The organism is Magnetovibrio blakemorei, from assembly GCF_001746755.1.
Classification (GTDB): Bacteria; Pseudomonadota; Alphaproteobacteria; order Rhodospirillales; family Magnetovibrionaceae; genus Magnetovibrio; species Magnetovibrio blakemorei.
Window position 1 is genome coordinate 1 of record NZ_MCGG01000048.1, and the last position, 56,203, is coordinate 56,203.

The 56,203-nt window shown below is 54.9% G+C and carries 51 protein-coding genes and 1 pseudogene; 23 read left to right on the forward strand and 29 right to left on the reverse strand.

Annotated elements, in window-relative coordinates:
- The first annotated feature begins 185 nt into the window (after window positions 1-185).
- Window positions 186-536: a rhodanese-like domain-containing protein gene (locus tag BEN30_RS12560; protein ID WP_069958719.1), complete on the forward strand. Its 351-nt coding sequence runs from the start codon at window positions 186-188 to the stop codon at window positions 534-536.
- 218 nt (window positions 537-754) lie between these two features.
- Here the strand turns inward: BEN30_RS12560 and BEN30_RS12565 are convergent, their stop codons facing one another.
- From BEN30_RS12565 to BEN30_RS12590, 6 genes are all read right to left on the reverse strand, one after another.
- Window positions 755-982 (reverse strand): DUF1127 domain-containing protein, encoded by a 228-nt coding sequence (locus tag BEN30_RS12565; RefSeq protein WP_069958680.1) that lies wholly within the window; start codon window positions 980-982, stop codon window positions 755-757.
- A gap of 127 nt (window positions 983-1,109) precedes the next feature.
- Window positions 1,110-1,865, reverse strand: a complete 756-nt coding sequence (locus BEN30_RS12570) for a TlyA family RNA methyltransferase (protein WP_069958681.1) — start codon at window positions 1,863-1,865, stop codon at window positions 1,110-1,112.
- 5 nt (window positions 1,866-1,870) lie between these two features.
- The gene (gene dxs / locus BEN30_RS12575; protein WP_069958682.1) at window positions 1,871-3,808 is read right to left on the reverse strand and encodes a 1-deoxy-D-xylulose-5-phosphate synthase; all 1,938 of its coding nucleotides are present in this window, start codon (window positions 3,806-3,808) and stop codon (window positions 1,871-1,873) included.
- Window positions 3,809-3,836: 28 nt separating this feature from the next.
- Window positions 3,837-4,778 carry a polyprenyl synthetase family protein gene (locus tag BEN30_RS12580; protein WP_084005510.1) on the reverse strand — a complete coding sequence of 314 codons (942 nt, stop codon included), beginning with the start codon at window positions 4,776-4,778 and terminating at the stop codon, window positions 3,837-3,839.
- Window positions 4,744-5,010, reverse strand: coding sequence for an exodeoxyribonuclease VII small subunit (locus BEN30_RS12585; RefSeq protein WP_069958683.1), 267 nt, complete (start codon window positions 5,008-5,010; stop codon window positions 4,744-4,746). The genes BEN30_RS12580 and BEN30_RS12585 overlap by 35 nt, the downstream gene beginning before the upstream one ends.
- Window positions 5,011-5,078: 68 nt before the next feature.
- Window positions 5,079-6,005, reverse strand: coding sequence for a histone deacetylase family protein (locus BEN30_RS12590; protein ID WP_069958684.1), 927 nt, complete (start codon window positions 6,003-6,005; stop codon window positions 5,079-5,081).
- 456 nt (window positions 6,006-6,461) lie between these two features.
- Between BEN30_RS12590 and BEN30_RS12595 the strand changes: the two genes are divergently transcribed.
- Window positions 6,462-6,818 carry an ArsR/SmtB family transcription factor gene (locus BEN30_RS12595; RefSeq protein WP_139135028.1) on the forward strand — a complete coding sequence of 119 codons (357 nt, stop codon included), beginning with the start codon at window positions 6,462-6,464 and terminating at the stop codon, window positions 6,816-6,818.
- Here the strand turns inward: BEN30_RS12595 and BEN30_RS12600 are convergent.
- From BEN30_RS12600 to BEN30_RS12610, 3 genes are all read right to left on the reverse strand, one after another.
- Window positions 6,815-8,551 (reverse strand): tetratricopeptide repeat protein, encoded by a 1,737-nt coding sequence (locus tag BEN30_RS12600; protein WP_170827055.1) that lies wholly within the window; start codon window positions 8,549-8,551, stop codon window positions 6,815-6,817. The genes BEN30_RS12595 and BEN30_RS12600 overlap by 4 nt on opposite strands.
- Before the next feature lie 173 nt (window positions 8,552-8,724).
- On the reverse strand, window positions 8,725-9,522 hold the full coding sequence (locus tag BEN30_RS12605; protein ID WP_069958685.1) for a hypothetical protein: 798 nt from the start codon (window positions 9,520-9,522) through the stop codon (window positions 8,725-8,727).
- The gene (locus tag BEN30_RS12610) at window positions 9,519-10,058 is read right to left on the reverse strand and encodes a helix-turn-helix domain-containing protein (protein WP_069958686.1); all 540 of its coding nucleotides are present in this window, start codon (window positions 10,056-10,058) and stop codon (window positions 9,519-9,521) included. The genes BEN30_RS12605 and BEN30_RS12610 overlap by 4 nt, the downstream gene beginning before the upstream one ends.
- A gap of 392 nt (window positions 10,059-10,450) precedes the next feature.
- Here BEN30_RS12610 and BEN30_RS12615 point away from each other — a divergent pair, with 392 nt between their 5' ends.
- Together BEN30_RS12615 and BEN30_RS12620 are read left to right on the forward strand one after the other, a co-directional pair.
- Window positions 10,451-10,786 carry a hypothetical protein gene (locus tag BEN30_RS12615; RefSeq protein ID WP_069958687.1) on the forward strand — a complete coding sequence of 112 codons (336 nt, stop codon included), beginning with the start codon at window positions 10,451-10,453 and terminating at the stop codon, window positions 10,784-10,786.
- An 11-nt stretch (window positions 10,787-10,797) separates the two neighbouring features.
- Complete coding sequence (locus BEN30_RS12620) at window positions 10,798-11,703, forward strand: ROK family protein (RefSeq protein ID WP_069958688.1); 906 nt, start codon at window positions 10,798-10,800, stop codon at window positions 11,701-11,703.
- Window positions 11,704-11,820: 117 nt separating this feature from the next.
- On the opposite strand, the gene BEN30_RS12625 is transcribed toward BEN30_RS12620, so the two are convergent.
- Window positions 11,821-12,459 (reverse strand): sensor histidine kinase, encoded by a 639-nt coding sequence (locus BEN30_RS12625; protein WP_069958689.1) that lies wholly within the window; start codon window positions 12,457-12,459, stop codon window positions 11,821-11,823.
- A 71-nt stretch (window positions 12,460-12,530) separates the two neighbouring features.
- Between BEN30_RS12625 and BEN30_RS18005 the strand changes: the two genes are divergently transcribed.
- Both BEN30_RS18005 and BEN30_RS18010 read left to right on the forward strand, forming a co-directional pair.
- Window positions 12,531-12,707, forward strand: a complete 177-nt coding sequence (locus BEN30_RS18005) for a transposase (protein WP_084005514.1) — start codon at window positions 12,531-12,533, stop codon at window positions 12,705-12,707.
- Window positions 12,680-12,877: pseudogene (locus tag BEN30_RS18010) on the forward strand (IS3 family transposase); the annotation flags it as partial. The gene BEN30_RS18005 and the pseudogene BEN30_RS18010, both read left to right, overlap by 28 nt.
- 4 nt (window positions 12,878-12,881) lie before the next feature.
- On the opposite strand, the gene BEN30_RS12630 reads toward BEN30_RS18010, so the two are convergent.
- Together BEN30_RS12630 and BEN30_RS12635 are read right to left on the reverse strand one after the other, a co-directional pair.
- Entirely contained in the window at window positions 12,882-13,877 is a 996-nt protein-coding gene (locus tag BEN30_RS12630; RefSeq protein ID WP_139135022.1) for a transporter substrate-binding domain-containing protein, read from the reverse strand.
- 176 nt (window positions 13,878-14,053) lie between these two features.
- Window positions 14,054-16,762, reverse strand: a complete 2,709-nt coding sequence (locus tag BEN30_RS12635; RefSeq protein WP_069958691.1) for a bifunctional acetate--CoA ligase family protein/GNAT family N-acetyltransferase — start codon at window positions 16,760-16,762, stop codon at window positions 14,054-14,056.
- 209 nt (window positions 16,763-16,971) lie between these two features.
- Here BEN30_RS12635 and BEN30_RS12640 point away from each other — a divergent pair, with 209 nt between their 5' ends.
- The 4 genes from BEN30_RS12640 to BEN30_RS12655 all read left to right on the forward strand — a co-directional run bounded on the left by BEN30_RS12640 (window position 16,972) and on the right by BEN30_RS12655 (window position 20,501).
- Window positions 16,972-17,901, forward strand: coding sequence for a histone deacetylase family protein (locus tag BEN30_RS12640; RefSeq protein ID WP_069958692.1), 930 nt, complete (start codon window positions 16,972-16,974; stop codon window positions 17,899-17,901).
- Between the two features lie 243 nt (window positions 17,902-18,144).
- A complete protein-coding gene (locus BEN30_RS12645) occupies window positions 18,145-18,894 on the forward strand; it encodes a GGDEF domain-containing protein (protein ID WP_245649052.1) in 750 nt (249 codons plus the stop codon).
- Window positions 18,895-19,041: 147 nt separating this feature from the next.
- Window positions 19,042-19,641, forward strand: a complete 600-nt coding sequence (locus tag BEN30_RS12650; protein WP_069958693.1) for a hypothetical protein — start codon at window positions 19,042-19,044, stop codon at window positions 19,639-19,641.
- A 128-nt stretch (window positions 19,642-19,769) separates the two neighbouring features.
- Entirely contained in the window at window positions 19,770-20,501 is a 732-nt protein-coding gene (locus BEN30_RS12655) for an ankyrin repeat domain-containing protein (protein ID WP_139135023.1), read from the forward strand.
- 3 nt (window positions 20,502-20,504) lie between these two features.
- On the opposite strand, the gene BEN30_RS12660 is transcribed toward BEN30_RS12655, so the two are convergent.
- From BEN30_RS12660 to BEN30_RS12670, 3 genes are all read right to left on the reverse strand, one after another.
- Window positions 20,505-21,173 (reverse strand): YkgJ family cysteine cluster protein, encoded by a 669-nt coding sequence (locus BEN30_RS12660; protein ID WP_069958695.1) that lies wholly within the window; start codon window positions 21,171-21,173, stop codon window positions 20,505-20,507.
- Between the two features lie 3 nt (window positions 21,174-21,176).
- Window positions 21,177-23,003 (reverse strand): aspartate--tRNA ligase, encoded by a 1,827-nt coding sequence (gene aspS / locus BEN30_RS12665; protein ID WP_069958696.1) that lies wholly within the window; start codon window positions 23,001-23,003, stop codon window positions 21,177-21,179.
- A gap of 126 nt (window positions 23,004-23,129) precedes the next feature.
- Complete coding sequence (locus tag BEN30_RS12670; RefSeq protein ID WP_069958697.1) at window positions 23,130-24,962, reverse strand: ATP-binding protein; 1,833 nt, start codon at window positions 24,960-24,962, stop codon at window positions 23,130-23,132.
- Between the two features lie 145 nt (window positions 24,963-25,107).
- Between BEN30_RS12670 and rnd the strand changes: the two genes are divergently transcribed.
- The 7 genes from rnd to BEN30_RS12705 all read left to right on the forward strand — a co-directional run bounded on the left by rnd (window position 25,108) and on the right by BEN30_RS12705 (window position 33,835).
- Window positions 25,108-26,271: a ribonuclease D gene (rnd, locus tag BEN30_RS12675; RefSeq protein WP_069958698.1), complete on the forward strand. Its 1,164-nt coding sequence runs from the start codon at window positions 25,108-25,110 to the stop codon at window positions 26,269-26,271.
- A 62-nt stretch (window positions 26,272-26,333) separates the two neighbouring features.
- On the forward strand, window positions 26,334-28,502 hold the full coding sequence (locus tag BEN30_RS12680; RefSeq protein WP_069958699.1) for a transporter substrate-binding domain-containing diguanylate cyclase: 2,169 nt from the start codon (window positions 26,334-26,336) through the stop codon (window positions 28,500-28,502).
- Window positions 28,503-28,674: 172 nt separating this feature from the next.
- Window positions 28,675-28,944 carry a DUF2934 domain-containing protein gene (locus tag BEN30_RS12685; RefSeq protein WP_069958700.1) on the forward strand — a complete coding sequence of 90 codons (270 nt, stop codon included), beginning with the start codon at window positions 28,675-28,677 and terminating at the stop codon, window positions 28,942-28,944.
- 437 nt (window positions 28,945-29,381) lie between these two features.
- Complete coding sequence (locus BEN30_RS12690; RefSeq protein ID WP_139135024.1) at window positions 29,382-31,199, forward strand: ABC transporter transmembrane domain-containing protein; 1,818 nt, start codon at window positions 29,382-29,384, stop codon at window positions 31,197-31,199.
- Window positions 31,180-31,812, forward strand: a complete 633-nt coding sequence (locus tag BEN30_RS12695) for a class I SAM-dependent DNA methyltransferase (protein ID WP_069958702.1) — start codon at window positions 31,180-31,182, stop codon at window positions 31,810-31,812. Before BEN30_RS12690 ends, BEN30_RS12695 begins: the two co-directional genes overlap by 20 nt.
- A 2-nt stretch (window positions 31,813-31,814) precedes the next feature.
- On the forward strand, window positions 31,815-33,224 hold the full coding sequence (locus tag BEN30_RS12700; RefSeq protein WP_069958724.1) for a protein adenylyltransferase SelO family protein: 1,410 nt from the start codon (window positions 31,815-31,817) through the stop codon (window positions 33,222-33,224).
- A gap of 152 nt (window positions 33,225-33,376) precedes the next feature.
- A complete protein-coding gene (locus BEN30_RS12705; RefSeq protein WP_084005516.1) occupies window positions 33,377-33,835 on the forward strand; it encodes a sulfur globule family protein in 459 nt (152 codons plus the stop codon).
- A gap of 119 nt (window positions 33,836-33,954) precedes the next feature.
- On the opposite strand, the gene BEN30_RS12710 is transcribed toward BEN30_RS12705, so the two are convergent.
- The 9 genes from BEN30_RS12710 to BEN30_RS12750 form a co-directional block, all read right to left on the reverse strand.
- Window positions 33,955-34,383 (reverse strand): Hsp20/alpha crystallin family protein, encoded by a 429-nt coding sequence (locus tag BEN30_RS12710; protein WP_069958703.1) that lies wholly within the window; start codon window positions 34,381-34,383, stop codon window positions 33,955-33,957.
- 105 nt (window positions 34,384-34,488) lie between these two features.
- Complete coding sequence (locus BEN30_RS12715; RefSeq protein WP_170827056.1) at window positions 34,489-35,985, reverse strand: Ppx/GppA phosphatase family protein; 1,497 nt, start codon at window positions 35,983-35,985, stop codon at window positions 34,489-34,491.
- Window positions 35,978-38,182 carry an RNA degradosome polyphosphate kinase gene (locus BEN30_RS12720; protein WP_084005524.1) on the reverse strand — a complete coding sequence of 735 codons (2,205 nt, stop codon included), beginning with the start codon at window positions 38,180-38,182 and terminating at the stop codon, window positions 35,978-35,980. Before BEN30_RS12720 ends, BEN30_RS12715 begins: the two co-directional genes overlap by 8 nt.
- Window positions 38,183-38,642: 460 nt before the next feature.
- Window positions 38,643-40,790 carry a catalase/peroxidase HPI gene (katG, locus tag BEN30_RS12725; RefSeq protein WP_069958706.1) on the reverse strand — a complete coding sequence of 716 codons (2,148 nt, stop codon included), beginning with the start codon at window positions 40,788-40,790 and terminating at the stop codon, window positions 38,643-38,645.
- A gap of 179 nt (window positions 40,791-40,969) precedes the next feature.
- Window positions 40,970-41,341 carry a hypothetical protein gene (locus BEN30_RS12730; RefSeq protein WP_069958707.1) on the reverse strand — a complete coding sequence of 124 codons (372 nt, stop codon included), beginning with the start codon at window positions 41,339-41,341 and terminating at the stop codon, window positions 40,970-40,972.
- An 11-nt stretch (window positions 41,342-41,352) separates the two neighbouring features.
- Window positions 41,353-42,024 carry an HdaA/DnaA family protein gene (locus BEN30_RS12735; RefSeq protein WP_069958708.1) on the reverse strand — a complete coding sequence of 224 codons (672 nt, stop codon included), beginning with the start codon at window positions 42,022-42,024 and terminating at the stop codon, window positions 41,353-41,355.
- A gap of 7 nt (window positions 42,025-42,031) precedes the next feature.
- Complete coding sequence (locus BEN30_RS12740; protein ID WP_245649053.1) at window positions 42,032-43,108, reverse strand: AI-2E family transporter; 1,077 nt, start codon at window positions 43,106-43,108, stop codon at window positions 42,032-42,034.
- A complete protein-coding gene (locus tag BEN30_RS12745) occupies window positions 43,105-43,650 on the reverse strand; it encodes a CDP-alcohol phosphatidyltransferase family protein (protein ID WP_069958709.1) in 546 nt (181 codons plus the stop codon). The genes BEN30_RS12740 and BEN30_RS12745 overlap by 4 nt, the downstream gene beginning before the upstream one ends.
- A gap of 25 nt (window positions 43,651-43,675) precedes the next feature.
- On the reverse strand, window positions 43,676-44,815 hold the full coding sequence (locus BEN30_RS12750) for a DUF2066 domain-containing protein (RefSeq protein ID WP_069958710.1): 1,140 nt from the start codon (window positions 44,813-44,815) through the stop codon (window positions 43,676-43,678).
- 166 nt (window positions 44,816-44,981) lie between these two features.
- Here BEN30_RS12750 and purM point away from each other — a divergent pair, with 166 nt between their 5' ends.
- The 3 genes from purM (at window position 44,982) to BEN30_RS12765 (ending at window position 48,331) form a co-directional block, all read left to right on the forward strand.
- Window positions 44,982-46,109, forward strand: a complete 1,128-nt coding sequence (gene purM / locus BEN30_RS12755; protein ID WP_069958711.1) for a phosphoribosylformylglycinamidine cyclo-ligase — start codon at window positions 44,982-44,984, stop codon at window positions 46,107-46,109.
- 3 nt (window positions 46,110-46,112) lie between these two features.
- Entirely contained in the window at window positions 46,113-46,754 is a 642-nt protein-coding gene (purN, locus tag BEN30_RS12760) for a phosphoribosylglycinamide formyltransferase (RefSeq protein WP_069958712.1), read from the forward strand.
- 335 nt (window positions 46,755-47,089) lie between these two features.
- Window positions 47,090-48,331, forward strand: coding sequence for a sensor histidine kinase (locus BEN30_RS12765; RefSeq protein ID WP_170827057.1), 1,242 nt, complete (start codon window positions 47,090-47,092; stop codon window positions 48,329-48,331).
- 15 nt (window positions 48,332-48,346) lie between these two features.
- Here the strand turns inward: BEN30_RS12765 and BEN30_RS12770 are convergent, their stop codons facing one another.
- The 3 genes from BEN30_RS12770 to ndk all read right to left on the reverse strand — a co-directional run bounded on the left by BEN30_RS12770 (window position 48,347) and on the right by ndk (window position 49,900).
- The gene (locus BEN30_RS12770) at window positions 48,347-48,694 is read right to left on the reverse strand and encodes an antibiotic biosynthesis monooxygenase family protein (protein ID WP_069958714.1); all 348 of its coding nucleotides are present in this window, start codon (window positions 48,692-48,694) and stop codon (window positions 48,347-48,349) included.
- Window positions 48,695-48,733: 39 nt separating this feature from the next.
- Window positions 48,734-49,354, reverse strand: a complete 621-nt coding sequence (locus BEN30_RS12775) for a FecR family protein (RefSeq protein WP_139135025.1) — start codon at window positions 49,352-49,354, stop codon at window positions 48,734-48,736.
- A 123-nt stretch (window positions 49,355-49,477) separates the two neighbouring features.
- Window positions 49,478-49,900, reverse strand: coding sequence for a nucleoside-diphosphate kinase (ndk, locus tag BEN30_RS12780; protein ID WP_069958716.1), 423 nt, complete (start codon window positions 49,898-49,900; stop codon window positions 49,478-49,480).
- 195 nt (window positions 49,901-50,095) lie between these two features.
- Between ndk and BEN30_RS12785 the strand changes: the two genes are divergently transcribed.
- Together BEN30_RS12785 and BEN30_RS12790 are read left to right on the forward strand one after the other, a co-directional pair.
- On the forward strand, window positions 50,096-51,997 hold the full coding sequence (locus BEN30_RS12785) for an ABC-F family ATP-binding cassette domain-containing protein (RefSeq protein WP_069958717.1): 1,902 nt from the start codon (window positions 50,096-50,098) through the stop codon (window positions 51,995-51,997).
- Window positions 51,998-52,327: 330 nt separating this feature from the next.
- The gene (locus BEN30_RS12790) at window positions 52,328-52,810 is read left to right on the forward strand and encodes a hypothetical protein (protein WP_139135026.1); all 483 of its coding nucleotides are present in this window, start codon (window positions 52,328-52,330) and stop codon (window positions 52,808-52,810) included.
- Window positions 52,811-52,886: 76 nt separating this feature from the next.
- Here the strand turns inward: BEN30_RS12790 and BEN30_RS12795 are convergent, their stop codons facing one another.
- Both BEN30_RS12795 and BEN30_RS12800 read right to left on the reverse strand, forming a co-directional pair.
- Window positions 52,887-53,339, reverse strand: coding sequence for a DNA polymerase III subunit chi (locus BEN30_RS12795; RefSeq protein WP_069958727.1), 453 nt, complete (start codon window positions 53,337-53,339; stop codon window positions 52,887-52,889).
- An 8-nt stretch (window positions 53,340-53,347) separates the two neighbouring features.
- Complete coding sequence (locus BEN30_RS12800) at window positions 53,348-54,847, reverse strand: leucyl aminopeptidase (protein ID WP_069958728.1); 1,500 nt, start codon at window positions 54,845-54,847, stop codon at window positions 53,348-53,350.
- 458 nt (window positions 54,848-55,305) lie between these two features.
- On the opposite strand from BEN30_RS12800, the gene BEN30_RS12805 reads away from it, so the two are divergent.
- The coding region (locus BEN30_RS12805) for a peptidoglycan-binding domain-containing protein (protein WP_170827058.1) at window positions 55,306-56,203 on the forward strand (898 nt) is incomplete at its 3' end.

The window sequence follows — 56,203 nt, forward strand, 5'->3', positions numbered from 1 at the left end:
GTCTAACGGCCCTTCAAAAATGCTTCAAAATACACCTAACAATATGAAATACTTGAAAATATACCTGTATTTAACAATAAAATAGTGTTTATGTATTATTATTGACATCTGAAATGTGAGTATATATATTACCACATATGAACAGCGGCGAATTGAACAAGCAGCCGAAGAGTGGAACTCAGATCATGGCATCCCAAGTTTTGCGCATAGAAGACGCATCCCAGTTGATCGAACTCGATCCCCGTGAGGTCCAGAGCCAGATGAAGGCCGGAAAAGCGGTGTTGGTGGATGTGCGTGAAGTCAGTGAATATGAAAACGAACGTATTCCCGGTGCGTTTTTGATGCCGCTCAGCTTTTTTGATGCGGAACGCTTTCCCTTCCTTCCCGACACCCGCGTGATCTTGATGTGCGCCGTGGGCAAACGTTCCACTGCTGCCGCCAAGCAATTGATGAACGCAGGCGTTCGCACCACCCACCACATGACCGGCGGTCTCACCGCCTGGAAAGAATTGGGCCTGGAAACAGACACGGACTGAACAGGCACCGACTAAGACAGGCACCGACCAGCTTTTGCTTCTGAAACGAAGCACCCGTTTTGGACCACCCGGACATTCAGCGCACCCCCCCTCGCGCACGCCTTCGAACCGTCCGGGTGGTTCAAATTCAACACCCACCAAATGCAAAAGAGCCCCACATGGGGGCTCTTTTTTTCAGCAAAATGGCCTTTCGGCAGCTTGGAAGTTACGTCCGCGTCTTAACGACCGCGGACAGTGCGCACGATGTTCGCGCGCGCAACGCCGATATCATCCAGTTCACGGTCGCTCATTTGCTTCAATTCAGAAATGGCCGCCCGGACTTTGAGCTCGTCGTTCAGGCGCGCTACCAAAGGAGCCGCCCAAGCAAACGTCACCAACTGAACAAAACGATGAGAGACACCGTGACCGATAGATGTCGGCAGGTGGGAGACAAAAAGGGTATTCATCGAGGGTTTCCTAGCATGTCCGCTCTTTAGTGAGCGGTTCAAGGCAGGCTTCTACGCCCACCCTGCGCAAAAGAGCAGCGTTGTTCTTGCACGCGAGCCCTGCGCTTTTTGCATGGTGGCGGCGCGCTTAGCCCTTAACCCCACAAATCAAAAACTCGACATTACCTTCCGGGCCCTTGATGGGGCTTTCGGTGAGGCCCAGAACGGTCCAACCGTCCAAGCCGTTCAGCCACGCTTCGATGCGGTCACAGACTTCTTGATGGAGGCCCGGGTCGCGCACCACGCCGCCCTTGCCGACCCGACCTTTGCCGACTTCGAACTGCGGCTTGATCAAGGCGATCACGTGCGCGCCGGGGCAGGCCAGACTGAGGGCGGCGGGCAACACGGTTTCCAGGCTGATGAACGACGCGTCGCACACGACCATATCGATGGGCTCTGAAATATCAGCGGCAGAGAGATGGCGGGCGTTGGTTTTTTCCATCACCACCACGCGCGCATCGTTTCGGAGCTTCCACGCCAATTGGCCTTGGCCGACATCTACGGCGTACACTTTGGCGGCCCCATGGCTCAGCAACACGTCGGTGAAGCCGCCCGTGCTGGCGCCCACATCGATGCAAGTCTGACCCGTCACATCGATGGCGAAGTGTTTCAGGCCTTTTTCCAGCTTCAAGCCACCGCGCGAAACCCACGGGTGGTCTTGACCTTTGAGCTCGATGGGAATGTCGGTTTTGACCTGCTGTCCGGCTTTGTCGAGACGCTTGGTGTCCGAATAGACGTTCCCCGCCATGATCAACGCCTGAGCACGAGAGCGGCTTTCGACCAGACCGCGTTCGACCAGCAATTGATCCAGTCTCAGCTTCGCGGGCTTGGCGGCGTCAGGCATCGTGCCTAAGCCCGTTCGGACAGACTGGTCGTCTCAAGACCCAGCGCGATCAGCGCCTTGGCGGCAATGTCGTTGGCGGTGAGGCCGGCTAAAATCAACTGGGCTTCTTGGCTGTCATGTTCGATGAACACATCGGGCAGATGCATGGTGCGCACTTTGAGGTCTCTGTCCAAAAGCCCTTCGCGGCTTAAGAAGTGCAAAACCGCCGCGCCAAATCCGCCTTGACTGCCCTCTTCCACGGTAATCAAAACGTCGTGATTGACGGCCAAGGTGGCAATCATTTCTTCGTCCAAAGGCTTCAAGAAACGGGCATCGGCGACCGTGGTTGACAGGCCGCGCGCCGCCAACAGTTCAGCGGCTTGCTGGCATGCGGCCAAGCGGGTGCCGATGGACACCAAGGCCACGGTGGTGCCGCTTTGCAAAATGCGCCCGCGCCCGATTTTCAGAACTTCCCCAACGGCGGGCAGTTCGACGCCCACGCCTTCACCGCGGGGATAACGGAACGCGATGGGGCCGGTGTTGAACGCTGCGGCGGTCGCCGTCATATGTTTCAACTCAGCTTCGTCCGCAGGCGCCATAACGACAATGCCCGGAATGCAATTGAGATAGGACATATCAAAAGCGCCGTGATGGGTTGCGCCGTCGGCCCCCACCAAACCGCCCCGGTCCAGGGCAAAACGCACCGGCAAACCTTGCAACGCCACGTCGTGGATCAATTGATCATAGGCGCGCTGCATGAAGGTCGAATAAATGGCGCAAAACGGTTTGTAGCCTTCACACGCCAGTCCTGCGGCAAAGGTCACGGCATGCTGTTCGGCAATGCCCACATCAAAAAAGCGTTCCGGATAGGCCGCAGCAAACGCATCCAATCCGGTGCCGGACGGCATGGCAGCGGTGATGGCACAGATTTTATCGTCTTCAGCAGCTTGATGGACCAGTTCTTGGGAAAACACTTTGGTGTAGCTGGGCGCGTTGGACGCCGCTTTGATCTGTTTGCCCGTCACCACGTCAAATCGGCTGACACCATGGTATTTATCGGACGCGTTTTCCGCATGAGTATAGCCGTGACCCTTTTGCGTCACCACATGCAACAACACCGGGCCTTGGCCTTCGTCGTCGCGAATGTTTTTCAACACCGGCAACAGATGGTCGATGTTGTGGCCATCGATGGGGCCGACGTAATAGATGCCCATTTCTTCAAACATGGTGCCGCCGGTCACCAGGGTGCGGGCGTATTCTTCGGCCCGGCGCGCGGTGTCTTCCAGCATCTTGGGCAGCTTCTGCGTCAATTGCTTGGCAAAATCGCGCGCGGATCGATAGGTTTTCGACGACACCAGACGCGACAAATACGCGCTCAACGCGCCGACCGGCTGGTCGATGGACATGTCGTTGTCGTTCAAGATGATGATCATGCGCGCATGTTGCGATCCGGCATGGTTCATGGCTTCAAACACCATGCCCGCACTCATGGCGCCATCGCCGATCACCGCCACCACATTGCTTTTGGCACCTTGCAAATCGCGTCCCACCGCCATGCCCAGCCCCGCAGAGATGGACGTCGAGCTGTGCCCCGCACCAAACGGGTCATATTCGCTTTCGGATCGATTGGTGAAGCCCGAGAGCCCGCCGCCTTGGCGCAGCGTGCTCATGCGATCACGCCGACCGGTCAAGATTTTATGCGGATAACACTGGTGGCCGACGTCAAAGATAATCCGGTCTTCAGGCGTATTAAAGACGTGATGCAAAGCCACCGTCAGCTCAACCACACCCAAGCTGGAGCCCAGGTGACCGCCGGTAAAAGAAACATTGCGGATGGTGTCGGCGCGCAACTCATCGCTCAGCGTTTTCAGCTGAGCGGTCGAGAACTTCCGAATATCTTCCGGTTTACTGACCTGATCCAGAAGCGGCGTTTCGCCCCCGTGGGAGAATTTCGTCGTCGACACGGCGTACTTTCCTTTAAACGTTTCTTCTTTAGGATACGCGATTTACCACAAAGTGCGCCATATCCCTTAACGGATCGGCGGCTTCGCCAAAAACATCAAGCTGTTCAATGGCTTGATCACGCAGCAAGCCCGCTTGTGCTTGGGCGTTTTCGATCCCCATCAACGATACGAAGGTGGCTTTGCCCTGTTCTTCGTCTTTTCCCGTGCGTTTTCCGACAGCGGACGCATCCGCCGTCGCGTCCAACAGATCGTCCACAATTTGAAACGCCAAGCCCAAATCGTGGGCGTAACTGTGCAGCTTGTGCAAAGCACTTTCCGACGCTTTGCCCAAGATCGCCCCGGACACACACGCAAAGTTGATCAGCCCGCCGGTTTTCATGCGTTGCAGGCGGGCAATTTCATTCACATCCAAGTTATGATGATGAGCCACCAAATCCAGCATCTGACCGCCAACCATACCCAACGGCCCGGAAGCCTTGGCCAACTCTTTGACCAGTTCAATGCGCACGTTGGCGTCTTGATGGGTGCCGTCTTCCGACAGCACTTCAAAGGCGCGGGTCAGCAACGCGTCACCGGCCAAAATCGCCGTGGCTTCGTCGTACTGGATATGACACGTGGGCAACCCACGGCGCAAATCGTCATCGTCCATGGCGGGCAAATCGTCGTGCACCAGCGAATAACAATGCACCATTTCAACCGCAGCCGCCACGCGCAACGCACATTTAGCGTCGACGTTGAACAGCGCCGCCGTGTGCAGCGTCAGATACGGACGCACCCGCTTGCCCCCCGACAGCGCCGCATAGCGCACCGCGTCCATCAAACGGCCTTCGGGGCCTTCGTCGATGGGCAGCAGCGTGTCCAAGGCGCGCGTCACAAACTCGGCATCCTGATTTAGACGAGTGTTAAAGGTGTCGATGTTGAAGTGGTAAGGCAAATCACTCGAACTCCACGGTTTCAATGCTATTGGCATCACCCGGAAGGCCCGGGACGATTTTTTCGATCCGCGCTTCGGCCTCTTTCAGCTTGGTTTCGCAATGACGCTTCAAAAGCGTGCCCCTCTCGAAGGCTTTGATGGCGCCTTCCAGCTCGCCACGACCGTCTTCCAAGTCGCGCACGATGTCTTCTAACTCAGCCAAAGCCGCTTCAAAGCTGAGTTTTTGGATGTCTTTGGGGATGGTTAACGTGTCTGCCTGATCTGCCATAAAGTCCGCCGCCTGAATTCACTGTCGTTTGCCGGACTCTAGGGTGCCCCTTGGCTAATCGCAACCCCTTAAGCGCTCATCAAAGCCTTGACATGCGCCGCGACGGAACGCGAAAGCGCACCCAAGTCATAGCCACCTTCCAACACCGACACCAATCGGCCTTGGGCATAGGTCTCGGCTATGGCCAATAACTGTTCGGTAATCCAGACAAAATCGTTCTCATGAAAATCCAAATTCGCCAGCGGATCGGCGCTGTGACCATCAAAGCCAGCTGACACGATCACCAGATCCGGGGCAAAATCTTTTAAGGCCGGACGAATAAAGCCAAAGGCATCGCGCAAATCGTCTCCGGTGCTGCCCGGCGGCAGGGGGGCATTGACAATATTGCCGAATTCGCCGCGTTCGCGCTCTGAGCCCGAGCCCGGAAAACACGGCGATTGATGGGTTGAGGCATACAACAAATTTTCGTGATGCCAAAACGCCTGTTGCGTGCCGTTGCCGTGATGAACGTCAAAATCCATCACCGCAACGCGTTCTATCCCGTCGATTTCAAGAGCGTGGAACGCTGCGATGGCAACATTGTTGAACAGGCAAAAGCCCATGGCGTGATCAAATTCGGCATGGTGACCGGGCGGACGCGGCGCGCAAAAGGCATTTTTCGCCTCCCCTTTGATGACGGCATCCACCGCCTTGCACGCCCCACCCACCGCAAACAAAGCCGCTTCCCCAGAGTGCGGCGACAGCACGGTGTCGGAATCCAAATGGGCATAACCGCGATCTGGCACGGCGGCAAAAACGGACTGGATATAATCGTCGCTGTGCACCCGCTTGATGTCCCAAACCGAGCCGCGCGGGGCTTCTCGACGCTCCAAAGCGTCAAACTCTGGGCCTGAAAGCCCGTTTTCTATGGCGCGCAGACGATCGGAGCGTTCGGGATGGCCCGGACCTGTGTCATGAGCCAAAAAGCTTGGATGGCTAAAAAACAACGTACTCAAATCAAATCCATCCTCACGTATCTTAAAGGCGTATCAAGGTGCAGGTTCTGAGCCCTATCTTAAACTGGGCTCTGTTGTCCTAGGCGGGCTGCCCTTGTCGGCGATTCTCACCACGATTATCATTGCGCCATTGTTGGCGCTGTTGGGCGGAGACTTGGACCGGGGCATTGGACGCCTGTTTAAGCCTTGGAAATTATGTAACAAAGTCACAACTTAGACAAATTCCAACTTAGAAGACTTTAATTAACAACGATTTATACTGGCACCATGTAAATTAGGTCGCTATTATATACGCATATTGAGATGAAATTCGAAAATCTCATTTGGGACCGATGTCATGCACACCTTGAGAACAAGGAGCTGACGAGGGGGACATTTTAAGGGGTGGTATAACAAGCGTCGGCTTAGGCCTGTGCGACCGTTTAACGGTTTTAATCTGGGGAATATTTTAGCGTGATTTCGGAACGACTTAAAACGATTCAGGCCAATGCCCTTCGGGCCAGCACCCTCCTGAAAGCCATGAGCAATCAGCATCGACTGATGATTTTGTGTCAGCTGGTCCCCGGTGAAAAGTGCGTCAGCGACCTGGAACAAATCATTGGCCTCAGCCAGTCTGCTTTGTCCCAGCATCTTGCGCGCCTGCGCCGCGATACGTTGGTGCAAACGCGACGTGATGCGCAGACGATTTTCTATTCCCTCAATGGTGAAGAGGCCAGTGCGGTCATAGAAACCCTGTACAGCCTCTATTGCGGTCAGGACGCCACTTTGACCATGCTCGAAGGCGATGAAGTCAAAAGAGTCAAAGCTATCTAAAGCCCACACTCTTTGACCATCTGGCGCAGATCTTGAGTAATTTCATCGATGACGCCCGCCCACGCGCCCTTTTCTTTTTGGCGATATAACCGCACGCTTGGATACCAAGGGCTATCGCTCCGGTCCAACAGCCAACGCCAATCCGTGACGGATGCCAGCAAGATCCATGTGGGCAGCCCCAGCGCGCCACCCAAATGCGCGACAGAGGTGTCAACAGACACCAGCACGTCCATACACGAAAGCGCCGCTGCCGTTTGTCCATAATCGGTCAAATCAGCTCTTAAATCGACCACCCTGTCTGCACCGATTTTTGCGACACCATGCTCATCACCGCCCACCTGGAAACTGTAAAGCGCCACGCCCTCAATATTGGACAATGGCTGCAACAGTGCAGGGTCCATGGAGCGAGAGCGGTCATTTTTGTGCTTGGGATTGCCCGCCCACACAAGCCCAACCCGCAAACCTTTCCCACCTTCAAGACGTTTCGCCCAAGACGCCCGCACATCAAATGGCGGCGTGAGGTAAGATGACTTGCCCGGCAAGGCGTTCAAATCGACGCCCAACAAACCGGGCAAATCCATCACCGAGGCATGACAATCGAATGTTGGGATCGCGTCCCCTGAAACAATGCATTTGAGATCGGGAAGGTAATGGTCAAACAAAGGGGTAAGCGATGGCGGAACCTCCAACGTGACGTCGCCGCCCAGACGGGAGAGGTTCTCAACAAACCGAACGCATTGGATAAAGTCGCCAATCCCTTGCTCGGGATAAATGAAAATCGACTTACCACTCAGATCTCTGCCATCCCACAAAGGCTGCGGATAGTTGCGCGGCAAGAGTGACGGTTCTTTCCCCCGTCGCCGCCACGCATAGTGTGCCCAACCGTTCTTAAAATCGCCCATCAAAAGATTTAGAAACCCAAGATTAATGTGCGTATCGACATCATTTGGGTCGAGAGACAAAGCCCGATTGTAACATTCATCGGCACCTTGGTAATCCAACTCATCCAAGCGCGCATTGCCCAAATTGTTGTGTGCAGGCGCGTATTGAGGCTGCAGACCAAGCGCTTGCAAATGGAGCCGTATGGCATCTTCAACATGTCCCATATCCCTCATGACGGACCCTAAATTGGTAATCGCGTCAACATACTGAGGATCAAGAGCAATGGCTTGGGCGAAGCTTGCCCCGGCACCTTCCAAGTTGCGCTGAGCCAAAAATGCTGCACCCAAATTGTTATGGGCCAGGGCAAGATTGGGGGCTACATCTATGATATGCCGGTACTGGGCGATGGCTTCATCAAGACGTCCCAAGGTTTTCAAAACATTTGCCATATTCAGGCGCGCATTAAGGTAGCCGGGACGAATGGTGAGTGCCTTTTGGAAAAACTCAAGGGCACCTTCAGCGTTGTCTTGCGCCAACAACACATTGGCTAAATTATAATGCGCCTCGGCGTAATTGGCTTTGGTTTTGATCGCTTGACGAAAACTCTCGGCAGCCTCTTCCAATCGGTGCAAGGCCAGTTGAACCGTGCCCAGATTGTTATGCGCCTCGCTATAAGAAGGGTTTCCGGCCAGTGCCTTAGAGATCAACTCTATAGCTTCTTCAGGCTTGTTGTTTTGGTCCGCTATCACCCCCAACAAATGATTGGCATCGACGTTCGACGGATCAAATTTGAGAATTTCGCGATAAATCAATTCAGCGTCATGCAGCTGCCCACTTTGATGTAAAGCCACTGCGGACTGGAGCCTCTCGGCAAGGTTTATACCTGTCGGTGAAACCAAAAGGGGGGCGGATTTTCCAGCCTTTTGGGCAAGTTTCTTTTGCTGACGTCGTTCGGACCGATTCATCAAAGCCCCTGCATTACATAATGTTGCCTATGTACGGGTTCCGTGAGCAAGTCCCGCGTTCAATGCACGCCGTCAGATACAGGCATACTCATGCGTTGGGCCGTGCGCTTAACCACCATGCGTTTTTGCTTGTCATGGGCCACGATCCAGCGCAGTTCTTCCTTCAAAACATCGATGTGGCGGCTTTCTGCGGCACCTGCAACGGCGCGGATAATGCCTTCGCGTGTCGGCAGCGGGAAGCTGTTGAAATGTTCCAGCATCAAAAATTTGATGCCCGGACGCACGGTTTCCGAAAGCAACAAAGTAGTCACCAGACGTTGGCGCACATCGCTTTGCAAATTCCCCGCCTCGGTCAACTCAATGAACTGGCGAACGAAGTCACTGGGGGCCATGTCGCCATCCAATAAGGCGCGCAAGATCGCCTTCAAGGCATGTGCATACTGACGCCGGGTTTCGACGATGAATTGCGATGTGCGGGTGCGCACAAAAGCAATCGCTTTGGGTGAAAAATCATTTTCCGTGATCAGATCGATGGACCGTTTAACCAAGGGGTGACGTGTAGACTCCCCAACCAAGGCAAACACCCCTTTGATCAGTTTTTGATTTTCCGCTTTGGGCGACAGCCGGGTTGCGGCGGCCAGCGCCATGGGCGATTCCGGATCGCGCGTCGCCATCAACGCCAACGGCAAAGGGTCTTCAAATTCCGTCAAATCAAGATCGATATTGATCAAGTGTTCGGGCAACAAAATACGTGCCGGATTTCCGGGGACACAAATGGGTTCACCGGTGCGGTAGCTTTCCTTGACGTGCTTTGCAACGTCGATGCCAGCCTTGCTGATTCCGTATTGGCCGCTCATCGTTTTTTCCTCATGTTTTGTAATGCGCGCAAAATATCCGCCGATGCAGGCGGACTAAACCGTTTATCTTGCAGTTTTTGGGCATGGCCGGATTCCCACCAGGCACGAAACCGTTGTGCGGCGGCGCGAACATCGGACACCGGCAAGTCGCGATTGAGCACATCTTGATAAGCCAAACCCGCGCGCGCCGCTTCAATCGGTCCACGCCCGTGCATCGTATCGATAGGGCCTTCAACGTTCATTGTGCATCCCATGTCCGCTTCATCCAACAGATGCGCCAAAACCAAAGTGAGAAAAGCCAGCTTTTCATTCGGTATACGCACCTTCGCACTTCGCCATTTGCTGACCGTCGGCGGCGTCACGCCAACCAGTTCGGCAACGTCACGCCCGGTCAGGCCCAGATCATCAAACGCGCCAAAAACGGGGACGTGCCCGGTTGAACCGGAACCTTCGCCATTCTCAACGCACCCTTCTTGGGCCACCACGCGTTCTGCTTGGGACGCCATCGTTGCCGCCGAATCGACTGCAGCTGCCATGGCCGTTCTTCCTTTATAGCCTCAATGGGTTAGCAAACCCTTGATCGTTTCCATAACTTTTCGTTTTTTTGGGCTGAGAGATTCGCAGTCGTTGCCGCGTGTTCCCATCTCCGTACCGCCCCGATAAAGTCAACGTGTAGTACTTTGCGACACCAATTTCATCTACATGTAGTGTATCGCATTCAGGTGTCGTGAATGCTGTCTCAACTTCGTTTTGACTTACGAGATATTGTATACCGTACAAGATCAAGTAGTCACTCCATTGACACTACACTCCATCTATTATAGTTAAGGAGTCGTTTACAGCGCCGTGATTCGGGGCGTAACACCCTGGTATTTCGGATAAAAGACAAAAAACATTCGGGATTCTTCCTGGCCTGGGGGGCTGGAACTTGAAAACTTCATTTGATCGACCTGTTCTTGGCAGCGAAGCTGATGTCAGCACAAAATCGCGTGAAAAGCGCTTTTTGATCACGTTGGTGCGTCTTGGCGACACCGATGAAGTCAGCCGCGAAATGATCACCGCCCCCGGCGCTGCGGCAGCAGCGGTCAAAGCCCGACAAATCTTTCCCGGTGCCGATATTTTGTCTGTTGCCCTTGTGCCCGACCCGCTTCCGGTCCGCGCCGCGCGCGACAAACCACATGCGCCCAGCGCCCGGTTTATTCGCGGGATGTTTCGTCCGGCACTGTTTTCCGATGAGAAGACCCTGCACAAACTCCTCGACTGATACAAACCCTCATGCGCATTGGCATTGATCTCGGCGGGACAAAAATTGAAGGGCTCTTGCTGACGGATGCAGGCGATCAAGCCGCACGCATCCGCGTTCCCACACCACAAGGCCAATACGACCAAACAGTCCAAGCCGTGACCGATTTGGTGCACGAGTTGGACCAGGTTGCAAGGCAGGCCTCGACCACCAAACCGACCATCGGCGTCGGCATTCCCGGCACCATTTCCCCACACACAGGTTTAGTGAAAAATGCCAATTCCGTTTGTTTGATCGGCAATCCCTTACACATAGACCTTGAACGCGCCATTGGACGTCCCATCAAGTTGGCCAACGACGCCAATTGCTTTGCCGTATCTGAGGCCGTAGACGGTGCGGCAAAGGGCGCGCACCTTGTGTTTGGCGTCATCTTGGGCACCGGCACGGGCGGCGGCATCTGCATTGACGGCAAGCCCCTTGAAGGCCTCAACTCCGTTGCCGGAGAATGGGGACACAACCCCCTGCCCTGGGCACAAGACGACGAACGCCCGGGGCCAAAATGCTACTGTGGAAAGTCGGGGTGCATCGAAACGTTTCTGTCGGGACCGGGCTTAAAACACGACCACTTCACCCACACGGGCACGCCGTTAGAAACGCATGACATTATTGAAAAAGCGGCCCAAGGAGAAGAAACCTGCATCGCCACCTTAGAGCGCTATGAGCACCGCCTCGCCCGCGCCTTGGCCACCGTCATCAACATTTTGGACCCCGACGTCATCGTACTCGGCGGCGGACTTTCCAATATGGGGCGCTTGTGCGACACCGTGCCCAAGCTGTGGGGAAATTGGGTGTTTTCGGATACCGTCGTCACCAAGCTTGTGCCCAATCTCCACGGCGACAGTTCCGGCGTGCGCGGCGCGGCGTGGCTTTGGGATTAGAGCAAAGTTCAAAACACAAAGTGTGTGAATTCTTTATGTTTGTTGTCCTTCGAGCTCATCATAATTCTTTCCCATCGCAGCTCCGCAGCATAACGGAATGGCAACTGAAAAAAACATTTAGCAGGTTCTCTCTGGCGGCATATGCACGGTGAAGGACGTTCCCATACCTTCTTCGCTTTTGATTACCAACTCACCCCCATGCATTTTCACAAGGTTTTGGCACAGATGAAGCCCTAGCCCTGTTCCTTCATGGCGTTTTGCGTGCGTACTGTCGGCCTGCTCGAAAGGTTTCAGCACCTTTGTGATGTCAAGACGGGACATTCCGATACCGGTATCTGTGACAACAATATCAATGGCCATTTCATCCCTCAGTTTAGCAGATACCGTAACGTGCCCACCTTCCGGCGTAAATTTAACGGCGTTTGACAACAGATTGTTGACGATTTGCATCATCGCCCTTTCATCGGCGAAAAACCTTGGTAAGTCGGGCGGGACATCCGTGGTGAGGTCGAGTTTTTTTATATTGGCGAGTGTGGTGATCATGTTCACGCACGTATGAATGAGATGCGCTATGTCGAGCGTTTCTTCGTTCAGCACATATTTGCCGGCTTCAATCTTGGATAAGTCAAGAATGTCATCAATCAGGCTGATCAAAAGACTGCCGCTTTGATGAATGTCGCTGGCGTAATCATCATAACGGGCGTCACCTAGCGGCCCATATAATTTTAAACTCATTATTTCCGAGAAGCCCATCATCGCATTGGCAAGCCCCTAGTATCCTAGACACTTTTCAGCGTACCAATTGACGCAAAGGAAAGGTGTTTAAGATGAGTGGTAAACGTTACACAGAAGAATTTAAGATTGAGGCGGTTCATCAAGTTACGGATCGTGGTTACAAGATTGGCGAAGTATCAGACCGACTTGGCGTTACCAGCAAAAGTTTGCGTGATTGGATCACAAAGTACGGTGACACAGGCTCGCCGAAAGCTTCTTCTCACTATTGAAGACCGAACGGATCAAACGAAAGATCTACAAAACAAGGGCTGAGGCTCGGTCAGATGTCTTCAATTACATCGAGCTGTACTACAACCCAAAACGTCGGCATGGAAACAACGATGGACTGTCACCAGTCGAGTTCGAAAAAAGGCATTTAGGGAAGGTCGCAAGTGTCTAGAGAACTAGGGGCTTGCCACATTTAATGGTGTGCGCAAGTCATGGCTCATACTGGCGAGGAATTCTGATTTTGCCTTGTTCGCTTTTTCAGCATCTGTTTTGGCTTGTTCCAGGGCTATCGTTTTAGAAACAACAGCCCGACGTAAAGTCAAAATCCAAGTGAAAGCCAATCCAGAAAGAACGATAAAACCAACCACTGCCCAGACTGTGTATCGAATAACAAGCTCCGAAGAAATGCCTTTAGGGTCAACATTGCCGAACCATTTCTGGTAAATTTGACCATACTCCCCAGTCTCTTTAACGATGCTAAGTCCATTGTTAAAGAGCCTCAGTAGATCAAGGTTTCCTTCCTTCACCGCAAATCCGAAGCCTCGTCCATAAGCATCAAGGAGTGGTCCGGTAATTTCTATGTTTTGAAGGTTTAATTCTTTGGCCGTGATTATACCGACCAAGTGCGGTGCAAGAGCATAATCATATTTTCCTTCTGCAAGTAAGCTTAAGCTTTCAGCGACCGTATTGGTGAGTGTTAAGTTTTCAGAAATATCGTTTCGAAGCAACCAATCATGCCCCGCATCGGAACGCATGACGATGATATTTTTGCCTCTCAGATCGGAGGCTGAATGAATCCCCGGATGACCTGTGCGTTTAAAGATCACCCCGTGGGTTACAGTATGCGGCACCGTGAAATCGAAGATTTTTTCACGGTCATTTGAATAAGAAACCAAGGGAAGTGCATCAATCTCTCCTTGCTCAAGTGCGGCGCGGATTTCACTCCATGGCCCAACCTTAAAGGTCACGTTAATCCCCGTGACCCTGCAGACTGCTTTCATGAGGTCAACACTAAAGCCATCTGCCTGCCCATCTTTTGTGGTCAAAGCATATGGTGGGTAATCAAGTTCACTGCCCACAACGATATGATGTTCTTTGTTGTGTTCTGCAGCGATGCCTTCACTGCATAAGTGAAAAAATAAATACAGAAAAATTATAAAGGACCATTTCATGGCGTTTACAATACGAAGAAATTGATACTTAAACAATGCTGACTGCTGGCCATTTTCGGAAGTTCCGGCAGCATTGATTGACGTCTGCAACTATACGAAAAGCGGGCGTCAATTTGCCCCACTCCTGGTTGCTTTCTTCCTTAACGGACTTTCACAATTCAGCTCACACCCAAAAACTAGGCCCCACTTTGTTGCAGTTGCAACTGCACCTCGACGATGTTGGATTCCACGTGTCCGGTGACTTTGAAGCCCTGGAGTTCGACGAAGTGTAACATGCGGCGGTTTTCACTGAGCACTTGGCCGACCATGGTTTGCGTACCCCGGCTGCGGCAATACGCGATCATTTTGCGCAGCAACTCATGGCCCAATCCGGTGCCTTTGAGGTCCGAGCGCACGACAATGGAAAATTCTGCCTTTTCGTTGTCCGGGTCGGTAAAGACGCGCACCACACCTAAGGTTTCTTCCCCATGTTCCGCATTGATTGAGGTGGCGATGAAGGCCATTTCGCGGTCGTAATCGATCTGCGTCAAGCGTGCCATTTGGCTGTGCGGCAATTCACTGACCAAGCCGAAAAAGCGAAAGCGAATGTCTTCCGGGGTCAATTTAGAAACGAAGATATGATGGTTGGGTTCGTCTTCGGGGCGGATCGGTCGAATGGTCACCGAGCGCCCTTCGAATTCCTCACCTCCGACCATGGTGAACTTGCTTTCCAATTGTTTGGGGTATGGGCGAATGGCCAGGCGGCTATCGCCGTCAAACTGTTTGCTGGTCAACTTGATCCGAGCATCCAACGCCAAGACGCCGTGATTGTCGGCGAACAGCGGGTTGATATCCAACTCTTCAATCTCAGGGATATCGATGATCAACTGTGCCACTTGGTTCAAGGCCAAGCATATGGCGTCAATGTCGGCGGCGGGTTCATCACGATAACCTTCCAACAATTTCGACACCTTGGTGCGCGAAATCAAATCCCGCGCCAAGGCCATGTTCAACGGCGGCAACGCAACCGCCCGGTCCTTGATCACTTCGACAGCCGTTCCGCCTTGGCCGAACAAAATGACCGGACCGAAGATCGGATCGGTGAGCACACCGATGATCAATTCATGGGCATGACCATGGCGGGCCATTTGCTGCACCGAAAAGCCGGTAATGTCGGCATTGGGGTAGGCCTCATGAACGCGCTTGAGCATATTGTGTGCGGCTTCTTCAACCGCTTCACGACTTTTCAAACCAAGGATAACGCCGCCCACATCCGACTTATGGGTGATGTCGGGCGACAAAATTTTAATCGCCACGGGATAGCCCATACCGTCGGCGGCACGTGCCGCATCTTGCGGAGATTTGGCGATATGAGTTTCCACCGTGGGCACACCATAGGCGGCCAGTACGGCTTTGGTTTCCGGTTCGCTCATATATTCGTGCCCGCTGGCCAATGCGCCTTCGACAATCAGGCGCGCCGTCGGCGTGGCCGGATGGAAATCGCTGGGCATGGACGGCGGCGTTTCCATCAAAATTTCTTGGTTACGGCGATAGCGCACCGTGTGCATGAACGCCTGCACCGATTTCAGGGGCGTGTCGAAACACGGAATGTTGGCCTTGCCCATAAGGGCGCGCGCGGGGGCTGCAAACTCTTCGCCGACAAAACATGTGGTGAGGGCTGCACGCGGTTTCTCTTTGGCCAGTTCAATAATGGTTTCCGCAATTTCAACAGGATGAACCACCGCCACAGGGCAATGCATGACCAACACGGCATCGACTTCTTTGGCTTCCAGCAAGACCCGCAGCGCATCTGCATAGCGCAAACCGGGGGCGTCGCCGATGATGTCGATCGGGTTGGACTGCGACCACGTTTCAGGCAACACGGCGTTGAGTTTTTCGATGGTTTCATCGCTGAGTGTGGCCAGCGTGCCGTTTTGTTCCATCAAGTCGTCAACCGCCATCACGCCCAATCCGCCACCGTTGGTCAAAATGGCCAGACGATCACCCTTGGGGCGACGGCTGCGGCTCAAGGTTTCGACCGCGGCGAACAGTTCTTCAAATTCATACACCCGCAACATACCTGCACGGGCAAATGCCGCGTCATAGACATAGTCGTTGCTGGCCAACGCGCCGGTGTGCGACATGGCGGCCTTGGAGGCCTCTTCGTAGCGCCCCGATTTAATCGCCAAGACCGGCTTGTTGCGCGCCGCAGCCCGGGCGGCGGACATGAAGGTGCGGTTGTGATGAATGGATTCGATGTAGAGCAAAATTGCCGTCGTTTGCGGGTCACTGCCCAAATAATCGAGCACGTCGCCGAAATCCAATTCCGCCATATCGCCCATGGAAATAAAATGCGAAAAACCGATGCCGCGCGGTTTGGCCCAGTCGAGCACCGCCGTACACAACGCACCCGATTGAGACACAAACGCAATCTTGCCCGGCAAGGCAGAGGTGTGCGCAAAGCTGGCGTTGAGCCCCACACCCGGCACCAACAGACCTAAGCAGTTGTGCCCCAAAATGCGCATGCCGTATGGCTTGGCGGCGGCCAGCATCGCCTCAGTTACGGTGACGCCTTCCGTATACTCAATCCGGCTGAGCCCCGCCGTCAACACCACCGCGGCGCGCACACCGCGGACGCACAACTGTTCGATGATGAGCGGGATGGTTTTGGGCGGCGTACACACCACCGCCATATCCGGCACCAACGGCAAGCTGGCGATGTCGGGATACGAAAGCACCCCGCTGATGGAGATGTGCTTGGGATTGACGGGCATAATGGGGCCAGAAAATCCACCATGGAGCAAATTGTTCATCACCAACGAACCGATGGATTTGGGCCGAGGCGACGCGCCGATCACAGCGACCGATGTGGGACGGAACAAATGATCGAGATTTCGCGTGCTCATAATGATGCCTTATGTCAGGGTTGGAAACCACGTCGTGGCAGGCCGCAACCACAATTATTGTGCATTGCAGCAAAAAAAGCTAGCAGAATGCATTTGTTCTTTATATTAAGATACCTAGAACATGTTACATTAATGCTGCAATGCAGCAATGTCATGTCTGCATGGGCTAATCATCGTTTTGCCCCGCACAGGCGGAAGGGACGTTTTTGATGACCACTTTTTTATATCAACCGCCCGCCTGTGCTGATCATAACACGGGCGACGATCACCCCGAACACCCGTTGCGTCACCGCACCATCCAAAACATCCTGGAACATGAGCGCTTTTCCGACTTGATCCGCGTGGCGGCGAAGAAGGCCACCCGCGAACAGTTGGAGCGGGTTCACACGGCTCATCATATTGACCATATCTTGTCCACCGTGCCCGAAACGGGCGTCGCCTATTTGGATGCCGACACCGTAATGTCGGAGGGCAGCGGAGAGGCCGCGCTGTTCGCGGCAGGGGCAGCATGTGAAGCCGTTGACGATGTGGTGGCGGGATCGGCACGCAACGCTTTTTGCGCCATCCGCCCCCCCGGTCACCATGCCGAACCGGATCAAGCCATGGGCTTTTGCCTGTTCAACAACGCCGCCATCGCCGCCAAGCAAGCCCGCACCGTGCATGGCCTGACGCGCGTTGCCATCGTCGATTTTGACGTCCACCACGGCAACGGCACCCAGGCATGCTGTTGGAGCGATCCACATTTGTTTTACGCCTCATCGCACCAGTATCCATGCTGGCCCGATACCGGATTGGAAAGCGAAGTGGGCGATTGCGACAACATCGCCAACGCCATCTTGGCTCCCGGTTCCGGCAGTGATGAATTTCGCGCCGCATGGTCGAAAAACCTGCTGCCCAAGCTGGAACGCTTTGCTCCGCAACTGGTGATCATTTCCGCCGGCTTTGACGCCCACGCCAGTGACCCGCAAGCACAGCTGCGCCTGCAAACGGCGGACTTCGCGTGGATCACCCAAGAACTGGTCGAGCTTGCCAATCGATGCTGCCAAGGGCGCGTGGTGTCCGTGTTGGAAGGCGGCTACGACCTGCACGCCCTGGCCGCCTGCGTCGGCACCCACGTCCACATTTTGATGACGTGCTAGGTCTTAAACCTATAATCAGGTCGCAATCGGAATCCGATTCCCAGCAAGCGGCAACATTTGCCGAAAGCGGCAATTTTTGCCTAGCCCCGCACGCACTCAACTCATTGATATTAAAGAAAACAGATTCTGGCACGAAGGTTGCCTTTGTCGTTAGGCAATGTTTGCGAGAAGTGTAAACATCTAACGCTCCCACCCTCTAGGCCAGAATGGCTCGGAAAATGGCTCCGCATAAGGATCTATATCATGGGCAACCTGTTGAGCTTTCCGATGAACGCTTGGGATGTCATCAACACCCAAGACAAAGCAACCAGCGATAGCCTGTTTACGGCGCTCACAATATTGCGCGAATGTTTATCCAGCGCGCCTCACACGCTTGACGGCGCCACCGTACAGCGCTGCAAGGACGCCACCGAAACGGCATTGAACGCCGCCATGGGGGCAGAGCGTAAAATCCTGACCCAATCCTTGCACATCGAAGAAATCGAACGCTTAGCCTGCACCGACGAGTTGACCGGAGCCTACAACCGTCGTGGTTTTCAGAAAGAATTTGAACGCGTTCTGGCCGCCGCCAATCGTTACGACGAAACCGGCATTTTGATTTATGTGGACTTGGATGGGTTCAAGCCCATCAACGACACCTACGGCCATGCGGCAGGTGATTTGGTGCTGTGTGAAGTGGTTCGCACACTGCAAGAAAACTGCCGCCCCCACGATCTGGTGGCACGTCTGGGCGGAGATGAGTTCGCTGTCTTGTTGTCCCGCACAGATTGGCAAAATGGCCTGAACCGCGCCGAAGTGATCAAGCATGCCCTCAACACCAAATCTGTGAACTGGAACGACAAGACCATCTCCGTTCGCGCCAGCCTCGGCTACCAACGTTTTGGACCCGACGATAGCCATACAGAGGTTTTGCGTCAGGCCGATAGCGCTATGTACAAAGCCAAGCGTCTGCGCACTGAACTGAGCCGCTCTCACGTCGAATTTCAATCCTGAACGTGCTGCCCCCGTCATGTGTAAACACCAAACCAACAGGCCCATGTATGCCCCCCATTCGCCCCTCAACCCCAAACTTCCGCTTCGCGCCCCCTATGTGGCCGGGCGGTTTTTTGGGCTTTTCGCTGCCTGGCGGGAGTTGAGGTCATGAAAAACACCTCTCCCCCGGCCCAGCCCTCGACCCTCCCGGTTATGCCACCCGCCCCCAAATCCGCAGTGCCGAAATCGTCTGTCCAGGTGTCAAATGACGTCGGCCCCGCACCGCTCATTTGGGATGATGAATGGGCGGTGGACTTGGACCATCATGACCAACCTTGTGCCACACCGGGAACAAACGTTGTCGTGTTTGAAGCCGCCAAGCCGCCTCAGACCGTGCTCGGATCGGGACGACAGTTCACGGAAAGTCCGCTGAAGCGCATCTTAACCGATATCAACGCGCGCGCCATTTCACCTCGGCAAATGCAGAAACTGAGCCTCGAATTGTACGCAGGCGGAATCATCAGTTGGGAAGAACACGCCGCCTTGGCGTTCCAACCCGATCTTCACCCGGATTTTGCCCGCACAATCGGTGCGCTCACGGGCGAAAAACCGCTGCCGGACCAACCGCGCGATTTTGTCCGCGAATGGGAACAAAAACTTGATTTTGAACGCCGTTTCGCCCCCGCCACCAGTCGCGCCAAAGAACACGCCTTGCATATTTTATCGGTCTTGCGACGCATCGAAAGCCCGGCCAGTCTGCTAACGTAGGTCCCATCTTGATCGAAGACGTTCCTTCATTGATTTGCGCCGTCCTTGTTTTAAGTCAAGCACGTCACGGGCGATCCGGTTTATACTCGGTGCCACATGCGCTCCCAACCCGATCAACCGAGGCCTCGATGACCACAAAACCTTGTCCCATTTTGCGTCCAAGAACCGTTATCGCCTTGGTGCTCGGCCTGATCCTTATCGGTGGGTTGAGCGGAGAGGTCCAAGCCTCTGCAAAGCCGCTTAAAACGCCGCATCAAATCATCGGCCAACTGCGTTTGCGCATCACGGCCATCGGCAAAACCACGGCCAGTGCAAACGATTTTGATGTTGCCACCAACGCCGCGTTAGACGACCTCAAACTGTTCATCAGAGCATCCGACGATTTGGAAGCCCTCACGCGCAAAGACGACTGGGGCAAAACACCGTTGAACCATGCGGCCTATATGGGTTTCAGCAAAATCGTGACAGAACTGTTGGCCCAGCCCAGCGTCAAAATCTCCCTCAATGAGCCCGATGACGTGGGTGTCACACCTTGGACGTACACCGTCTTTGCCGTGAACCAAAGCGCCTTTGCGTGCAATCCAAAACTGTTTAACAGCCCCTTTTCCTGGTCGTCGTTGTACGCAAGCCACCCTTATTACACCCAGCGTTCGCCTTATGTAGAAGCCCGCAAAATCCTCGAAGAAGCTGGCGCTGAAACCGATTTGGATAAAGCCAAAAACCAATGGCAAGCCATCTGCGTCAATCAAACCGCCGACGTCAAACGCGCTGTAGCAGAGGCCACCGATATACAAATGCTCGTCATCGAAGAAGGTGACAAAGCCCTACAAAGGTTCATGAACACGCTGCAAAAGCATTAAACGTTAAGTTTTGCGACGCTTGCACGCCGTCAGCCACGCCAGTTCCGTACCGGCCTGCTCTGCGCTGACCAAGGCCAAATGCAGCTCAAGATGCTCAACGGTCTGATCTCGCCCCATCAACTTTCCCGTCACTTCGGCCAAGGCCTGACGCAATTGATGCGCCCGCACCATGCGTTCACCATCGGCGGGAATGGGCTGGTTGTGATCCAAGTTTTGGGTGGACAGGTTGCACGCATTCAGGTCCAGACTGTTGTAGCCTCGACACGCAATGGGGCGCACCGCATAGATGGTGCACGATTGACTTTGCGGGTCCAAAAACACACATGGTTTTTGCAACTCCCAGCGCGCCCCCGGATCCAGCGTTCCAACCTCTCGGGCCAATGCCGCAACCCGGCCCATCAAAGCTTCAAAGTCTTCAACCGATAAAGTATCCTGCAGATGGCGCAATATGGCGAAAGCTTCGGCCATTTCCGCGCCCACCTGCGAACAACAACAACTGCCGCACCCGGCCTTGCAGGCCATGTCGGCGCTGGGCAAGGGGGCGGTGTTGGTTTCATATAAATTGAAGGCATAACGCGCCGCATCCGAAAGCTGGAGACGTTTGGGCTTTTTGCGCAGATGGCTGCGCAAATCCCGAACCAACCAATCCAGCGCCGGATCGCGTTCTGTCATCGCTTAGCTTTCGCTAGAAACCGTATCTTCGCTGGCGGCAGCTTTCTTTTCCACTTGGGGCAGCGGCACCAGTTTAATGTACAGTTCGCGCAGCTGTTCCGGTGACGCTTCCGCCGGGGCCCCCATCAGCAAATCTTGGGCTTGCTGGTTCATGGGGAAGGCGATGATTTCACGGATGTTGGGCTCGTCCGCCAACAGCATCACCATGCGGTCAATGCCCGGAGCCGAACCACCGTGGGGCGGGGCGCCAAACTTAAACGCGTTCAACATGCCGCCAAACTGGTCTTCGACCACCTTGTTGGAATAACCCGCAATTTCAAACGCCTTGTACATGATTTCAGGCAAGTGATTTCGAATCGCACCCGAAGACAATTCCACCCCGTTGCACACGATGTCGTACTGATACGCCAAGATATCCAGCGGATCTTTGTTCAGCAAGGCGTCCAAACCGCCTTGCGGCATGGAGAACGGGTTGTGGGAAAATTCGATTTTGCCCTTTTCTTCGTCCATTTCGTACATGGGATAATCGACGATCCAGCAGAAATCGAACTTGCCGCTGGCGCGCAGACCCAACGTGTCGCACACCTTTTCGCGTGCAAAGCCCGCGTACTTGGCGGCGAGATTTTCACTCTGACAAACAAAGAACACGGCGTCGCCGTCTTGGGCACCGGATTGGGCTTTGATGGCCGCAACGCGGTCTGCATCCAGGTTCTTGGCAATTGGGCCTTTGGTTTCGCCGTCTTCGCCATAAATGATATAGCCAAGCCCCCCCATGCCTTCTTCACGCGCCCAGTCGTTCAGCTTGTCGAAGAAGCTGCGCGGGTGAGTCGCCGCTCCGGTTGCGGGAATGGCGCGCACCACCGAGCCTTTTTCGATGTTTTTCGCAAACAGGCCAAATCCACCACCGGCAAAGTGTTCGGTGACGTCGCAAATGATCAACGGGTTGCGCAGGTCGGGCTTGTCGGAACCATACTTAAGCATGCTGTCTTTGTAAGCAATGCGCGGGAACGGCAGCGGCGTGACGGTGCGATCGCCGCCGAATTCTTCGAAGATACCGTGCAGAACCGGTTCAATGGCGTTGAACACGTCGTCTTGGGTACAGAACGCCATTTCGTAATCGAGCTGATAAAACTCACCCGGCGAACGGTCGGCACGAGCGTCTTCGTCGCGAAAGCACGGCGCAATTTGAAAATACTTATCGAAACCGGACACCATCAACAGCTGCTTGAACTGCTGCGGAGCCTGGGGGAGAGCGTAGAACTTGCCCGGATGCTGACGCGACGGGACCAGATAATCGCGCGCCCCTTCGGGGGAACTGGCGGTCAAAATCGGTGTCTGCATTTCCAAGAACCCCTGCGCCGTCATGCGCTGGCGGATGGAGGCGATGACGCGGCTGCGCAGCACGATGTTGGCGTGAACCTTTTCCCGGCGCAAATCGAGATAACGGTGCTTCAAGCGCATCTCGTCGGAATATTCTTCATTGCCCGCCACTTGCATGGGCAGGACGGCGGCAGAGCTTTCCAGATGGAAGTCTTCAACCACCACTTCGATTTCGCCGGTGGGCAGATCTTTGTTCACCGTCTCCTGGCTGCGGCCCACCACATTGCCCGTCACGGTGATGACGCTTTCCGGACGCGAACCTTCAACGTCCTTGAACATCGGGTGGGATTCGTCGATCACCACCTGGGTGATGCCGTAATGATCGCGCACATCGACAAACAGCAAGCCGCCATGGTCGCGCTTTCTGTGCACCCAGCCCGAAATACGTGCCTTCGCGCCCGCGTCAGCAAGACGGAGTGCGCCACAGGTGTGTGTACGGTAGGGGTGCATCGAAGATCCTTACGTCAAAAATGAGAGTTGAAAGCATGCCTTAAGAGCAGTGGAAATCGGCGCAAAAGCACACCTTTGGGGCGACTTTGTCAAGAAAAGACTGAACACCTCCAGCAAAAACTCCCATCACGCGGGCAGCTTCATGGAGATGGTGACTTTCACGCCCCGCCCGTCGGGGCCTAAATCAACACACAGTTGGCCATCCACAAAGCGCGAAACGGCGTTGGCGGCGGCCAACAGTCCATTGCCCGTGCCATCCGTGCGAGTCGTCAAACTGGCATCGAAACGGCGGGTTTTCAGCACCTCTCGCACGTGACCGAGCTGGTCCGGCGCCATGCCCTTGCCGTCATCGGTGACATGCATGCACAGGTGATCGCCCTTAACCGTTGCTCCGACGCTGACATGCCCAGCGCCGTGCTCAAAGGCATTGCGCACCAGTTCTTCCAGGGTGTCTTCCATTTCCGACGGCGCACAGGTGAAGACAATGTTTTCAATGCCATCGTTGATGATTTTGATCTCACCTTCGACCTCATCTTGCACACGTTTTGCGGCCGCAAGCCATTGCGACACCGTTTCTTTCACCTGGAGTTGATCACGATGTCCGGTTTTGGCAACCGTATCCAAATCGCTGAGGCGGTCCTGGATTTTTTCAATGGTGGAGTGCAAACCCACTTGAACTTGGTCCACGTCTTTACGGGTGTTGACGACATACAGAACTTGAAGATGCAGCAAAAGATTCTTCAAACCATGGAACAAGCCGCGCACATCGACGCCGCCATTAACCGCCGCCCCCACACTGGGCAGCAGCATCGCCTGCCAACCACCATACAGGCCCGGACGTCCCCACGCTTCCACGTTAGACCCATCCACGGAAAACAAACCCAGCGATGGCTGGTCTTTGATGGTGGCAAAAAACGCCACCGCCGTTTGGGTTGAGTTTTCTTCAACGCCAATGGCACGCACCAAGTTTTCAACCGTGGCGAATTCTTTTTGGGCCGCCTGACCATTGAGGGCAAAAAAACGCTGCGGGGATGGTGAAATCAACATGATACTGGCCGCATTTTGCACAAAACTATGAGCATGGATCACCTCAGCCGCCAATTCGCCAACCAGTGCGGGCTCTCCATCCTTTGTGCACAAAACCTTGCTGTGCCACTCATGCCAATCCGTGACGGGTGCATTGTGTGCGGCAATTACAGGGCGCAATCCGGGGTTGAGGTCTTTCGGCTGCCAGTCGTCCTGGGTGCTGTCCTCTTCGAACGTGCGCAGCATGGCGACCATGCGGCTTGATGCTGTTGTCACCCGCAAGCTCATATCCTGGGCCAATCGTTTGATTTCACCATCATCGTGCAAATCAAAGAGTGTCTGCAAGTCGTTCATCACGCTGCCGAGCAGGTCCCGCACACTGAGTTCCCCGTCTTCGCACGCATCCAAATTTTCGATGAAGGCCTGCGCCATCGCCCGGGTGTGCCGTGCCGTTTCTTGAAAGGCACTGACATCCATGATGGTGAACTGCACTTGATTGTCATTGGGTTCATCACGCCGCCGCAACACCACCCGCAAGGACAATCCGCGGGCATTCACCAAAGGCTTCAGCACCGTCATCGCCGCCCCCGGTGAAAGATACGCGGCGTCTTCGAGCAAAAACTGGCCATCTTGTGATGAGATGCCAAGCGCCAACAGCAGCTGGCTAAAAAGAGCTATGGAGCCAAGCTGGGGGGTATTATCCCCCAAGGGACCCAGCACACGGTAAAATTCCGCTCCCCCGGCGGTCCACTCCAATTGCCCCGTGTGGGTGCAAAAGACGCCAAAAAGGGGCCGTGCGTTGCTGACGTGAGTCAGGCACGCCAACAGATAGTCCGCGACGTCCCACGCTTCATCGTTGGACACAGGGCGACCAACGACGTCCGCCAACCTGACCGCGCCTTGGGTATCGTCCTTCTGTTCGCCGCTGTTCAAAATGTGTTCCCAAATAAGAAGTCACCTGGCGCCCGCACCACGTGCTCAGAATCGTATGCAGTCTAGCGCTTGAACGGCCGCTCAAAAACATAACTTTTTTTGATGGTTCCGAATCTCGTTCAAACCGTGTAAAAGCAGTATCATCATGATCACAATCACCAAAACCAATGAACTTGTTGAGTTCTGCCAATCCGTCAAAGGCACCCCTTTCGTCACCGTGGACACCGAGTTCATGCGGGAAAGCACGTATTGGCCTCAGCTGTGTCTTGTCCAAGTCGCGGGCCCCGATGATGCCGTCGCCATTGATGCGTTGGCACCCGGCATCGACTTGGCCCCTTTGTTCGATTTAATGGACGCGCCGGAAACCTTAAAAGTGTTTCACGCCGCGCGCCAGGACGTCGAAATTTTTTATCATCTGATGGGGCACATCCCCGCCCCGCTGTTCGACACCCAAGTCGCGGCGATGGTGTGCGGTTTTGGCGACCAAGTGGGCTATGAAAACCTCATCGCCAAGCTGACCAAGGCGCGGGTTGATAAATCGTCGCGCTTTACGGACTGGTCGCGTCGCCCCCTGTCGGACAAGCAAATCGCGTACGCGCTTTCAGACGTCACCCACCTGCGCGACGCCTATCGCAAGCTGTCCAAAGAATTGCAAGAAAACGGCCGCTCCTCGTGGCTGGAATCGGAGATGCAAATTCTGACCTCTGTCAGCACCTACGAAGGCAATCCCGATCTGGCCTACAAACGCATCAAAGCGCGCAATCCCAAGCCGCGCGTTGCCGCGGTGCTCAAGGAACTGGCCGCTTGGCGCGAACGCGAAGCCCAGCGTCGCGACATGCCGCGCAACCGTATTTTGCGCGATGATGCCTTGATGGAAATCGCCCACCACGCCCCCAAAACAGCCAATGACTTGGCCCGCACACGTGGCCTGGGCGACCGCATGGCCAATGGCCCCGGTGGGGTGGAAATTCTCAAAGCGGTGGAACGCGGCTTGGCCATTCCCGAATCTGATTTGCCCAAGCAAGTCAAAGAGCTTGAACTGCCGTCGGGCATCGGCCCGGTGTCTGATTTGCTCAAAGTGTTTCTCAAGATGATCTGCGAAGAAACCGGCGTGGCGCAAAAGCTGATCGCCAATTCGTCCGACATCGACCACATCGCCGCGTTTGGCAAAGATGCCAAGGTCGATGCCATGTCGGGTTGGCGCTATGAGATGTTCGGCGAAGCCGCCGTCAAATTGCGCTCCGGCGAAATGGGGCTGGCGATCAAAAACAAAAAAGTCATCTTGCTTGAAAATACCAGCGGGGACTAAACACGGCCTGAGAGTCGCGCTTTTCACCTTCACTTCAGCTTATAAAAAAAGATGTTGATGACATGAGACGGCTTACACACACCCTTATTGCGCTCATATCTCTGCTCATCACACCCCTGCTTGTTGCAGGGGCCGCTCACGCGTCAGAACCCTTGTTCCTCACCCAAGAGGAACAAGGGTGGTTGCGCGTACACACCGCCCCCCTGCGCGTCCATAACGAAATGGAATGGAAACCCTATAACTACAATGAAGATGGGGTTCCAAAGGGCTACTCCATCGACTACATGAACCTGTTGGCGCAAAAGCTGGGCATTCAAGTGGAGTACATCAGCGGGCCCACCTGGGACCGCTTTTTGGGCATGATGCAAGACGGGTCTCTGGACGTGATGCTCAACATCGCCAACACCAGGGACAGGCGCAAGTACCTGAAATTCACAGACCCGTATCACATCACCAGCGTGGGTCTGTATGTGCACAATTCGGAAGACTCCATTACCGATCTTGACGACATGAACGGAAAACGCCTGGGCTTTACCGAAGGGTTCTTTTTTGGCGAATTCATCCGCCGCTATTATCCCGAAATCAAGGTCGTTACGTTTGATTCAACCCAAGGCTCGTTTATTGGCGTGCAAAAGGGTCTGGTGGACGCTGCCATGGACGTGCCACTGGTCGCCCGGAGCATTTTGCGCGACCTGAACATGACCGACCTCAAATACGTGGGCAAGGTCTCTGACCCGGTTTTCATCACCACGTTTTCCATCGCCACCCGTTTGGACGACGTCATTTTGAACAACATCTTGCAAAAGGCCATTGATGCCGTCACGTCTGACGAAATGCGCGCCATCAATGAAAAATGGGCATTAAAAGAAAACCAAGTCACGGAGCTGTCCCCCGCTGATGTGGATCACCTCAAAGCCTTTGGCCCACTTCGCCTGTGCGTACATCCCGACCGCTTGCCGCTTGAAGCACTGAACCTCGACACCAGTTTAACGGGGGTGTCGGCTGAATTTGTCGAGCTTCTGCAACAACGGCTAGACATGCCAATTGTCCTGGTTCCCACCCAAAGCTGGAAGCAAAGTCTGACCTTCGCCAAAGAGCGAAAATGCGATGTCTTGCCGATGGTTTCCAAGGCATCCGGTGCCCGCGAAAGCTTGAACTTTACCTCACCGTGGCTGTCTCTCGATTTGGTCGTGGCCACCCGTGACGACCAAATTTACATCACCGACATTTCTCAATTGGCTGATAAAAAAATTGCCGTCGTGCGCGGACAATCGACCAAAGAAGATGTCTTGTCGCTCCATCCCGACCTGCACTTAATAGAAGTCAGGACGGTCTCCGACGGGCTGTCTGCCGTCAGCAAAGGGGATGCATTTGCGCTGATCGACACCCTCGCCACCATCAGCCGCGCTTTAAAAACGGGGGACGTTGACCATGTTAAAGTTTCCGGCACACTCGACATTAAAGCCAATTTTGCGATCGGCGTGCGCAGCGACGACGGACAACTTCTGAAAATTCTAGAACACATCTCCACCACCATCGACCCCGCAGAAATCAACGCCATATACAATCGTTGGCTTTCCGTCGCCTATGTTGAACGGATTGATTATGCGCGGTTCTGGCAGGCGGTGTTGATCTTTAGCGTGTTGATGGCCTACGTCTATTATCGCTACCGAAAAGGGTTGCAAGCGGCAAATGAAATCCGCATCGCCCATAGTGAAGTCGAAGCCGCCAATCTCAAACTGGACCGCTTGGCGCGCACCGACCCGCTCACCGGATTGGCCAATCGATTGGAAACGGACGATGTGCTGCACCGTGAATTGGCCCGCTTCGAGCGAGACAAAAATATCTTTTCCATCATCATGGTCGACATCGATCACTTTAAGGCCATCAACGACCAACACGGTCACACCATGGGCGATCAAGTCCTCAAGCACGTCGCCGAAATCTTCACCAGCACGACCCGCGAAGTTGATCTGGTCGGGCGCTGGGGGGGCGAAGAGTTTTTGGTTGTGTGCACGTCCACGAATGCCGAGGGTGCCTTAAAACTGGCCGAACATTTAAGAACCGCAATCGAACAAAACAGTCACAGTGCAACTCCCCCCTGCACCGCCAGCTTCGGCGTCGCCGCCATTCAGCCGGGCGAAAACGTTGACGATTTGATGCGCCGCGCCGACAGCGCCCTCTACAGCGCCAAGGCCACTGGCCGCAATCGGGTTGAACTCGCCCTTTAGGGCAATGGCATGCTGGCTAAGAAACGTTCAAACGGTTACAGCTTTTATGCTAGCGAGCTGTTATAGAACTGTCATATATTTCGGTGTATTAATATAACGTGGCGAAGCCTGCAAAAATCCGCACGGGTTATCCGATCCCCTGCGGGCTAAACTCTAGAGATTGAGAAGAATTATGAACCCAAAAAAACGCGATAAAATACTCCAAAAAGCATTTGAGATTTGGGAAGCCGAAGGCAAGCCCCATGGGCAAGATATGGAACATTGGTTGAAAGCCGAGTTGCTGATTGCCCAAGAAGAAGCCAAGCCCAAAACCGCAGCAAAAAAGGCACCTGCTAAAAAGGCCCCTGCGAAAAAGGTCACCGTGAGCGTCCCCGCAACAGCCAAGGCCCCTGCGAAAAAAGCCCCGGCCAAAAAGGCAGCGGCGAAAAAGACCACCTCCTGATCAGACTGAATTGCTATCGCGAAGAGCATCGACAAGAAAATGCTCAACAAAGTGCTCGCCTGACGACGCCTAAATGTCGTCAGGCAAATGGGGGGGCTCCATGAACAATATATGGAAGGTATTCAGCAGTGCATATTCCTTGCCCAGATTGTTCCACCGGTTGGGTTATGCCCGAAGACGGGCATTCCCATTTACGCCCCTGCCCCACCTGTCATGGGCATGCCTACATTTCAGCCTTTAGGGGCGATGAAGTGGACACCTTAGAGCACCAGCGCAACAGTGAAGAGGGTTCAATGAGTATTTCGGCCCAAACGCTGAGTCCTGAACCCGCGTAAGTTCACCATACACGCGCTTGCACTTATGATGTCGCTTGTGGTTGTTCCATCGTTCGACTGCGCCCATATACAGTTTAGATTTCATCTGAACGGGACACCACTTTGGCGCATAACTCTGCTTCCTTTGACCGACCCAGGGGTCAAAACCTCAATTATTTACGGCGCACGGCGAGCTTCTTAAAACCTTACACGGGTCACGTTGCGGCGGCCGTTATCGCCTTGGTGATCACCGGGCTGTCAGTATTGGGCTTGGGCCAAGGGCTGAAGGGCCTGATCGACGGCGGCTTTGCTGACGGTGATACCGGGGCTTTGGACCGGGCCTTGTATTTTCTGCTGGGCCTTTCGGTGGTCATGGCGTTGGGCACCTATGCGCGCTTTTATTTTGTCTCTTGGTTGGGCGAGCGGGTGGTGGCGGACCTGCGCAAGGCGGTGTTTGACCGCATCGTGACCCTGCACAGCGGATTTTTTGAAACCACCAAAACCGGCGAAGTGCTGTCGCGCCTGACCACCGATACCACGTTGCTGCAATCGGTCATCGGTTCATCGGCATCAGTCGCGTTGCGCAACTTGCTCAATCTTGTGGGCGGCGTCATCATGTTGTTTGTCACCAATCCCGGACTGACCGCCATGGTGTTGGTGGTGGTTCCCGTGGTGGTCGCGCCGATTTTGATTTTTGGTCGCCGGGTGCGCAAGTTATCGCGCGCCAGCCAGGACCGGGTCGCCGACGTGGGCGCGTTCGCCGAAGAAACCATCAACGCCATGTCCACCGTTCAAGCCTTCACCCATGAAGAGGTCGACAAGGCCCGTTTCAGCGTCGAAGTGACCAATGCGTTTGACACCGCGATTCAGCGCATCCGCACCCGAGGCCTGTTGATGGGGTTGGTGATCTTGCTGGTGTTTGGCGCCATCGGCGTGATTTTATGGGTCGGCGGTCATCAAATGCTAGCGGGCGAAATCAGCGGCGGTGAACTGGCGGCATTTCTGTATTACGCAACGTTGGTGGCCTTTTCCGTGGGCGTGATGAGCGAAGTCTACGGCGAATTGCAGCGCGCCGCCGGGGCAACCGAACGCTTGATCGAAATTTTGGAATGCCAAAGCGATATCCAAACCCCACCTCACCCCTTACCCTTGCCCGAACCGGCCAGTGGCCGGGTACAATTTGACCAAGTCACCTTCCATTACCCGTCGCGCCTCGATCATGCGGCGCTGAGCAATTTTTCCCTAAACATTGAACCCGGCAAGACCGTGGCCCTGGTGGGACCATCGGGGGCGGGCAAATCGACCGTGTTTCAATTGCTGTTGCGCTTTTACGACCCCGAGCATGGGGCCGTGATGTTGGACGGCGTCAACGTCCGCGATGCCGATCCCAAGGCCGTGCGCGAACGCTTTGCTCTGGTGCCGCAAGATCCGGTGTTGTTCGGCACCAGCGGCTGGGAAAACATTCGTTACGGCAAGCCCGACGCCGATGATGACGCCGTGCGCCAAGCCGCCGAGGCTGCCGCAGCGGCAGAGTTTTTAGACAAACTGCCAGACGGCTTTGCCACCTTCTTGGGCGAAAAAGGCGTGCGACTATCGGGCGGTCAACGTCAACGCATTTCGTTGGCGCGGGCGTTGCTGCGCAACCCGTCGGTCCTGTTGTTGGACGAAGCCACCAGCGCGCTGGATGCGGAAAGCGAGCGCTTGGTGCAAGCCGCGTTGGCAAAGCTGAAAGCCGGACGTACCACCTTGGTGATCGCCCATCGTCTCGCCACCGTGGTCGGCGCAGACTTGATTGTGGTCATCGATCAAGGCCAGATCGTCGCCACCGGAACTCACACGGAGCTTTTGTCATCGAGCCCGCTGTACGCCAACTTGGCAGCCTTGCAATTCGATGTTGACTTTGGCCGTAAGGAGAAGCTCGATGCCCGCCAAGCCTCTTGATCCGGACAAGCTGCGTCACATCACGGATACCACGTTGGGGCACTATACCCAAACCGCCCAAGGCTTTCGCTCTGGCACGTGGGATCACGATGTCACGCAGAACTACCAGGCTCTGCTGAGTGAATTACAAGGCCCAGGACCGCACAGCGTTTTGGATCTCGGCTGTGGTCCGGGGCGCGACTTGGCGTATTTCAAAGCCCAAGGCATCGAGGCCATCGGCCTGGACGGATCACCCGAATTTGTCCGTATGGCCCATGAAGAAACCGGCTGTGAGGTTTGGTGTCAAAATTTCCTGTCCCTAGACCTTCCGGCAAATCGTTTTGACGGCGTGTTCGCCAACGCTTCCCTGTTTCATGTGCCGTCCCAAGAACTGCCCGGCGTGTTGAGCACCCTGTTCGCGACCCTCAAACCGGGGGGCGTGTTTTTCAGCTCCAACCCGCGTGGTGACAATAGCGAAGGCTTCAACCGGGAGCGTTACGGCTGCTACCACGATTTAGACACCTGGCGCGCCTTTGTTCAGGCCGCAGGATTTTCAGAACTTCATCATTACTTTCGCCCCCCCGGATTACCCCGAGAGCAACAGCCGTGGCTGGCGACGGTGTGGAGGAAATAACCATGCTCGACACCCCCCGCTTCAAACCATCCACCACCCATCTGGACTTAGGGTCACGGTTTTTCCAAGCTGTACCCGCCGCCACATTCCCCCGTCATGAGGTGCGCTGGCGCAATCCCCGTTGGTCCGCGCATGTGGGTTTAGACACCTTAAGCGATGACGCCTGGGTGCGTCACTTTGGACAATTTGAAGCTTTGCCCGGAAGCCTGCCCGAACCCATCGCGCTGGCCTATCACGGCCACCAGTTTCGCAACTACAACCCCGACCTGGGCGATGGCCGAGGCTTTTTGTTTGCGCAAATGATTGACCCCGACGATGGTCGTCTGCTGGACTTCGGCACCAAGGGCAGCGGCCGTACGCCGTGGTCGCGGGGTGGCGATGGCAAATTGACGCTCAAGGGTGCCGTGCGCGAAATTCTCGCCACCGAAATGCTTGAAGCGTTGGGCGTCAACACGTCCAAAACCTTTTCCGTCATTGAAACCGGCGAAGCCTTGACGCGGGGCGATGAACCCTCGCCCACACGCAGCGCCGTGCTGGTGCGATTGTCGCACGGCCACATCCGCATCGGCAGTTTTCAGCGCCATGCCTTTGCGGGCGATCAAGACGCCATCGAAGTTCTCACCCGCCATGCCGCAAAACACTACTTTCCGGACTTGGACGCAGGGGCTCCCATGGGTGAGCTGGCGGTGGCACTGGTCCGCCGCGTGGCTGACGCCACCGCCCGCACCACCGCCGACTGGACGGCGGCGGGCTTTGTCCACGGCGTGCTCAATTCCGACAACATCAACATCACCGGGGAAAGCTTCGATTATGGCCCATGGCGGTTTTTACCTGAAATGGACCCCAAGTTCACGGCGGCCTATTTTGACGACTTCGGTCTCTACGCCTTTGGTCGCCAACCGCAAGCGGTGCTGTGGAATGTCAGCCGTTTGGCGGAATGTTTTACGGACTTCGCCCGCGAAAAAGACCTGTCCGATGCCTTGGCCGGATTTGACGACGCCTTCAACATCGCCTTGTCCTCCGCCCTCTCCCGGCGTTTGGGCATTGCCGCAGAAGACGGCCTCCGTCTGGAACTGGGCAGCCGCCTGCTGCCCACGTTGTTGGAAACCCGCACGCCCTTTGAAAACATCTTTTTTGACTGTTACGGCGGACGAGATTCCGTGCGCAAAGACATTGCGCAAAAGACTTACGCCGGCACCCGCCTCAAGTCCCTCGTCACGGAACTCGCCACCTGCGCCGCGGCTCCCAACGCAAAGGCGGAGCATCCTTACTTCCACGGTGCAGCACCGTGTACCCTGTTGATTGAGGAAGTCGAACACATCTGGGACGCGATCTCTGCGCGCGATGATTGGTCGGTTCTTCAGGCCAAAATCGACACCATTGAGACCCTGAAATCTGCCTATGGCGGGTAAAAATGCCCTATTTACCTCCGATTTTTCCCAAAAAAGTGACTTGGCAAGTCCATCGTTTTTTTCTAATATAAGAGCAGAATTACATCCTCGGATTGCGGAGAGGCTTTGTTCTTCCTGTCCGATGCATTTTGGAAAAAACAGGGGGATACCTCATGAAAACATCTAAACTCTTGAAAATGATCGCCGTTGCGGGCGTCGTTGGCGCGTCCACTTTGGCCGCACACGATGCCGCCGCTTGGGGCTGGGGTCCGTGGAATAACGGCCCCTGGGGCAACAACGGCTGGGGCAACAATGGTTGGGGCAACAACGGCTGGAACAACAACAATTGGAACAACAACGGTTGGGGCAATGGTTGGGGGAACGGCTGGGGCGACGGCTTGATGGATGGTGATTTCTCCATGAGCTTCAAGGGCCGCGGTAGCGGTAACGCCTATAATGCTTACAACGGTTCTGGCTACAACGGCTGGAACGGCTATAACGGTTGGAATGGCTACAACGGCTATGCTCCCTACGGTTACGCCCCTCCCTATGGCTACGCGCCGTATGGCTACGCCCCGGCACCTGTCGCACCGACAGCCCCGGCGGCACCGGCAGAGCCCCCCGCAAAATAAGATTTTCGTTTAAACAGCTTGGGCTGTTGCCAGATAAAAAGAGGGGATGGCGCTTCGGCTCCATCCCCTCTTTCCTATCAACTCTCACGCCATCCGACTTACGCCAAGGAAACGCGTCGTTACTTATGAATGGGAATTTCCTTGCGGGTCGATTTGGTCTCTTTTTTGGCGATACTGACTTTCAACACGCCATTGGAGAACGCGGCACTGATCCGCTCACCATCCGCATCTCCCGGCAGACGAAATGAGCGTTGAAACTTTCCATAACTGATTTCAGAGAAGATGAACGACTTACCTTCTTCGTGACGCTCAACCTTTTTTTCTCCGCTCACCAGCAACGTGCCGTGATCCAGAGCCACGGATATATCGTCCTCTGCCACCCCCGGCAATTCGATGCAGATTTCATACATATCGTCGTCCTTCGACGCTTCCGCAGGCGGCGCGAAGAAGTCGGCAACCTTGGTTGCCAGAACACGGAATGGGTCAGCAAAACTTCCCCACCACTCATCTCCGAAATGGACCGGAGTTCTGCCAGCATGTTCAACCATGTTAACCTCCTATCGAAAATTTCGTGATTGTCTATTATAGCGCAAAATGAGCCGCAATTTAAGCCGCCCGCAAAGGAAAAGCGGCTCTGTGGGAAAGGACCTCTCCTAATCCACCGTCCCCTTTAACCCGAGCGCACGCCCCAGGGTTTTGAGGCGGCGCTGCACGGCTTCGCTGAGCAGTGTATCGCGGTCATCGGGGGCGATGCACAGCAGCAACTGATCGTGGCTCACCACCAATTGGGTTTTGCTCAGCACGCCGGGCGCACTGCCGGAAATGGTGTGACCCAAACGCAAAGCAAGGCCGGTGACTTTGATCCACGACAATTGGGCTTCATCAAGCAGTCCCAAGATTGGCCGGATCAGTTGATCGTCCAAGTTGCCGTTTCCGCGCACGTAAACGGTTGCCGCCAGCAAGGCCCGGTCGGTGTGGGTGAGGCCTGCATAAGGCACCCGCAGCACGCGGATAAAAGAGTGCTCGGCCCGATAATCGGGATGTTCGTTCCAACCCACGTCACTTAACAAACACGCCGCGTAGCGCAACCGATATTCGTCATGGGATTCGTCGGCAAAAATGGGCGTCATCCACTCCAACATTTCGCGGCCCTTGACCTTAAAACGTCCGGTGCGTTCCGACATGGTTTTGCACGCAGCCAACAAGGGGTCTTGGTGGCGCAGGTCATCGGGCAGACACGACAGCAAAACCCCTTCGCGCATCCCAAAGCCGCTGAACTGCAACTGGGCCGCTTCCGTAACCAGCAACAAACTTTCCAGAGCCGCCGCAGCGAACGGCAAGGTCTCGACCCGCTTGGACGGCACACCGGGAATTTTCTCCAAAGAATTTGGACCCGCCGTACTGATCACATGCAAAACCTTCAACACCGCCTTGGCCGGAAGGCTGAAGTTGTCGACCACATGCAAAGGGTGGTTGGTTTGGTCGATGAGAATACGCGCCAACGCCCGCCACGATCCACCTGCCGCATAGAGCGTGCGACCGCGAATATCCTTCAGCCAAGCGAGCTTCGACAACTCTTCAAAGACAATGGCGCGGGCGCGTTCAGGGTTGCCCTCTGAGATTTCCGACAAGCGAATATGACCGAACCCATAGGTCGCCGACTTGTTAAAGACACCGTTGTCCAGGCCCACAAGATCCAGCGAACCGCCACCCAAATCGCCGATCAGACCATCGGCATGTGGCACCCCCATGAGCAAGCCAAGCGCCGCGTATTTGGCTTCGTCTTCGCCGCTCAGAACCGATACGGTCTGCTGGGTGGCCGCAAAAATGTCTGCAATGAATTGAGGTCCATCAGAGGCATCGCGAACGGCAGCGGTGGCGACCAGTTCCAAATCTTCCACACCCATGGCCTTGGCAAGGCCGACAAAGCGTTTGATGGAACTGAGCGCGCAGTCGACGCCTTGAGGGCTGAGCTTACCGCTCGCCCCCAATCCCCGGCCCAATGCACACTGGGCCTTTTCGTTGTACATAGGGATCGGCAGACGTGTCGGCACATCGTAAACCACCAACCGCACCGTGTTGGACCCGATATCCACCACCGCAACACGCCCATGGGCTTGGCCAGGCTCAACCGTCGTAAGCTTATTCATCCTCATCCTTCGGGCTGGTCTTCACTTTGGTCCCGTCAATGAGCAGCGTGGTGATCATCCTCGATTTCGATTTCCCGGATTTTGGGGGTTTCGGACGCACCCCACCTGCGGCCGAACCACGCCCCGATACGCTTGGATTGGTCATGAAATAATGATGCACGTTGAGGCCGTTTTCATCCGCCGCCGCACGGGCATAGGAACCATCGGCATTCAGCGTCCAGCTTTGTTCTGTGTCGCGTAAATTCAGCACCAAAATTTCGTCGAGGACCTGGCGATGGACGGTTGGGTTTTCGATGGGCACCAAGGTTTCGACGCGCCGGTTCAAGTTGCGCGGCATCCAATCGGCGGATGAAATATAGACCTTGGCGCTGCGCGACGGCAAATCTTGACCGTTGGCAAAGGCGATGATGCGCGCGTGTTCCAAGTAACGCCCGACAATGCTTTTCACACGAATGTTTTCAGACATTCCTTTGACGCCCGGACGCAAACAACAAATGCCGCGCACCACCAATTCAATCGGCACGCCGGCGTTCGATGCACGGTACATGGCGTCGATCAAAATCGGATCGACAACCGAATTCATCTTCGCCCAAAGACCCGACGGTTTGCCGTTTTTGGCATTGGAGATTTCATTTTCAATAAGTTCCAGCAAGCGGTCCCGCATGGTCAACGGTGCGTAGTACAGCTTTTCCATACCCGCTGGGCTGGCGTAACCGGTCATGTAATTGAACAACCGCGCTGCGTCTGCCGTCAGCGCCGGATCGCAGGTGAAAAACGACAAGTCGGTATAGATCTTGGCCGTGATGGGGTGGTAGTTGCCTGTACCGTAATGCACGTAGGAACGCAGCCCCTTCGCTTCCCGGCGGACCACCAAATTGACCTTGGCGTGGGTCTTTTTATCCATGAAACCATAAATGACCTGCACACCCGCACGTTCCAAATCGCGCGCCCAACGAATGTTGGCCTCTTCGTCGAAACGAGCTTTCAGTTCAACCATGGCGGTGACGGACTTTCCAGCCTCCGCCGCTTCGATCAAGGCTTCAATGATGGGGCTGTCGTTCGACGTGCGATACAGGGTTTGTTTGATCGCCACCACCTTGGGGTCGCGCGCGGCTTGGCGCACAAACTGCACCACCACGTCAAAACTTTCATAAGGGTGATGGACGATCATGTCCTTCTTGCGCACCGCTTGGAACACATTGCCGCCAAAGTCGCGGACCCGTTCGGGGAACCGGGCGTTGAACGGTTCAAACAACAAATCGGTGCGTTCCTTGACAATCAACTGCGACAAATCCGCCATACCGAGAATACCGCCAAGATGGAAAACGTCGTCTTCATCGACAACGATTTCATCGATGATCACCGAGCTCAATTCTTCTGTCATGGCTTGGTTCACCGTCAAGCGAATGACCGAACCGCGACGACGACGTTTCAAGGCCGTTTCGAACGTGCGCACCAAATCTTCGGCTTCTTCATCAATTTCCATTTCGCTGTCGCGGATGATGCGAAAGTTGCTGATTTGCAGGGGTTCATAATTGGGGAACAGTCGATCCAAAAACATCTCCACCACTTCTTCGATGGGGATGAAGCGAATGGCCGAACCCGGCAAGCGCACAAACCGTTCGATCAAATGGGGGATGGGAATCAGGGCGCGCAAATGTTCTTTGGAATTGCGCCGCTGCAACAACATGACCAAGGAAAAGCCCAGGTTCGGAATAAATGGAAACGGATGCGCCGGATCAATGGCCAGGGGCGTTAAGACCGGAAAGATGTGGTCCATAAAATAGTTTTCCAACCACTTGGCGTCGCGATCAGAAAGTTCTTTGTGCTTAAGGACTTTGATACCTTCCTTGTGCAGCAGGTCCTTGAGGGCAATCCAACAATCTTGCTGACTTTTCAGCAATTGCTGAGCGGCGGCGTTAATGGCTTCAAGCTGCTGAGCAGGCGTTAATCCGTCTTCGGAAATGGTCGTGATACCGGCCCGAACCTGACCCTTCAGCCCTGCCACACGCACCATATAAAATTCATCCAAGTTGGCCGCTGAAATGCTTAAAAACCGGACCCGTTCCAACAACGGGTGCTTGGTGTTCATGGCTTCTTCCATGACCCGCGTGTTGAACGCAAGCCACGACAGTTCTCGGTTGATGAAGCGATCCGAAGATGTGAGGCTGATTTGGGGAAAGTCGATGTTGTTCATAGTGAAGCCTTTGAGCGCGATACGGGTCAAAATCAGGTTATGGTCCCCAAGATGGGAAAAAAAAAACACAACACATCGGCCCCGCCGAACATCTGTCAGCGGCCCTGAGACGTTGAAATTCTGCTGGCAGTTTAATCGCTTATGGTCGTCTTGTCATGTCTGCGCATGAGCTGTCGTGTCCTGACACAAAAAATTCAAAAACAAACGGAAATGATGATTGAAATCCGTTGCCATACCCCTTACATGATTCAATAACCAACTGTTTTAGTATGGTAATGTCTGTTGTGTAACCGGCACGACCTGTCTGAAATGGTGGTCTGAAATCTAAACCTTAAGCCGTCACCCGACCTGTCCCCCCAGGGTGACGGCTTCTTTTTGTCTAAAAATTTAAAAATTGTCTTCAGAACGCGTGAAATACAAAGGACGGCTCCCAAGCGATTGCCCAGGAGCCCCCTTTGGATCAAGAAAGATCGAAACGATCCGCGTTCATCACTTTGGTCCAGGCGGCCACAAAATCGTGCACGAACTTTTCTCCGTTGTCGTCTTGGGCATAGACCTCGGCATAAGAGCGCAGGATCGAGTTAGAGCCGAAGACCAAATCCACACGTGTGGCCGTCCATTTGACTTTTCCGGTCTTGCGGTTGCGAACCTCATACAGGTCCTTGTCGATGGGCTTCCAGACGTAAGCCATATCGGTCAGATTGACGAAAAAATCGTTCGTCAGGGCACCTTCGCGATCGGTGAAAACACCATGCTTGGTGCCGCCGTGGTTGGTCCCCATAACGCGCATGCCACCAACCAAAACCGTCATCTCATGCGCGCTCAGCCCCATCAGTTGGGTGCGATCAAGCATGAGTTCTTCCGCACTGACAACGTAGTCCTTCTTGAGCCAATTGCGATACCCGTCATGGATGGGTTCCAGCACGTCGAACGATTCAACATCGGTCATCTCGTCAGTGCAATCGCCACGCCCTGGCGCAAAGGGAATTGAGATATCAAAGCCCGCGGCTTTCGCCGCTTGTTCAACACCAACATTACCCGCCAGAACGATCACATCCGCCACGCTTGCGCCTGTTTCAGTCGCAATGCCTTCCAGCACGCCCAGCACCTTGGCGAGACGATCGGGTTCGTTGCCCAGCCAATCTTTTTGCGGGGCAAGGCGGATACGGGCACCATTGGCACCGCCGCGCATGTCTGACCCCCGGAAGGTTCGCGCACTGTCCCAAGCGGTCGCGACCATATCGTTTACGCTGAGACCGCTGGTGGCAATCTTGGCCTTAACGGCTTTAACATCATAGTCGGTGCGTCCGGCGGGAATTGGGTCTTGCCAGATCAAGTCTTCTTTAGGAACGTCCGGGCCGATGTAGCGCGCCTTCGGTCCCATATCGCGGTGGGTCAGCTTGAACCAAGCCCGCGCAAAGACTTCGGAGAAGTAAGCAGGGTCTTTGTAAAACCGTTCCGAAATCTTGCGATAAATCGGATCTCTGACCATTGCCATGTCGGCATCCGTCATCATCGGTTTGAGTTTGATTGATGGATCTTCGACATCAACTGGTTTGTCTTCTTCCTTGATGTTGACGGGTTCCCACTGCCAGGCCCCGGCCGGACTTCTCTTGTGTTCCCAATCGTAGGTGAACAGCAAGTGGAAGTAGCCGTTGTCCCATTTGGTCGGATGGGTCGTCCACGCGCCTTCAAGACCGCTTGAGACCGTATCGCGGCCAATGCCCCGCTTGGCCTTACTGACCCAACCGAAGCCCTGATCCTCGACGTTTGCGCCTTCGGGAGCTGGACCGAGCAAAGCCGCATCGCCATTGCCGTGCGCCTTACCGACGGTATGACCGCCTGCCGTGAGGGCCACGGTTTCTTCATCGTTCATAGCCATGCGGGCAAAGGTCACCCGGACATCCTGAGCCGTCTTGAGCGGATCGGGTTGACCGTTCACGCCTTCGGGGTTGACGTAGATCAGGCCCATCTGAACCGCCGACAGGGGATTTTCAAGAGTATCGCGGGTATCGCCTTCGTAACGCTCACTCGCCAGCCATTCTTTTTCAGAGCCCCAGTAAGTGTCCTTTTCCGGATGCCAGATGTCTTCCCGACCAAATCCGAAGCCGAAGGTTTTCAGCCCCATGGTTTCATAGGCCATCGTCCCCGCCAAAATGATGAGATCGGCCCAACTCACCTTGTTGCCGTATTTCTTTTTGATCGGCCACAGCAGACGACGGGCCTTGTCCAGGTTGACGTTGTCGGGCCATGAATTCAACGGCGCAAACCGCTGATTACCCGTACCGCCACCGCCACGACCGTCGGCCATGCGATAGGATCCGGCGGAGTGCCAGGCCATACGGATCATCAGGCCGCCATAGTGGCCCCAGTCGGCGGGCCACCAGTCTTGGCTGTCCGTCATGAGGGCACGCATGTCATCTTTGAGAGCCTCGACATCAAGTTTCTTGAGCTCTTCACGATAGTTGTAATCCTGCCCCATCGGATTTGTCTTCGTGTCGTGCTGATGCAGGATGTCTAGGTCCAGTGCGTTCGGCCACCAATCCATATTCGATGTTCCGACGGACGTTTTTCCACCGTGCATCACTGGGCATTTAGCTTCGCTCATTGTTCTCTCTCCCATCGTACTGTTTACGATAAAGACAGCTTGCGCCGTCATCGCCACAAGTTCGGATATTTGAACTTCCTCGGCTTTTCACAACCTTAAGGATATCGCACCACAACAATCGAAACCAACGAGTAATTACGTAAACAGTAATCGACAAAATCGATTAATAAACCCCGCCCCTAGTGCGAGTGGGAATCGGGGATTTGAACATCTTTGGCCGAAACGTATTTGACCGTGCTGAGGGTGCCGTCCAAATCGATCAGCACGATATCGCCTTCGATCACCCGCGCCGGGTTGGGATTGGTGTTGAAAAAGTTCCAGATAAAGCACGCTGCCAGCACTTCGCCGGGTCCTTGGTCGACGCTTTCGTCTTGATGCGCGCGGATCATGAAATTGTCCAGCAACGTGCGCGCCTTTATCAGGTCGCTTTCGCCATAGCCGTCGATGATGCCTTTGGCTTCAGCCAGATAGCTTAAAAATTTGTCGAAAGCGACGTCGCTGATGGCGAAGTCGGCGACCAATCCGCCGCTAAAATACGATACATTGCGCACAACTCGGTTCCCTATTCGGCTTCAAACACCTGGCGCACCAGGGGGATTGTAATGGCGCGCTTTTGCGCCAAGGCACGTTCGTCGATGGCCTGAATCAGGGTCCGCACCGCTGCAAATGAACGATCCATGCGCGCCAGCATATAGGTCAAAACGTCTTGCTCTACACTCAGTTGCCGATCCGCGAATTGTTTTACGATCAACGCCGTCAAAAGCGCATCGTCGGGGGCCTCAATTTCCGCCACCGGGGCGGTTTTCAGACGCGAGCTTAGGTCTTTCAACGCGGTCCCCCAACGCGCCGGGGGGCGCTCTGCCGTCATCAAGATTTTGACACCGTCTTCTTTGGCCAGATTATAAAGATGCAGCAGTTCTTCGTCCAAACCTTGGGCGAGAAAAGCTTCGGCATTTTCCAAAATCAACGCCGTGGCATTCTTCAAAACGCCATCGGCGCGGTGCTGGACAAGATCATCCACCCCAACCATGTGCGCCCCGGTTTGGGCTTGAAAGACGTGCGCCAAGTGGGTTTTTCCGGCGCCCATAGGGGCCACGATCACCACCACCGGACCGGGCCAGTCGGGCCAGCGGTCCACCCACTGCACAGCCGCTGCATTGGACGGGGCGACCAAAAAATCATCGCCGCCCAACGCGGGCCTGGGATCAAACGTAAACGCAATCTGCTTCGCCACGGTGTCTTCAGCCCGTATACAAGGCGCAGGACATATAACGTCCAATCGCAAATCGAACCAACACGCCGATGATCGACGCCACCGGCACCGCCAGCAAAACCCCGGTAAAGCCAAACAGCGCACCGCCCGTCATCAAGGCGAAAATAATCCACACCGGATGCAAACCGACCCGCCCACCAACCAAGTTGGGGGTTAAAAACGCCGCATCGATGCTCTGCCCAACGCCAAACACCGCGGCCACCAAAACAAACGACAAGGGATCGCTGAACTGCATCAAAGCCACCGCAAACGCCGTCAACAAGCCAACGATCATGCCCACGTAAGGCACAAATGCCATCAGCCCCGTTCCCAATCCGATCAACAGGCTAAAATCAAGCCCCACCAGCGTTAGTCCGGTTGCATAGATGGCTCCCAAAGCCAGACACACCGTCGCTTGCCCCCGGACAAAACCGGCAATGGTCGCATCAATTTCGCGAAACTGCTGGCGAATGGTGTCGGCCGATCTCCGCGGCAACAGGCCATCCACCTTGGCCACCAAAAGGTCCCAATCGCGCAACAAAAAGAACGCCACCACCGGCATGATAAACAGCAAAGACAAGGCATTGACGACAGCCTTGCCACCCAAAAAGAGACTCTTCAGCACGCCGATAAGCCACGACACCGCTTCACCTGCAAAGGCCCCGGCACCGTTTTTGATTTTTTGGAGTTCTTCTGCGCCCAGCTCCAATTCGATTTTGGCGATGAGCGGATCAAGCAGCCCGTGGGCGACATTGATGGCGTCTGGCAAGCGCGAGATCAAACCCGTCACCTGGGCCTGAAGCAACGGGAACAAAGCAATGCCAAAGGCCGAAACAACCGCAAAGAACGTCAACAAAATGAGCGCTGTCGCCGCAGAGCGCGACTTCAAAAGAGCTTCCAACCGATCCGCCAACGGATCGAGAAAATAGGCAACAGCAAGGCCCGCAACAAAAGGCGTCAGCACGCTGCTAAGCGCATAGAGCAAAAAGATGAAGACAAAGAATCCGATAACCCAGACCCTCATCTGCATTTCCCGGCTCATGATCCGCTTGATGTCATCGCTCATTGATCATCCTCCAATTGCGCCCAACGACGAACCCACACCACGGCATATGTCAGCCCCGACGCGACGGTCGCCATGGCGGTCAAGATGACCAAAACATCCATACCGCCATCAAACTCTATCCCATATCCGGCATTCGCCATGACGCCTGCCGCCAACACAATTTGCAAGGTTGTGTTGACCTTGCTGATCATCAGCGGCTGCATGGTCAGGGAATGGGTCATGGTTTCAAACAACATCGCCCCGCCGACGATCATCACGTCGCGAAACACCACCATGATCACCAACCATGTCGGCAAATAGCCCCCCAGCCCCAACGAGATATAAACCGAAACCAAAAGCGCTTTGTCGGCCAGAGGGTCCAGAAATTTGCCAAGTTCGGTTTCCATGTCGAACTGCTTGGCGATGAAGCCGTCCACCGCATCCGAAAGCCCCGCCGCAACGAACACCCAAAACGCTGCCATCAATTGACCTTCAAGGATCAACCACACCGCAATCGGCGTGGCGGCAATGCGCAACAAGGTGATGATGTTGGGAAGGTTCACCACACGTGGCCCCTCAACGCCGCCGTCACTTCTGCGCCCCGGAAACCGCCGCCGGTGTTTGCGAAACCTTTTGCGCCAGATACCAGTTGCCGGCCTCTTCCCACAACGTCAAATCGGCTTGGTCCAGCGACAGCGCCAACTGTTCTGCATCGCCGATGAAGTGCAAATTCAAACGCACTTCGTCGCGGCGCATCAGCACCGGGTCGGCACGGCGAATAATCGCAACGCCGTTGAGACGGTCGCGCACCCTGACCCAATCGCTTAAGTCGCGCACCGGAACCGAAATCGGCAACAGTTGTGCACTGCCGGTTTGGATCAGATTGTCTTGTTTCCAATTGTCTTCGACCTGCGCCGTCAGTTGCGCGGCCGCGCGGTAAAGCAGTTTGGATACGTCCCCTCCCGGTTCCGAGGTAAAGCTTTTCACCACCGTGTGTTCTTGAAGGGCGGTGCCAAAACGGGTCAAATAGACTTCCAGTTCCGGCAGACCGTTGTACGAATCCATGCGCAAAACACCGTGCGCCACCACCACGTCACCCGCATCGTAACGTCGAGCGATTTCTTCCAGACGCGCCATATCGCCTTCGATGGCCTGTTCGGCGCCAATTGTGCGCACGTCATTCAAATCGCCCACCGGCAAAATCATCGGCACCAATCCCGTACCGGGGCCATTTTGGCTATAATTCACCCACGCCGCCCGCCACGGATTGGGCTCATCCCACAAAGACAGGGCCCCGGCGGCTTGGTAAACCGGCAACATCAGCACCGGTTTTGACGCTGTTTCCGCGAACGGCAAGCCGTATTCATCCAAAAGGGCGCGCACCCCTTTGGCGTGAAAGTGGTAATTGAGTTTGGCAATATAGCGAACCGATGATGTTTTTTCCTCTGCCACCGTAAAATCTTGGACCAATTCCGTCACTTGGGCGGTGGAAAGGTCGGGCAAACGGTTGTGGTAGGCCTGCAAGGTCAAACGTTCCAACAACACCTTAAAAGCTTTGGATTGACCGATGAGCAGGGCTTGGGCGCGCGCACTTGAGGCCGAATCGGCGGTCACGTCAACGTTGACGTTGGACACTTCAAACAGACGCGGCGCATCGGCCACCGCATCCGCCGAAACAATGGCGAACAGCACGGCAAAAACAAGCGCGTAAGCGGTTCGAAGTCTCATGTACTTAAGTCCCTTGTTCTGCGCCATTGCAAAGCGCCCTTAAATGGGTATGTTTCACCATATTAGCCAGCCTTGGTAAAGGTTTTACCACGTTGAGCCACCAATACCAGAGCGGCGTTACCAAAGCGACATTTCAGGGCGCGCCAAGAACCTAAAGGAGACAGCCATGACCGGGGCAACCTACAAAGACGCCGGAGTCGATATCGATGCGGGCGAGGCGCTGGTCGAGGCCATCAAAGACGACGCCAAATCCACAACCCGCAGCGGCGTGGTTTCAGGCCTGGGCGGCTTCGGCGCGATGTTTGATTTGAAAGCCGCTGGCTACACCGATCCGATCTTGGTGTCGGGCACGGACGGCGTCGGCACCAAGCTGAAAGTCGCCATCGCCATGCAAAACCACACCACCGTGGGCATCGATCTGGTCGCCATGTGTGTCAACGACTTGGTGGTGCAAGGCGCAGAGCCTCTGTTTTTCCTAGACTATTATGCCACAGGCAAGCTGAACGTCGCTGCCGGCAAAGAAATCATCGCGGGCATCGCGGAAGGTTGTCGTCAGGCGGGCTGCGCCTTGATTGGCGGCGAAACGGCTGAAATGCCCGGAATGTACGGCGGCGGCGATTACGACTTGGCCGGCTTTTCCGTCGGTGCGGTGGAGCGCGAAGGCGTTTTGACCGGCGACAAAGTTAATGAAGGTGATGTGATTTTGGGCCTGGCATCCAGCGGCCTGCACTCCAATGGCTTTTCATTGGTGCGCAAAGTGGTGTCCAACGCCGTCATCGGCGGCGCGCCCGACACCAAGTTGGAAGCCGCGGTTCGCGACCACATTGTTGACAAAGCGCGCTTGGCCTACGTCGTTGATGCCCCCTTTGCCCCCGGAAAATCCTTGGGCGAAGCGCTTTTGGTGCCGACCAGGATTTACGTCAAGTCGTGCTTGGCGGCGATCAAATCCGGCGGCGTGCATGCGCTCAGCCACATCACCGGCGGTGGCGTGTTGGAAAACATTCCCCGCGTGCTGCCCGAAAACTTAGCCGCCGAAGTGGATGCAACATCCTGGGACACCTTGCCCGTGTTCAGCTGGCTGCAAAAAGAAGGCAACATTGCCGCGACCGAAATGGCGCGCACCTTCAATTGCGGTGTCGGCATGGCGGTGGTGGTGGACGCCGCCAAAGCGGAAAGCCTCAAAGCGGTCTTTGAAGCGCACGGCGAAACGGTCTTTACCATCGGCCGTGTCATCCCTCGCCCCAAGGGTAATGCCGGTGTGGTGCTGTTGAACGCCGACAAAGCTTGGGGTTAAGCCATGAAGCTGGCGGTTCTCGTTTCCGGGCGCGGTTCAAACTTGCAGGCGCTGATTGACGCGTGCAAGAGCGAAGACTATCCCGCCGAAATCGTTCTGGTGCTGTCCAACAAGGCCGACGCCTATGGGCTGGTGCGCGCCCAAGAGGCAGGCATTCCCACCACCGTGCTGAGCCCCAAAGACTTCGCAGATCGTGAAAGCTTCGACGCCGCCATGAGCGATAAAATTGCCGAGACGGGCGCGGAACTGGTGTGCTTGGCGGGTTTTATGCGGCTGCTCTCTGACGGTTTCGTGCGCACCTGGCGCGACCGCTTGATCAACATCCATCCATCGCTGTTGCCGTCTTACAAAGGCTTGCATGTGCACGAACGCGCCATCGAAGACGGGGCGCGGTTTTCCGGTTGTACCGTGCACTTTGTGCGCCCCGCCATGGACGAAGGCCCCATCATCGCCCAAGCCGTGGTGGCCGTGCATCCAGAAGACACCGCCGACGCCTTAGCTGCACGGATCTTGGAACAGGAACACATCCTTTACCCACGCGCCGTAAAACTCATTGCCGAGGGCCGCATTCGGGTCTCCGCCGAACGGGTGCTGATCAAGGATCACACCCCGCCCCAAGGCACCCTCAGCAACCCGTCTGCATAAGCCGAGAACCTCTTCCGTTCATTTCTGAGCACGTGTCCATTGAAGCTGTGCTTCCTTTTCTCAGCGCTGTCGTCACATCCAAAAGACCCTTATTACATAATGGCTTTTTTAATGATTAAGGCATTGTCTTGCCCTTATTTCCCCGCCCACAAAGGCCAGGGCGGCACTTCTGGACCTCTTTAAGGTCGGATGCTACACATTATTAAGTATGGTTGTTACACAGACGGGTCAATTTGGGCCGCTGCATTTTTTTTCGTTGACCGTAGCCCTTCCCTTTGCGGATGACGCTTGGTATACGTTCAATGCCGTGCGCAACTCTTTATTGAATGATGTCCATGGATATATACCAAATACTTTTGACAGGAGGGAATTCAGAGGTCCGCAAGGATCTAGGCGATGCCTTTTTTGGTGAAGAGGTGGAAGTCAATATTGAGGAAGCTCCCGATTTAGATCATGCCCTTGAGGCTTTGGTCAGCGGGCGTCATGAATTGTGCATCGTTTACAGCGATCCCGCTGATCCCGAAAACGCCCTGTCCATCACCATTTGCGCCCAAAAAGCCGGGCTAACCACCCCGATTATCGTCCTCAACGGGCAAGGTGCGGGCACAAATTTACGTGAATTCATCGTTTCGGGGGCCTTGGCGGCCTTTCCCTGGGATGTGAGCCAACCCGCCATGTTGTCGGGTATTGTGCGCCTGGCCCTGTCTTTGCGCAAAACCGAGATGAAATTGCGCCGCACCAATGATCGTTTGGTGCGCGACCTGATCACGTCGCGTGATTCTCGTGAACGCGCCGAAGAGTTGACCTCTCAGTATGCAGAAACGATGGAAAATTACTACCTGGCCAAAAATGAGGCGGAACGCGCCAGTCAGGCCAAGACCGAGTTTCTCGCCCACATGAGCCACGAATTGCTGACCCCGCTCAACGCCATCATCGGGTTTTCAGATACGATTAAGGAAGAGATTTTTGGCCCCATGGGGCACGCAAAATATGCCGATTACGTGAACGATATCCGCAATTCAGGACAACATCTGCACAGCTTAATCAAGGATTTGCTCGACATTTCCACCATTGAAGCCAAAAAAATGGAGCTGCACGAGAGCAACCTTGAAGTCGGCGAACTTTTGGATATGTGCTCACGCACGGTTCAACACAATGCAAAGCTTGGGCAGGTCAACCTCACCCTCAACATTGCCGACAACTTACCCAAGTTGTGGGCCGACGAGCGGCGCATGAAGCAAATTCTCATCAATTTGCTGGCCAATGCCGTGAAATTCACGCCCCCCGGCGGCACCATAAGCCTGGCAGCCTCACTTTCCGGTCAGGATGACGACGGTCACATTTTTTGTGTAAAAGACAGCGGAATTGGTATGAACGAAGATGATCTTGTGAAGGCCATGGAACAGTTCGGCCAAGTCAGACGCGGTCTGGAAAGCCCCCATGAAGGGACCGGGTTAGGCTTGCCACTCAGCAAGTCGCTCGCCGAACTTCATGGTGGCCGACTGCAAATCGAGAGCACCAAAAATATCGGCACCCAAGTAACGGTCACCCTACCGCGATCCCGCATTGTTGCGTAAACGAAGCCACTAGGGTCAGGACCTATGCAAGGTCCGGGAATCGTCCGGCGTTTCGTCCCGATCGAGCATACCATAATCGCGCACGACGCCCGCCACCCGCAAACGATAATTGGCAAACACCCCGCCCCGGCCTTGGGTTTGGGCGGCGCGGTGTTGTTCTAAATTGCGCCACTGGGCAATGGCGGCCTCATCACGCCAAAACGACAGCGACAGGATTTTGCCCGGCTCAACAAGACTTTCAAAGCGTTCAATGGATATGAATCCGTCGATATCGTCCAACAACGGGCGCAGCTCGGCGGCGATATCGAGATAATCTTGCTTGTGATCTGGATCGGGCCAAACTTCAAAAATGACTGCAATCATGATAATTTCTCCCGATATTCCTGATCACCACGCCCCCAATTACCATGCCACCGTCGCCTTGGCGGCATTGAGCTGTTCTGGGGTCAGGGTGTAAATTGCGCTGGGGGGTTGCCCTTTGAGCACGACGACGGCGTTTAAAGGATCGGTGAGGGTCACCGTGCCCTGAGCCGTGGTGATGGTCAACTCTCCATCGTCAAGCAAGGCCATCTCTAACTTTTCAGACGTTTGCTGGCCCCAAAAATCCGTGCCCCGTACACCAATGGTCGCCAACGGCGTGCGAATCGTAAGGGTGCCGCCGGGGACTTTATTCACCTGTCCCGACACCAACCGAAACACGCCCTTGGTCAGACGCAACACACCATGGCCCCGCTGAGCGGGTTCATACACCATGTCGTCGATCATAAGATCAGAACTCGATCCCATGGACAAATCAGATCCATCTGCAAACACCACGTGAAGGCGCGCATCATCGCCTGTCTGAAGATGATCCAACACCTGCACGCCACTGCCCAATTGCAGCGGCTGGATAATATCTTGACGCACCACCATCGTCACCCCGCGCGCGCGCTCAACCGCCCCCACGTCATCGGCCGCCTGAGCGGGTAGCACAACCGCCGCCCCCACAAGTCCCACCGCCACCAACACTGTTTTCATCATCATATTTCCGGTTCCTCGGCCTACAGGGTTGTCCCTATACATTGAGACGCATAGCAGAGATAACAAGTCGGCACAAAAAAAGGCCACACCCGAAGGCGTGGCCTTTTTATGTAAGCGCGGCGAAAATTAGCCGACGATTTCGATCTCCGAGAAGAAGAACGAAGCTTCGACAGCCGCCGTTTCCGGGGCATCGGAGCCGTGTACAGAGTTGTTCTGCACGTCGATGGCGAAATCCTTGCGGATCGTGCCAGCGTCGGCATTGGCCGGGTTGGTAGCGCCCATGACTTCGCGATAGGCTGCGATGCCGTTTTCGCCTTCCAAAAGCTGAACAACAACCGGACCGGAAACCATGAAATCTACCAGTTCGCCAAAGAACGAACGTTCTTTGTGTACGCCGTAGAAGGCTTCCGCTTGGTCGCGGGTGAGACGGATGCGTTTCTGTGCAATGATGCGCAGACCTGCTGCTTCGATATAGGAATTAATCTTACCGGTAAGGTTACGCTCGGTGGCGTCCGGCTTAATGATCGAGAGTGTGCGTTCGACAGCCATGCTCAAGAGCCTTTTGCTGTTAAAGGAAATTCTTACCCAACCCCGTTTAGGCTGGTTGGCGGGGTTATAACCGGATCAACAAGCCCTGACAAGAGGTGGATTTCACTTTGCCGAGCCCCCCCTGTGAACGACCTGTGCACGAATTGCTCATCTGTTGTGTTTCCAAGCCCATAAACTCCGTGCTAAAAGCCCGCCATGTTACATATCAATGATCTCACATACCGCATTGGCGGACGCTTGTTGCTCGACAACGCCACCGTTGCCGTTCCCAAAGGCCATAAGGTCGGCTTGGTCGGGCGCAACGGTACGGGCAAGTCGACTTTGTTTCACCTGATCACGGGCGACATCCACCCCGATGGCGGCACCATCAACTTGCGCCAAGGCGCCAAGTTGGGCGTGGTCGCCCAGGAAGCCCCAAGCGGCCCTGTCAGCCTGATCGACACCGTCTTGGCCGCTGATACAGAGCGCTCCCAACTGCTGGCGGAAGCCGAAACTGTCAGCGACCCCCACCGCATTGGCGAAGTGCACACCCGCCTGGCCGATATCGGCGCGCACTCCGCCCCCGCACGGGCGGCACGAATTCTGTCTGGTTTGGGCTTTAACGAAGAAGCCCAGCAAAGCCTGTGCAGTGACTTTTCCGGCGGCTGGCGCATGCGCGTGGCTTTGGCGGCGGTGCTGTTCGCCGCCCCTGATCTGTTGCTGTTGGATGAACCTACCAACCACTTGGACCTGGAAGCCACCTTGTGGCTGGAAAACTACCTGGCCAATTGGCAGGGCACCGTGATGATCATTTCCCATGACCGCACACTGCTCAACACCGCCGTGGACGAAATTTTGCATTTGGAAGAGCAAAAGCTCACCCGTTACACTGGCAATTACGACTTTTTCGAAAGAGCCAGACGCGAACGGCTCACCCAGCTGGCGCAAAACCGCACCAAACAATTGGCCGAACAGCGCCATATTCAGTCCTTCGTCGATCGCTTTCGCGCCAAAGCCTCCAAGGCCCGACAAGCGCAGAGCCGCCTCAAGATGTTGGAGCGCATGGAGCCCATCGCCACGGTGATCGAAGACAAAACAACCACCTTCACGTTCCCCAACCCGGCCCCCCTGTCGCCGCCCTTGCTGGCCATGGATGAAGTCGTCTTGGGCTACGAACCCGGCAAAGCGATCATCAAAGACTTGAATTTGCGCATCGACATGGATGACCGCATCGCCCTGCTGGGGGCCAACGGCAACGGCAAATCGACCATGATGAAGATGTTGGCGGGCCGCCTCAAACCGCAGCACGGCAAGGTCACCAAATCGAAAAAATTACACGTGGGCTACTTTGCCCAACACCAAGCCGAAGAATTGCCTTTGGAAGAAACCGCCTACGAATTCATGCAAGATCAGATGAAAGGCGTCATCGAGCCCAAAGTGCGCGCCCAATTGGGCAAATTCGGCTTCAACAAAGACAAAGCCGACACGCCCATCAAAAATCTGTCGGGGGGCGAAAAAGCCCGCCTGTTGTTCGCCAACATGAGCCGCACGGCCCCACACATCATGCTGTTGGACGAACCCACCAACCACTTGGACGTGGATGCCCGCGAAGCCTTGGTCACCGCCTTGAACATGTATGAGGGCGCCGTGGTTTTGGTCAGCCACGATCCCCATTTGGTGGAGCTGGTTTGCGACAGTTTATGGCTTGTCGATGGCGGAAAGTGCGTCCCCTACGATGGCGATTTGGACGATTACAAACGCTTTTTGATGGACACCCGACGCGGACGCAGAGAAGCCGCAAGCGAGGAGCAAAGCGCCACAGCCGCACCGCGCTTGGACAAAAAAGCCGAGCGCAAGGCCCGCGCCGACGCCCGCGCGGCCAGCAACGACGTCCGCAAAGCCGTGCAAGACGCCGAAAAACAAGTCAATCGACTGACCAAAGACAAAGAAATCATAGAAAAAAAACTGGCTGATCCTGGACTGTATTCCGGTCCCAAAGAAGACCTGACCCGCCTGCAAATGGAGCTTGGAAAATTAGACAAACGCTTGCAAAGTGCTGAAAACGTTTGGCTTGATGCACAAGCCCGTCTCGAAAAATTGGACCCAACAAGTCTATAACGGGATTGTTTTTTTTCGATTGTTGCTTCACAAAAACGATTTATGATTTGTCACATTTATTATTGCACACCCATACAAATACGCTACAACATACGAACATATGCTTCTTAAGAAAGAGCCGTGGGCGTGAGTAACTCTTTCTTCATCCTACCCAGATGATAATACTTATGATCACTCACGTCGATTCGCTGTCTCTTGGCTCGAATGCTATGGGATCATTGCGTAAATCGGTTGGAGTCTGACATTCAGCACTCCATATGTTAAAATCAAGGCGTGCACGTTTGCAGACTTGAAAAAGCACAGTCGCAAGACCAGACAATGGAGGTGGCCATGGCGGAAGCTTATTTAGAGCTGCTTAAGGCCTTTAACTTTACAGAAATGCAGGCGTGGATCGCGGTTATCAGCGCGTTCTTGTTCACCAGCAATCTCTTGGGGGGCATTTTAAGCGCCCTGTTTTTTGCCAATTCAAGCCAATTGCAGCCCCGCCCCCTGAAAGAGCGGATTTCATTTCGCTTGTTCCTTTTTAGCGAAATCATCTTGTGGGTGTTTGTTTTCTTCTACCATGTGTTCATGATTGAAGAGATCATTTTGGCTCACTTGGTGTATTGGATTTCGGCCACGATGATGCTGCCGCTGTTGGCGATCATCGGCAGCCAAGTCATGTACGTGGTGTTTAGCGGCCGCATGAAGGCCAAGGAAGCCGAATTGAAGCGTCGTCAAAGCGCCGTACGTGAGCAGCGTCGCAAAGCCATGGAGGATGCCCCGGCGGAGCACCCAGCCCCCAAGCATCCTATGCCCAAGCACGGCCACTAATCGACCTGATAAAAATGGACCAGACACAAAAATAGCGGCATTTCAGATGCCGCTATTTTTGTGTCTGGTCTAAATCCTAGGTCTCTTTTTTCTGCCACCCACCCCGTTCGGTTTGCTGCCAATAGGTCAAGGCATGACCCGCGGCCTTAAAGGTTTTCCAGCGTTGCCGTGCGTTTTGTACGCTATCGTCACGGGTGCCGTCAAACAGCTCAAAACAGCGTTCAAAGCCGTCCACCTGTTCGGGGGCAGCGCCATCGGTGACAAACAAAAACTCAGCCCCGTTTGGGTTTTCCTCCGCACACGTCAGCCAGATGGGTTGCTCTTCAGCGTGTCCGTCCTTGGCTGAGCCATGCGCCAACCACGACGCGGGATCATAAGTCCACAGCACCCCGCCCAAATGCTCCACCCGCGCCTCGGAGATTGTCCTCACCAAAGCCCGTTTGCCCGCTTCAAGCGTCTTTTCCAACAACTTGGGCAAGGCCGCTTCCAGCGGCGAATGGGTCAGGTGATAAAAGGCAATCTCCGTCATGGTGCGGGCTATTTTTCCAGCGTGTTTTTGACCCACCGATCCAACAAGCGGACGCCAAATCCGGTGCCGCCTTTGGGTGACGTCGGTTTGCCTTCCTTGGACCAGGTCACGCCCGCAATGTCCAAATGCGCCCATTTGATGTCGCCGACAAAACGCTTGAGGAACTGCGCCGCGGTGATCGAGCCGCCCCAGCGTTCACCAATGTTTTGCATGTCGGCGACCGAGGAGTTGATCATCTTGTCGTACTCCGGCCCCAGCGGCAAAGACCACACCTTCTCGCCCACATCACGACCCGCCTTAATCAGGTCCCAGGCAAAATCGTCATCGTTGGAAAACAGCCCCGCATAGTGGGTGCCCAACGCGACCATAATGGCCCCGGTCAAAGTCGCCAAATCGATCATGGTGTGGGGATTGAAACGGTCTTTGGTGTACCAAAGGGCGTCCGCCAAAACCAAGCGGCCTTCGGCGTCGGTGTTCAGCACTTCGATGGTTTGACCGGACATGGACGTCACGATGTCGCCGGGGCGCTGCGCGCTGCCTGAGGGCATGTTTTCCACCAGGCCAACCACACCCACGGCATTGACTTTGGCTTTGCGACCCGCCAAAGCCTTCATCAGGCCAATGACCACGCCGGCACCGCCCATGTCCCATTTCATGTCTTCCATACCCGCCGCTGGCTTAATGGAAATGCCGCCGGAATCAAACGTCACGCCTTTGCCCACAAAGGCCACCGGCTGGTCCGCTTTGGCGCCGCCGCGAACGGGCTTTCCGGTATAGTGCATGACCACCAATTTGGGTTCATGAACACTGCCCTGAGCAACGCCGATGAGCGCGCCCATACCCAAACGTTTCATCTGCGCCAAAGACAGCACTTCAACCTTGATGCCCATTTTGGTGAGGGTTTTGGCTTCATTGGCCAAAGTTTCGGGGTACAGCACGTTGGCCGGCTCGGACACCAAATCGCGGGTGAAAAACACCCCGTCGGCAACCTTGTCTTGGGGCGCAAACAGCGCTTGGGCCTTGGCCGAGGTTTTGCAAAACAGCTTTACTTCGGTCAGCTTCGCGCCCACATGGCCTTTCTTTTTGGTTTTGTATTTGTCAAAGGTGTACGAGCCCAACTTGGCCCCCAGCGCCATCTCGGCAGCGATCTCAGGGGCGGAGAGCGGGCACCCTTCCACATCATCCACCAACACCTGCGCGGTGGCGGTGTGCGCCTTTAAATTAGAGACGATGCGTCCGCCCAAGGTTTGAAATGCCAAGGCATCCAAATCTTTGACCTTGCCCAGCCCCACACACACCACACGGTTCAACCGCCCAGCCGGCGTCATCACCGTCAGAGAATGGTTTTTGGAGCCCTTAAAGGTGCTGGCCTTGATCGCGCGCATCACCGCGCCCCCGGTGGCATCATCAACCGCCTGGGCGCTCTCGGTCAACTTGCGACCTTCAAGGACACCGACAACAACGGCTCCGGCTTTGGGAACGGCGGGATTGGCAAACGAGATCTTCATGGAATGCTCCATCTACAAAAAAGGGGGAGGGTTACAGTGTCAGATAGGGTTGCGCGTGGCAAAACACAAGAATGGTTTGCCCCACTCTAACAACCCCGGCGGCAAAGAAAAGTAGATTGTTGAACGCCCTAAGTCCTCAAAAGGGATTTCGAAAGTGTCTTGTGGTTCTGCGATGATGCCCCCCTGACTGGAAAAAGGCTTATTTGCATCTTAATAGGAATATTATCTTGATTTTTATAACGCCTGCGCGTATGGTCATCCTCAAGGTGCCCGTAGGGCCGTCTGCGTTTAGGCGATAACCCAAAACGGATAACACTTTCCCCATTTTTTGTTTTTTAATCGGCGCGCGTCGCCCGGTTGCGTCGCACGCATGTGATGAGTGCTCTTAAACGAGCATGAGCCCTTGCGTCCAAACGTACCTCATTCAGGTCGCGCGCCCTTCATCGTGGAGAAATCCAATGTTCGACTTTTTTAAACTGAAATCGCCCATCGGGCGGTCTTACAACACCGACCCGGACGATGTGCGCAAAACCAAAAAAGTACTAAACACCTTTGGCTATTACGACGAACCTGCTCATGGCATCACAGAGTATCCCGATGGCGCGATGATCTCGGGCATTGAAAGCTTTCAAAAGGATAATGGCCTGAAAAAGGATGGCGTGATGAAGCCAGGTGGTGAAACGGAACGCACCATCGGTTCCATGATCAGTGGTCAGTTGCAAAAGACTGAAAGGTCCAAAGCGGCTGCGACACAGCCCACGACGTTTAGTTCCGCACTCGGACTTGCGCCAAAAAAACCAAAAGAACCTATGCCGATACAGATGGGCTACAAATTAGGCGAGGCGCTGAAGTTGTCTGCGCCCGTTGGACTGAACCAAAAAAATGAGCCGTCCGATGTAAACCGTATCAAGAAGGCAATGAGTTGGACGGGGCTGTATCCTTCACACGAAGCCGAACAGCAAGATGGCCAAATGAATCAGAATTTGATGCGATCTATCGGCATGTTCCAAAGCGCAAATGGTTTAAAGCAGGATTTTTGGATGAAGCCGGATGGCGAAACCGCAAAAAATCTTGATACGAACCTGCAAAATAAATTTGCCGCATTGGTGAAGATGGCTGATGCCAGTGGCGGGGATGGCGGTGGCGGTGATGACGGCGGCGACAAACCAGGTGATCCGCCAAGTGAGGGTGATTCTCCGCCTGATGATGGTGGTGAAAAACCAGAAAAGCCAGATGAACCCAAAGATCCAGAAGAGCCCCCAAAAGAGGATGAAGACCCATGCAAAGACCTTGAGGAACTAATGAATGAGGCTCGAGATGCCCAAGATGAACTTCAAGATGAATATCTAAAGCTAC

What these genes read in the sequence shown, in the direction of transcription:
- BEN30_RS12560 (WP_069958719.1), top strand. Translation starts at nt 186, where the DNA reads ATGGCATCCCAAGTTTTGCGCATAGAAGACGCATCCCAGTTGATCGAA.
- BEN30_RS12565 (WP_069958680.1), bottom strand. Translation starts at nt 982, where the DNA reads ATGAATACCCTTTTTGTCTCCCACCTGCCGACATCTATCGGTCACGGT.
- BEN30_RS12570 (WP_069958681.1), bottom strand. Translation starts at nt 1,865, where the DNA reads ATGCCTGACGCCGCCAAGCCCGCGAAGCTGAGACTGGATCAATTGCTG.
- BEN30_RS12580 (WP_084005510.1), bottom strand. Translation starts at nt 4,778, where the DNA reads ATGCCAATAGCATTGAAACCGTGGAGTTCGAGTGATTTGCCTTACCAC.
- BEN30_RS12585 (WP_069958683.1), bottom strand. Translation starts at nt 5,010, where the DNA reads ATGGCAGATCAGGCAGACACGTTAACCATCCCCAAAGACATCCAAAAA.
- BEN30_RS12605 (WP_069958685.1), bottom strand. Translation starts at nt 9,522, where the DNA reads ATGAGCGGCCAATACGGAATCAGCAAGGCTGGCATCGACGTTGCAAAG.
- BEN30_RS12610 (WP_069958686.1), bottom strand. Translation starts at nt 10,058, where the DNA reads ATGGCAGCTGCAGTCGATTCGGCGGCAACGATGGCGTCCCAAGCAGAA.
- BEN30_RS12620 (WP_069958688.1), top strand. Translation starts at nt 10,798, where the DNA reads ATGCGCATTGGCATTGATCTCGGCGGGACAAAAATTGAAGGGCTCTTG.
- BEN30_RS12625 (WP_069958689.1), bottom strand. Translation starts at nt 12,459, where the DNA reads ATGATGGGCTTCTCGGAAATAATGAGTTTAAAATTATATGGGCCGCTA.
- BEN30_RS18005 (WP_084005514.1), top strand. Translation starts at nt 12,531, where the DNA reads ATGAGTGGTAAACGTTACACAGAAGAATTTAAGATTGAGGCGGTTCAT.
- BEN30_RS12630 (WP_139135022.1), bottom strand. Translation starts at nt 13,877, where the DNA reads ATGAAATGGTCCTTTATAATTTTTCTGTATTTATTTTTTCACTTATGC.
- BEN30_RS12635 (WP_069958691.1), bottom strand. Translation starts at nt 16,762, where the DNA reads ATGAGCACGCGAAATCTCGATCATTTGTTCCGTCCCACATCGGTCGCT.
- BEN30_RS12640 (WP_069958692.1), top strand. Translation starts at nt 16,972, where the DNA reads ATGACCACTTTTTTATATCAACCGCCCGCCTGTGCTGATCATAACACG.
- BEN30_RS12645 (WP_245649052.1), top strand. Translation starts at nt 18,145, where the DNA reads ATGGGCAACCTGTTGAGCTTTCCGATGAACGCTTGGGATGTCATCAAC.
- BEN30_RS12650 (WP_069958693.1), top strand. Translation starts at nt 19,042, where the DNA reads ATGAAAAACACCTCTCCCCCGGCCCAGCCCTCGACCCTCCCGGTTATG.
- BEN30_RS12655 (WP_139135023.1), top strand. Translation starts at nt 19,770, where the DNA reads ATGACCACAAAACCTTGTCCCATTTTGCGTCCAAGAACCGTTATCGCC.
- BEN30_RS12660 (WP_069958695.1), bottom strand. Translation starts at nt 21,173, where the DNA reads ATGACAGAACGCGATCCGGCGCTGGATTGGTTGGTTCGGGATTTGCGC.
- aspS (WP_069958696.1), bottom strand. Translation starts at nt 23,003, where the DNA reads ATGCACCCCTACCGTACACACACCTGTGGCGCACTCCGTCTTGCTGAC.
- rnd (WP_069958698.1), top strand. Translation starts at nt 25,108, where the DNA reads ATGATCACAATCACCAAAACCAATGAACTTGTTGAGTTCTGCCAATCC.
- BEN30_RS12680 (WP_069958699.1), top strand. Translation starts at nt 26,334, where the DNA reads ATGAGACGGCTTACACACACCCTTATTGCGCTCATATCTCTGCTCATC.
- BEN30_RS12685 (WP_069958700.1), top strand. Translation starts at nt 28,675, where the DNA reads ATGAACCCAAAAAAACGCGATAAAATACTCCAAAAAGCATTTGAGATT.
- BEN30_RS12695 (WP_069958702.1), top strand. Translation starts at nt 31,180, where the DNA reads ATGCCCGCCAAGCCTCTTGATCCGGACAAGCTGCGTCACATCACGGAT.
- BEN30_RS12700 (WP_069958724.1), top strand. Translation starts at nt 31,815, where the DNA reads ATGCTCGACACCCCCCGCTTCAAACCATCCACCACCCATCTGGACTTA.
- BEN30_RS12705 (WP_084005516.1), top strand. Translation starts at nt 33,377, where the DNA reads ATGAAAACATCTAAACTCTTGAAAATGATCGCCGTTGCGGGCGTCGTT.
- BEN30_RS12710 (WP_069958703.1), bottom strand. Translation starts at nt 34,383, where the DNA reads ATGGTTGAACATGCTGGCAGAACTCCGGTCCATTTCGGAGATGAGTGG.
- BEN30_RS12715 (WP_170827056.1), bottom strand. Translation starts at nt 35,985, where the DNA reads ATGAATAAGCTTACGACGGTTGAGCCTGGCCAAGCCCATGGGCGTGTT.
- BEN30_RS12720 (WP_084005524.1), bottom strand. Translation starts at nt 38,182, where the DNA reads ATGAACAACATCGACTTTCCCCAAATCAGCCTCACATCTTCGGATCGC.
- katG (WP_069958706.1), bottom strand. Translation starts at nt 40,790, where the DNA reads ATGAGCGAAGCTAAATGCCCAGTGATGCACGGTGGAAAAACGTCCGTC.
- BEN30_RS12740 (WP_245649053.1), bottom strand. Translation starts at nt 43,108, where the DNA reads ATGAGCGATGACATCAAGCGGATCATGAGCCGGGAAATGCAGATGAGG.
- BEN30_RS12750 (WP_069958710.1), bottom strand. Translation starts at nt 44,815, where the DNA reads ATGAGACTTCGAACCGCTTACGCGCTTGTTTTTGCCGTGCTGTTCGCC.
- purM (WP_069958711.1), top strand. Translation starts at nt 44,982, where the DNA reads ATGACCGGGGCAACCTACAAAGACGCCGGAGTCGATATCGATGCGGGC.
- purN (WP_069958712.1), top strand. Translation starts at nt 46,113, where the DNA reads ATGAAGCTGGCGGTTCTCGTTTCCGGGCGCGGTTCAAACTTGCAGGCG.
- BEN30_RS12765 (WP_170827057.1), top strand. Translation starts at nt 47,090, where the DNA reads ATGGATATATACCAAATACTTTTGACAGGAGGGAATTCAGAGGTCCGC.
- BEN30_RS12770 (WP_069958714.1), bottom strand. Translation starts at nt 48,694, where the DNA reads ATGATTGCAGTCATTTTTGAAGTTTGGCCCGATCCAGATCACAAGCAA.
- BEN30_RS12775 (WP_139135025.1), bottom strand. Translation starts at nt 49,354, where the DNA reads ATGATGATGAAAACAGTGTTGGTGGCGGTGGGACTTGTGGGGGCGGCG.
- ndk (WP_069958716.1), bottom strand. Translation starts at nt 49,900, where the DNA reads ATGGCTGTCGAACGCACACTCTCGATCATTAAGCCGGACGCCACCGAG.
- BEN30_RS12785 (WP_069958717.1), top strand. Translation starts at nt 50,096, where the DNA reads ATGTTACATATCAATGATCTCACATACCGCATTGGCGGACGCTTGTTG.
- BEN30_RS12790 (WP_139135026.1), top strand. Translation starts at nt 52,328, where the DNA reads ATGGCGGAAGCTTATTTAGAGCTGCTTAAGGCCTTTAACTTTACAGAA.
- BEN30_RS12795 (WP_069958727.1), bottom strand. Translation starts at nt 53,339, where the DNA reads ATGACGGAGATTGCCTTTTATCACCTGACCCATTCGCCGCTGGAAGCG.
- BEN30_RS12800 (WP_069958728.1), bottom strand. Translation starts at nt 54,847, where the DNA reads ATGAAGATCTCGTTTGCCAATCCCGCCGTTCCCAAAGCCGGAGCCGTT.